Source organism: Pelagibacterium mangrovi, from assembly GCF_036662815.1.
Taxonomy (GTDB): Bacteria; Pseudomonadota; Alphaproteobacteria; order Rhizobiales; family Devosiaceae; genus Pelagibacterium; species Pelagibacterium mangrovi.
Map to the genome: position 1 here is coordinate 56,445 of NZ_JBAFXA010000004.1, position 55,980 is coordinate 112,424.

56 protein-coding genes and 1 riboswitch (2 of these 57 running past the window's edge) are annotated in these 55,980 nt (G+C 62.2%); of the genes, 21 read left to right on the top strand and 35 right to left on the bottom strand.

Annotation, left to right across the window (positions count from 1 at the left end):
- From V4T21_RS07870 to V4T21_RS07895, 6 genes are all read right to left on the bottom strand, one after another.
- Positions 1-46, bottom strand: partial view of a CaiB/BaiF CoA transferase family protein gene (locus V4T21_RS07870; protein WP_332715194.1) — the beginning only. It extends 1,148 nt beyond the left edge of the window; only the first 46 of its 1,194 coding nucleotides appear in the window; the start codon lies at positions 44-46; the stop codon falls past the left edge of the window.
- 5 nt (positions 47-51) lie between these two features.
- Positions 52-858: a citryl-CoA lyase gene (locus V4T21_RS07875; protein ID WP_332715197.1), complete on the bottom strand. Its 807-nt coding sequence runs from the start codon at positions 856-858 to the stop codon at positions 52-54.
- A gap of 126 nt (positions 859-984) precedes the next feature.
- Positions 985-1,263: a hypothetical protein gene (locus tag V4T21_RS07880; protein ID WP_332715199.1), complete on the bottom strand. Its 279-nt coding sequence runs from the start codon at positions 1,261-1,263 to the stop codon at positions 985-987.
- 203 nt (positions 1,264-1,466) lie between these two features.
- Complete coding sequence (locus V4T21_RS07885; protein ID WP_332715201.1) at positions 1,467-2,783, bottom strand: ABC transporter substrate-binding protein; 1,317 nt, start codon at positions 2,781-2,783, stop codon at positions 1,467-1,469.
- Between the two features lie 154 nt (positions 2,784-2,937).
- Complete coding sequence (locus V4T21_RS07890; protein WP_332715203.1) at positions 2,938-3,969, bottom strand: VOC family protein; 1,032 nt, start codon at positions 3,967-3,969, stop codon at positions 2,938-2,940.
- A gap of 56 nt (positions 3,970-4,025) precedes the next feature.
- Positions 4,026-4,700, bottom strand: a complete 675-nt coding sequence (locus V4T21_RS07895; protein ID WP_332715205.1) for an alpha/beta hydrolase — start codon at positions 4,698-4,700, stop codon at positions 4,026-4,028.
- 99 nt (positions 4,701-4,799) lie between these two features.
- On the opposite strand from V4T21_RS07895, the gene V4T21_RS07900 reads away from it, so the two are divergent.
- Positions 4,800-5,627: an IclR family transcriptional regulator gene (locus tag V4T21_RS07900; protein WP_332715207.1), complete on the top strand. Its 828-nt coding sequence runs from the start codon at positions 4,800-4,802 to the stop codon at positions 5,625-5,627.
- A gap of 235 nt (positions 5,628-5,862) precedes the next feature.
- The gene (gene wrbA, locus V4T21_RS07905) at positions 5,863-6,462 is read left to right on the top strand and encodes an NAD(P)H:quinone oxidoreductase (RefSeq protein ID WP_332715209.1); all 600 of its coding nucleotides are present in this window, start codon (positions 5,863-5,865) and stop codon (positions 6,460-6,462) included.
- A gap of 188 nt (positions 6,463-6,650) precedes the next feature.
- On the opposite strand, the gene V4T21_RS07910 is transcribed toward wrbA, so the two are convergent.
- Positions 6,651-6,944 (bottom strand): GIY-YIG nuclease family protein, encoded by a 294-nt coding sequence (locus tag V4T21_RS07910; protein ID WP_332715211.1) that lies wholly within the window; start codon positions 6,942-6,944, stop codon positions 6,651-6,653.
- Positions 6,945-7,286: 342 nt separating this feature from the next.
- On the opposite strand from V4T21_RS07910, the gene V4T21_RS07915 reads away from it, so the two are divergent.
- Complete coding sequence (locus V4T21_RS07915; protein WP_332715213.1) at positions 7,287-8,618, top strand: hypothetical protein; 1,332 nt, start codon at positions 7,287-7,289, stop codon at positions 8,616-8,618.
- Between the two features lie 79 nt (positions 8,619-8,697).
- Positions 8,698-9,582: a helix-turn-helix domain-containing protein gene (locus V4T21_RS07920; protein WP_332715215.1), complete on the top strand. Its 885-nt coding sequence runs from the start codon at positions 8,698-8,700 to the stop codon at positions 9,580-9,582.
- On the opposite strand, the gene V4T21_RS07925 is transcribed toward V4T21_RS07920, so the two are convergent.
- Complete coding sequence (locus tag V4T21_RS07925; protein WP_332715217.1) at positions 9,579-9,914, bottom strand: antibiotic biosynthesis monooxygenase family protein; 336 nt, start codon at positions 9,912-9,914, stop codon at positions 9,579-9,581. The two genes, V4T21_RS07920 and V4T21_RS07925, sit on opposite strands and share 4 nt — an antisense overlap.
- A gap of 166 nt (positions 9,915-10,080) precedes the next feature.
- On the opposite strand from V4T21_RS07925, the gene V4T21_RS07930 reads away from it, so the two are divergent.
- Positions 10,081-11,121: an alpha/beta fold hydrolase gene (locus tag V4T21_RS07930; protein ID WP_332715219.1), complete on the top strand. Its 1,041-nt coding sequence runs from the start codon at positions 10,081-10,083 to the stop codon at positions 11,119-11,121.
- Between the two features lie 44 nt (positions 11,122-11,165).
- On the opposite strand, the gene V4T21_RS07935 is transcribed toward V4T21_RS07930, so the two are convergent.
- A complete protein-coding gene (locus tag V4T21_RS07935; RefSeq protein ID WP_332715221.1) occupies positions 11,166-12,296 on the bottom strand; it encodes a DJ-1/PfpI family protein in 1,131 nt (376 codons plus the stop codon).
- An 88-nt stretch (positions 12,297-12,384) separates the two neighbouring features.
- On the opposite strand from V4T21_RS07935, the gene V4T21_RS07940 reads away from it, so the two are divergent.
- Complete coding sequence (locus V4T21_RS07940; protein WP_332715223.1) at positions 12,385-13,350, top strand: GlxA family transcriptional regulator; 966 nt, start codon at positions 12,385-12,387, stop codon at positions 13,348-13,350.
- 6 nt (positions 13,351-13,356) lie between these two features.
- On the opposite strand, the gene V4T21_RS07945 is transcribed toward V4T21_RS07940, so the two are convergent.
- The 3 genes from V4T21_RS07945 to V4T21_RS07955 all read right to left on the bottom strand — a co-directional run bounded on the left by V4T21_RS07945 (position 13,357) and on the right by V4T21_RS07955 (position 17,390).
- Positions 13,357-14,373 carry an FAD:protein FMN transferase gene (locus V4T21_RS07945; protein ID WP_332715225.1) on the bottom strand — a complete coding sequence of 339 codons (1,017 nt, stop codon included), beginning with the start codon at positions 14,371-14,373 and terminating at the stop codon, positions 13,357-13,359.
- Between the two features lie 10 nt (positions 14,374-14,383).
- Positions 14,384-16,540, bottom strand: coding sequence for a 4Fe-4S binding protein (locus V4T21_RS07950; RefSeq protein ID WP_332715227.1), 2,157 nt, complete (start codon positions 16,538-16,540; stop codon positions 14,384-14,386).
- A gap of 232 nt (positions 16,541-16,772) precedes the next feature.
- Positions 16,773-17,390, bottom strand: a complete 618-nt coding sequence (locus V4T21_RS07955) for a zinc metalloprotease (protein WP_332715229.1) — start codon at positions 17,388-17,390, stop codon at positions 16,773-16,775.
- Positions 17,391-17,707: 317 nt separating this feature from the next.
- Here V4T21_RS07955 and V4T21_RS07960 point away from each other — a divergent pair, with 317 nt between their 5' ends.
- Both V4T21_RS07960 and V4T21_RS07965 read left to right on the top strand, forming a co-directional pair.
- Positions 17,708-19,963 carry an outer membrane protein assembly factor BamB family protein gene (locus V4T21_RS07960; protein ID WP_332715231.1) on the top strand — a complete coding sequence of 752 codons (2,256 nt, stop codon included), beginning with the start codon at positions 17,708-17,710 and terminating at the stop codon, positions 19,961-19,963.
- Between the two features lie 111 nt (positions 19,964-20,074).
- Positions 20,075-20,947, top strand: a complete 873-nt coding sequence (locus tag V4T21_RS07965) for a transporter substrate-binding domain-containing protein (protein ID WP_332715233.1) — start codon at positions 20,075-20,077, stop codon at positions 20,945-20,947.
- Positions 20,948-20,950: 3 nt separating this feature from the next.
- Here the strand turns inward: V4T21_RS07965 and V4T21_RS07970 are convergent, their stop codons facing one another.
- The 3 genes from V4T21_RS07970 to V4T21_RS07980 all read right to left on the bottom strand — a co-directional run bounded on the left by V4T21_RS07970 (position 20,951) and on the right by V4T21_RS07980 (position 22,871).
- Positions 20,951-21,169, bottom strand: a complete 219-nt coding sequence (locus V4T21_RS07970; RefSeq protein WP_440589639.1) for a helix-turn-helix transcriptional regulator — start codon at positions 21,167-21,169, stop codon at positions 20,951-20,953.
- A gap of 3 nt (positions 21,170-21,172) precedes the next feature.
- The gene (locus V4T21_RS07975) at positions 21,173-21,616 is read right to left on the bottom strand and encodes a hypothetical protein (RefSeq protein WP_332715235.1); all 444 of its coding nucleotides are present in this window, start codon (positions 21,614-21,616) and stop codon (positions 21,173-21,175) included.
- 67 nt (positions 21,617-21,683) lie between these two features.
- Positions 21,684-22,871, bottom strand: a complete 1,188-nt coding sequence (locus V4T21_RS07980; RefSeq protein ID WP_332715237.1) for a TIGR03862 family flavoprotein — start codon at positions 22,869-22,871, stop codon at positions 21,684-21,686.
- 92 nt (positions 22,872-22,963) lie between these two features.
- Between V4T21_RS07980 and V4T21_RS07985 the strand changes: the two genes are divergently transcribed.
- Together V4T21_RS07985 and V4T21_RS07990 are read left to right on the top strand one after the other, a co-directional pair.
- Positions 22,964-24,217 (top strand): aminopeptidase, encoded by a 1,254-nt coding sequence (locus V4T21_RS07985; protein ID WP_332715239.1) that lies wholly within the window; start codon positions 22,964-22,966, stop codon positions 24,215-24,217.
- A gap of 211 nt (positions 24,218-24,428) precedes the next feature.
- Positions 24,429-25,007, top strand: a complete 579-nt coding sequence (locus tag V4T21_RS07990; RefSeq protein ID WP_332715241.1) for a Spy/CpxP family protein refolding chaperone — start codon at positions 24,429-24,431, stop codon at positions 25,005-25,007.
- Positions 25,008-25,047: 40 nt separating this feature from the next.
- On the opposite strand, the gene V4T21_RS07995 is transcribed toward V4T21_RS07990, so the two are convergent.
- A complete protein-coding gene (locus V4T21_RS07995) occupies positions 25,048-25,665 on the bottom strand; it encodes a YkoF family thiamine/hydroxymethylpyrimidine-binding protein (protein WP_332715243.1) in 618 nt (205 codons plus the stop codon).
- Positions 25,656-25,767, bottom strand: a riboswitch (TPP riboswitch). Its footprint overlaps the gene before it by 10 nt.
- 99 nt (positions 25,768-25,866) lie before the next feature.
- Here V4T21_RS07995 and V4T21_RS08000 point away from each other — a divergent pair.
- The 3 genes from V4T21_RS08000 to V4T21_RS08010 all read left to right on the top strand — a co-directional run bounded on the left by V4T21_RS08000 (position 25,867) and on the right by V4T21_RS08010 (position 28,661).
- Complete coding sequence (locus tag V4T21_RS08000) at positions 25,867-26,469, top strand: DUF1176 domain-containing protein (protein ID WP_332715245.1); 603 nt, start codon at positions 25,867-25,869, stop codon at positions 26,467-26,469.
- A gap of 11 nt (positions 26,470-26,480) precedes the next feature.
- Complete coding sequence (locus V4T21_RS08005) at positions 26,481-26,909, top strand: DUF1801 domain-containing protein (protein ID WP_332715247.1); 429 nt, start codon at positions 26,481-26,483, stop codon at positions 26,907-26,909.
- A 273-nt stretch (positions 26,910-27,182) separates the two neighbouring features.
- Positions 27,183-28,661, top strand: coding sequence for an AMP nucleosidase (locus V4T21_RS08010; RefSeq protein ID WP_332715249.1), 1,479 nt, complete (start codon positions 27,183-27,185; stop codon positions 28,659-28,661).
- A 115-nt stretch (positions 28,662-28,776) separates the two neighbouring features.
- Here the strand turns inward: V4T21_RS08010 and V4T21_RS08015 are convergent, their stop codons facing one another.
- The 3 genes from V4T21_RS08015 to aspS all read right to left on the bottom strand — a co-directional run bounded on the left by V4T21_RS08015 (position 28,777) and on the right by aspS (position 34,705).
- Positions 28,777-31,059, bottom strand: coding sequence for an NADP-dependent malic enzyme (locus tag V4T21_RS08015; protein ID WP_332715251.1), 2,283 nt, complete (start codon positions 31,057-31,059; stop codon positions 28,777-28,779).
- Positions 31,060-31,236: 177 nt separating this feature from the next.
- Positions 31,237-32,802, bottom strand: coding sequence for an EAL domain-containing protein (locus tag V4T21_RS08020; RefSeq protein ID WP_332715253.1), 1,566 nt, complete (start codon positions 32,800-32,802; stop codon positions 31,237-31,239).
- A 118-nt stretch (positions 32,803-32,920) separates the two neighbouring features.
- Complete coding sequence (aspS, locus tag V4T21_RS08025; RefSeq protein ID WP_332715255.1) at positions 32,921-34,705, bottom strand: aspartate--tRNA ligase; 1,785 nt, start codon at positions 34,703-34,705, stop codon at positions 32,921-32,923.
- Positions 34,706-34,922: 217 nt separating this feature from the next.
- Between aspS and rnd the strand changes: the two genes are divergently transcribed.
- On the top strand, positions 34,923-36,080 hold the full coding sequence (rnd, locus tag V4T21_RS08030; protein ID WP_332715257.1) for a ribonuclease D: 1,158 nt from the start codon (positions 34,923-34,925) through the stop codon (positions 36,078-36,080).
- Positions 36,081-36,099: 19 nt separating this feature from the next.
- On the opposite strand, the gene V4T21_RS08035 is transcribed toward rnd, so the two are convergent.
- The 4 genes from V4T21_RS08035 to V4T21_RS08050 are packed head-to-tail and all read right to left on the bottom strand — an operon-like array spanning position 36,100 to position 41,651.
- The gene (locus V4T21_RS08035; RefSeq protein WP_332715259.1) at positions 36,100-37,641 is read right to left on the bottom strand and encodes a Ppx/GppA family phosphatase; all 1,542 of its coding nucleotides are present in this window, start codon (positions 37,639-37,641) and stop codon (positions 36,100-36,102) included.
- Positions 37,638-39,818, bottom strand: coding sequence for an RNA degradosome polyphosphate kinase (locus V4T21_RS08040; protein WP_332715261.1), 2,181 nt, complete (start codon positions 39,816-39,818; stop codon positions 37,638-37,640). The genes V4T21_RS08035 and V4T21_RS08040 overlap by 4 nt, the downstream gene beginning before the upstream one ends.
- Before the next feature lie 34 nt (positions 39,819-39,852).
- Complete coding sequence (locus V4T21_RS08045; protein ID WP_332715263.1) at positions 39,853-40,530, bottom strand: P-loop NTPase family protein; 678 nt, start codon at positions 40,528-40,530, stop codon at positions 39,853-39,855.
- Positions 40,527-41,651, bottom strand: coding sequence for an AI-2E family transporter (locus V4T21_RS08050; RefSeq protein ID WP_332715265.1), 1,125 nt, complete (start codon positions 41,649-41,651; stop codon positions 40,527-40,529). The genes V4T21_RS08045 and V4T21_RS08050 overlap by 4 nt, the downstream gene beginning before the upstream one ends.
- 133 nt (positions 41,652-41,784) lie before the next feature.
- On the opposite strand from V4T21_RS08050, the gene purM reads away from it, so the two are divergent.
- The 3 genes from purM to V4T21_RS08065 all read left to right on the top strand — a co-directional run bounded on the left by purM (position 41,785) and on the right by V4T21_RS08065 (position 44,466).
- Positions 41,785-42,861, top strand: a complete 1,077-nt coding sequence (gene purM, locus V4T21_RS08055) for a phosphoribosylformylglycinamidine cyclo-ligase (protein ID WP_332715267.1) — start codon at positions 41,785-41,787, stop codon at positions 42,859-42,861.
- Entirely contained in the window at positions 42,858-43,451 is a 594-nt protein-coding gene (purN, locus tag V4T21_RS08060) for a phosphoribosylglycinamide formyltransferase (RefSeq protein ID WP_332715269.1), read from the top strand. Before purM ends, purN begins: the two co-directional genes overlap by 4 nt.
- Positions 43,452-43,566: 115 nt before the next feature.
- On the top strand, positions 43,567-44,466 hold the full coding sequence (locus V4T21_RS08065) for a DMT family transporter (protein ID WP_332715271.1): 900 nt from the start codon (positions 43,567-43,569) through the stop codon (positions 44,464-44,466).
- Here V4T21_RS08065 and V4T21_RS08070 read toward each other — a convergent pair whose 3' ends face one another.
- From V4T21_RS08070 to V4T21_RS08095, 6 genes are all read right to left on the bottom strand, one after another.
- Positions 44,467-44,667, bottom strand: a complete 201-nt coding sequence (locus V4T21_RS08070) for a hypothetical protein (RefSeq protein ID WP_332715273.1) — start codon at positions 44,665-44,667, stop codon at positions 44,467-44,469.
- A gap of 46 nt (positions 44,668-44,713) precedes the next feature.
- A complete protein-coding gene (locus V4T21_RS08075) occupies positions 44,714-45,106 on the bottom strand; it encodes a VOC family protein (RefSeq protein ID WP_332715275.1) in 393 nt (130 codons plus the stop codon).
- 52 nt (positions 45,107-45,158) lie between these two features.
- Complete coding sequence (locus V4T21_RS08080) at positions 45,159-45,674, bottom strand: YqhA family protein (protein WP_332715277.1); 516 nt, start codon at positions 45,672-45,674, stop codon at positions 45,159-45,161.
- Between the two features lie 4 nt (positions 45,675-45,678).
- The gene (gatB, locus tag V4T21_RS08085; RefSeq protein WP_332715279.1) at positions 45,679-47,163 is read right to left on the bottom strand and encodes an Asp-tRNA(Asn)/Glu-tRNA(Gln) amidotransferase subunit GatB; all 1,485 of its coding nucleotides are present in this window, start codon (positions 47,161-47,163) and stop codon (positions 45,679-45,681) included.
- A 152-nt stretch (positions 47,164-47,315) separates the two neighbouring features.
- Entirely contained in the window at positions 47,316-47,831 is a 516-nt protein-coding gene (locus V4T21_RS08090) for a GNAT family N-acetyltransferase (RefSeq protein ID WP_332715281.1), read from the bottom strand.
- A 10-nt stretch (positions 47,832-47,841) separates the two neighbouring features.
- Positions 47,842-48,156 (bottom strand): chorismate mutase, encoded by a 315-nt coding sequence (locus V4T21_RS08095; RefSeq protein WP_332715283.1) that lies wholly within the window; start codon positions 48,154-48,156, stop codon positions 47,842-47,844.
- 261 nt (positions 48,157-48,417) lie between these two features.
- Here V4T21_RS08095 and V4T21_RS08100 point away from each other — a divergent pair, with 261 nt between their 5' ends.
- Positions 48,418-48,675 (top strand): YjhX family toxin, encoded by a 258-nt coding sequence (locus V4T21_RS08100; protein ID WP_332715285.1) that lies wholly within the window; start codon positions 48,418-48,420, stop codon positions 48,673-48,675.
- Between the two features lie 678 nt (positions 48,676-49,353).
- Here the strand turns inward: V4T21_RS08100 and V4T21_RS08105 are convergent.
- The 6 genes from V4T21_RS08105 to V4T21_RS08130 all read right to left on the bottom strand — a co-directional run bounded on the left by V4T21_RS08105 (position 49,354) and on the right by V4T21_RS08130 (position 53,402).
- A complete protein-coding gene (locus V4T21_RS08105) occupies positions 49,354-49,668 on the bottom strand; it encodes a hypothetical protein (RefSeq protein WP_332715287.1) in 315 nt (104 codons plus the stop codon).
- 75 nt (positions 49,669-49,743) lie between these two features.
- Positions 49,744-50,514: a pentapeptide repeat-containing protein gene (locus V4T21_RS08110; RefSeq protein ID WP_332715289.1), complete on the bottom strand. Its 771-nt coding sequence runs from the start codon at positions 50,512-50,514 to the stop codon at positions 49,744-49,746.
- Positions 50,508-51,992 carry an Asp-tRNA(Asn)/Glu-tRNA(Gln) amidotransferase subunit GatA gene (gene gatA, locus V4T21_RS08115; RefSeq protein ID WP_332715291.1) on the bottom strand — a complete coding sequence of 495 codons (1,485 nt, stop codon included), beginning with the start codon at positions 51,990-51,992 and terminating at the stop codon, positions 50,508-50,510. The genes V4T21_RS08110 and gatA overlap by 7 nt, the downstream gene beginning before the upstream one ends.
- 24 nt (positions 51,993-52,016) lie before the next feature.
- Entirely contained in the window at positions 52,017-52,484 is a 468-nt protein-coding gene (locus V4T21_RS08120) for a GNAT family N-acetyltransferase (RefSeq protein ID WP_332715293.1), read from the bottom strand.
- Between the two features lie 3 nt (positions 52,485-52,487).
- Positions 52,488-52,775 carry an Asp-tRNA(Asn)/Glu-tRNA(Gln) amidotransferase subunit GatC gene (gene gatC, locus V4T21_RS08125; RefSeq protein ID WP_332715295.1) on the bottom strand — a complete coding sequence of 96 codons (288 nt, stop codon included), beginning with the start codon at positions 52,773-52,775 and terminating at the stop codon, positions 52,488-52,490.
- 90 nt (positions 52,776-52,865) lie between these two features.
- On the bottom strand, positions 52,866-53,402 hold the full coding sequence (locus tag V4T21_RS08130; protein WP_332715297.1) for a hypothetical protein: 537 nt from the start codon (positions 53,400-53,402) through the stop codon (positions 52,866-52,868).
- A 74-nt stretch (positions 53,403-53,476) separates the two neighbouring features.
- Here V4T21_RS08130 and ruvX point away from each other — a divergent pair, with 74 nt between their 5' ends.
- The 3 genes from ruvX to pyrC all read left to right on the top strand — a co-directional run.
- Positions 53,477-53,935 (top strand): Holliday junction resolvase RuvX, encoded by a 459-nt coding sequence (gene ruvX, locus V4T21_RS08135; protein WP_332715299.1) that lies wholly within the window; start codon positions 53,477-53,479, stop codon positions 53,933-53,935.
- Between the two features lie 78 nt (positions 53,936-54,013).
- Entirely contained in the window at positions 54,014-54,991 is a 978-nt protein-coding gene (locus V4T21_RS08140; protein WP_332715301.1) for an aspartate carbamoyltransferase catalytic subunit, read from the top strand.
- Positions 54,957-55,980 carry the 5' portion of a dihydroorotase gene (gene pyrC / locus V4T21_RS08145; RefSeq protein WP_332715303.1) on the top strand. Its footprint extends 302 nt past the window's final position, so only the first 1,024 of its 1,326 coding nucleotides appear in the window; its start codon is at positions 54,957-54,959; its stop codon lies off the right edge, out of view. The genes V4T21_RS08140 and pyrC overlap by 35 nt, the downstream gene beginning before the upstream one ends.

Genomic DNA, 55,980 nt, shown 5'->3' on the forward strand with positions numbered 1-55,980 from the left:
ACGTGCCCTGTTCGAGGACCTTGATGTTCTTGAGCGGCAGGTTCATGGTCCCTACTCCCCGCTCGTTTGCGACACGAAGCCCTCGGGCACCTCGCCGGAATAGGAAATGACCTCCGACCCCGCCTCCGTCAGCGCAAACCCGATGGGATTTTCGCGCTCTTCGAGAATATGGGCGATCAGGCTCGCCGTCCGCGCCAGGATCGGCACGCCCTTCATGCCCAAGAGCGGATAGCCTGCATCGAGCAACAGCGAGGGAATGGCCCCCGAAACGTTGAGCACCAGATTGCGGCCGGTGATCTCGGGGATCACCTCCTCGGCCAACAGCGCCGTTTCGAAATGCTTCCCGAAAACCCCCAATTCCCGCGCCACCTCGATCAGCCGCCCGGTCCTTGGGTCATGCGCCTTGTGGTAGGGATGGCCATAGCCGGGAATGGCCTTCTTCTCGCTGCGCAAATCGGAAACCACCTTGTGGATCGCGGCGCGCCGGTCCCCGCCCGCATCTATGCATTGTTGCAAGAACGCCCCCGCCGCTTCGGCCGCCCCCAAAATCACCGAGCCGCAGCCCAGAAGCCCCGCCGCCACGGCCCCTTGCACCGCTTCGGGCGCCGCCGCATAGGTCACGCGCGCCGCCTGCACCGAAGGCACCAGCCCATGTTCGGCAATCGCCACCAGCGCGGCATCGAGCGCCCGCGTCTGCGTCTCGGTGGGCATTTCGCCAGCCACCAGAAGCCAGGTGTGCTGGGTAAACGAGATCTTGCCGATCAAATCGAAGCACAAATCCCTGCCGCGAATGACGATCTGATCCGGCGTCGCGGTCGAAATGCTGGTTTGTCGTGTCGAGTTTGGGCCGATCTTCATACTGGACCTATTGCCTTCTGGGGTCTGGGAAAAATGGAGCGGGCATCGAGATCAGCGCGCCGAACCCCGGAAAGACAAAGCCCTTCCGTTCCGCCCCCGCTGCGCCCTCGCCCACACGCCGAATGCCTAAATAACGAAACGCTCCGCTATCACAGCAATTTGCCTCCATCCTCCATTTTTTCGTTTAGCGAAGTTTTTTTCGCATAACGCATTTTGTTGAGTCCGCCCCACGATGTCAAGGCGTGCGAAGTTGACTTTTTCAGCCCCTCGCGGCTTCCCCCGCTGCTGGATCCTCGGGTCGAGCCCGAGGATGACGAGGAGAGAAACCGGCCCACCCAAGCCTTCCACAACCACCGTCATCCCGGACTTGATCCGGGATCCAGTAACCGGCAGCGCCAATATCATCCTCAACGCTCCCCCAATCATTCCACCCCCTCATCCCCTCCCACCCTTCGTCATCCTCGGGCTTGACCCGAGGATCCACGCCCCAAACTCCGAGCCCGCCGAAAACACCCCCAAAAACAAAACCGCCGCCCCACACACCCCCCGGCACGGGAATGTATGAGACGGCGAACGAGAATGCCCGAGGGGGATCGGGCATTCACATATCAGGCGATGGCTTCCATCTCCCCAGCGACGGCGATTTCCGGCGCTGTCTGGTTGTCGACGATCACCAGATCATAGCCATCGTCGACCAAACGCCATTGCCCACCCACCAGCTTGGTGGTGGAAACGTTGGCGGTTGCAAAGCCCGGCACGTCCTCGCGGCCGAACGCCACCTGCCCCACGATGGTTTCGAGGTTGGTCGCGGCGATCGCGTCGGTATTGGCGTCGAGGTCCTTGGGATCGGCGCTGCGATTGAGAACGTCCAGAGCCACCTCGAACAGGGCATGGGTGAACCCGATCGGCTGGGTCCATTGCCGGCCCGTCTGCTCGGTAAAGGCCTGGGCCAGTTCCGCCGCGCTCATCCCGTTCATCGACGAGGAATAGGGATGGCTCGGCGACCACCACACTTCGGTCGAGAGGTTATGCCCCTGCTCGCCCAGCGTCTCGACTGCGGACGGGAACAGGATGCAGCGGCCCATGGTGCAGACCGGCGGGCGATAGCCCTGCTGCAAAGACTGGGTCCAGTAGGTGGTGAAATCGGGCGGGATCATCAGGCCGGTGACGATATCGCTGTCATTCTGCTGGAACAGCGAGATCTGCGCCGAGAAATCGTCCGAAAGGTTGGCGTAACGGCCCGGATCGGTAACGTTGTAGCCCAGATTGGCAAGGAATGGCGGGAAGCCCGTATTGGGATCGGAGAAGGCGTTGCCATCCGGATCGTTCGGCCACAGCCCGCCCACATTCTGGTTCAGCCCATCGAGCTGCGCCCACATATTGGTGTAGGTCGTGAACCAGTCCTGCGAGCCGGGGAAGAAATGGAAGGTATAAAAGAACCCTTCTGGGCTTGCGGGGTTGGCCTGCCGGCCCATGAACCACGCATCCCATGGCGCCATGGTCGAAATGCACGGCATCTGTTCGAGTTCGCAGACCGTGGAAACCGGATTGGTCGTATCGGGCGTCGAGGCGGTGAGCATCAGATCTACCCCTTCGGAGACGATCAGCTCCTGGGCGACTTCGCCGGCGCGGTTGGGGTTGGACTGGCTGTCGCGGACAACCACTTCCACATTATATGTCGTGCCCCCGATGGTGAGCCCGCCGGCCACCGCTTCCTGGAACATCGCGATCATCATCTGGTCGGCTTCGGCAAAGCCGGCCAGCCCGCCCGATTGCGGCGTCACATAACCGATGCGGATGGTGGGCGCCTGGGCGCGGATGGCGGGCGCAAAAAGACTGGTCGCGGCAATCGCGGTGCCGACCCCCGCCGCGCCTTTGAGAAACCGGCGGCGATTGATGCCGCGCGGCAAAATGAGCTTGGTCATGATTGTCTCCCTTTCACTCGCCCCCCAGGCGAGCCCTCCCTTTTCATACCTGCATTAAACCGTCGCGTTCCTGCACAATCCAAGCGGACCCGCGCCGGAATGTGTCCTCCGCTCATAAAGAAAGCCCCGCCACGCATGCGGCGGGGCGTCGTGCTTATCCGGCGATTTTTTCCTTGCCGCCCTTGGCCTTCTCACCGGCGGCAGCCGGCTCGGTCTTGAGCGTGCCGTCGGGGCGGCGCGGATTGGTGATCGGGGTGAGCTCCCGCTCCAGGCGCGCCCGCAGGGGTTCGACGCGCTTGGAAAGCGCCAGACGCTCGCCCAATTGACTGGCATCCTGATCCACCAGGAAACCCGGACCCGCGCTGCACAATTCGATAATCCCGCCCGGCGTCTGGGTGTAGCAGCTATCGAACACGTGGTGGTCATAGACCGGCGTCGTCGGGACAGGCCCGGAATGCGCATAGTCGCGCCAGCCGCTCAAATCCTCGTCGGCATCGAGCGCCAGATGGTGCCACAACCCCACGCCGATTTCCTGGAACGGCCCCTGCGGTGCGGGCGCCGTGTACCAGCGCGCGCTCTTGGTATCCCCCTGCAGCTCAAAGCGCTGCATCGCGTCGTTGCGCACAAACCCCATATGCTCGGCATAAGGCTGTAACTCGTCGAGGCTGGCATAGGAGCGAATGCCCTCGATCCCAGTAACCCGATACGCCTCGGGAATGTCCTGGGCCGGAAACGCCAGCGGCTTGTCCTTGGCATCGGTCGCCATCAACTCGACCGTATGCCCCTCGAAATCCTCGAACACCAGCCGGCGCGGCTGCGTCGGGTCGAGACGGATCAGTTCGGAATAGATTTGCTCGTTGGTCAGCCGGTCCATCCAATAGTCCAGCGCCTCATGGCTGCGCACGCGCAGGATGGCGGCGGCGTGATTGCCCTTACCCGGCGTCGCCTTGGGCGCGTCGTTGAATTCGAGGAAGGTGACCACGCTCCCCCGCGTGCCGTCCGAATCCGCGTAATAGGTGTGATAGCGGAACGTCGTCTCGAAATTGAGGGTCTTCTTGATGAAGCGCAGCCCCATGATGCGGCACCAGAAGTCCACATTGGCCTGCACATCGGCGGTAATGCCAGTGATGTGGTGATTGCCGTCCAGACCCTTGGCCGGCTTGTTGGTATTGGGACGCTGAGACACTTTAATCCTCCTTCTCTTGTCCTTGATGCTGCGCCGGCCAGCGGCCCGCGCAGGATTTATCCCCGGGCGGCAACCCCTTCCACGAGTTGGCCCAGAAGCTCCATCTCCCGATCCCGGACCACATGGTCCCCATCGGAAAATATGTGCAGTCGAACATCGGCCCCCGCCGCCTCAAGCAGCGCCCCGGTGGCTCTCAGATCGCCCACCGGCAGCCACGGATCGCCCTCGCCGCCCGAAAGCACGACCGGCAGCCCCCTCAGATCGACACCCGTCCCCCGGCGCGCGACATCCAGCGCGCTGCCGGTAAAAATCGCCACCGCTTCCGGCCGCCGCCTTCCGCCCAGCAGATATTCCGCCACCATGCATCCGCCCTGCGAAAACCCGGCGAGAACGACGTTCGAAATCCCATTCTCCGCCGCCCGCGCAAAAGCCGCATCGATCAGCTCCAGCCCCGCCTCCACGGCCCCAGCGTTCTCCGCATACGGCGCATCGTATCGCCCGCCATACCAGCTCCTGTCCGACGCATACGGCGCCACGATCCGCGTTACCCGCGAGATCGGCTGCGGCAGAAACCCAATTGCCAGCTCGTCGCTCTCCCGGTCCCGCCCATGCACGACGATCAGCACCCGGTCGCTCGCCGCCCACGCCGCGCCGTACTCGGCCAACCCATAGGCTGAAATCGCGCTCTCCCGCGCCGGAACATCCCCCCTTGCGGAGTTCGGCCTGTCCATCGATAGAATCCCTCCCGGTACCGCTTCGCTTTGGCTATTGATTTTTTCGCTTAGCGAAGCTATATCCGTACAGCGAATATTTTAGGGAAAGGGAGCACCATGTCAAGCGTTCTGGATGGCAAAGTCATCGACGAGAAGGAATTCAACTCGGCCATCGCCCGTGGCTTTGCCGTTCTGGAGTCGTTCGACAGCGAAAATGTCGAGATGACGCTATCGCAGGTCGCCGCCCGCACCGGCCTCTCTCCGGCCACCGCCCGCCGCTGCCTCTACACCCTCTCCATCCTGGGCTATGTGCGCCAGCACGGCCGCAAATTCACCCTCGGCGCGCGTGTTCTGACTCTGAGCTCGTCCTACATGCGCTCCAGCCAGATCGACGAATTCCTGCTCCCCGAACTGCGTCAGCTCGTCGAAATGTTCGGCGACGCGTCCTCGGTGGCGATTCTCGATGAAAACATGGTGCTCTATCTCGCCCACACCTCGCGCCAAAGCGCCGTCCGCCCCATCGCGGCGATCGGCGCGCGCTATCCCGCTCACGCCACATCGCTGGGCAAGGTGCTTCTGGCCTATGCCGATTCGACCACCCAGAACCGCTTCCTCGCCACCGCCCCCTTCAAACCGATGACCGACCGCACGGTCACCGACCAGACCGAAATGCTCCAGGTCCTCAAGGAAGCCAAGCGCCTGGGCTATGCCGTGGGCATCGACGAGCTCGATTACGGCATCGCCTCCCTCGCCGTCCCGGTATTCGACGGCGAAGGCCGCGCCGTTGCCGCCATCAACACCTCCGGCTACAGCGGCCGCCTCTCGGCCGAAGCCCTGATCGAGGAACGCCTGAGCCTCCTCCTGCAAGCCTCCCGCAACATCACCGCCAAGCTCTCCCAATACCCCGTCCTCGTCAAAACCGCCCTTACCCCGGCGGGCCGCTAGGCAAGATCATCCGCCCCGGAAAAACGGGACCAACCCCCAGCGCCACCCCATCCCCACCTGTCACCCCGGGCTCGTCCCGGGGCAAGGTATGCTCACCCTCCTCGCCCTTCCCCAAACGCCCGCCCCATCACCATCCTCCTCTCAGACCCTGCCTCCCCAAGAGACACTTGACATCCCACCCCCACTCATCAAATCTTCGCATAACGAATTATTTTTCGCCTAGCGGAGAAATTGCATGACAAAAATCCTGGTATTGTACTATTCCAGCTTCGGCCACATGGAAGCGATGGCTCAGGCCGCGGCCAATGGAGCCCGCGAAACCGGCGCCGAAATCACCATCAAGCGCGTCCCTGAACTGGTGCCCGAAGAAGTAGCCCGCAAGGCCTATTACAAGCTCGAACAGGACGCCCCCTTCGCCACCCCCGCCGAGCTGGCCGATTACGACGGCTTCATCTTCGGCATCTCGACCCGCTTCGGCATGATGGCGTCCCAGATGAAGAATTTCCTCGACCAGACCGGCCCGCTCTGGGCCCAGGGCGCGCTCGTCAACAAGGTCGCCACGGTCATGTCCTCCACCGCCGCGCAACATGGCGGACAGGAACAGGCGATCCTGAGCACCCAAGCCGCCTTGCAGCATCACGGCATCATCATCGTCCCGCTCGGATACGCCTATCAGGATCAGATGGGCGTCGACGTGGTCCGCGGCGGCTCGCCCTACGGCATGACCACCACCACCCTCTCGGATGGCTCGCGCTTGCCCAGCGCCCAGGAACTCGACGGCGCCACCTGGCAAGGCCGCCACCTCGCCGACATCGCCAAACGCCTCCACGGCTAGCGATCGACACCAGGCCAGACCTCCGACTCATCCTCGCCCCTTCGCCCCTTCGTCACCCTCGCGCCTTCGCCACTCCAACTCCCCTGCGTCACCCTCAATTCCTCCTCGTGCCCCACCCCCTCGTCACCCTCGGGCTTGACCCGAGGGTCCATTTCCCAGACCATCCACCACAGCTAGTTCGGCTTCCATCACCCTTGTGCCACGATCTCCCAAAGATCATCCCATTCCGGGTTCATCTCCTCGATCAGCGCGATCTTCCACGCCCGCACCCAGTGCTTCAAATTCTTCTCTCGCTGGATGGCCAGCGGCATCGTCGCGTGCACTTCGTAAAACACCAGCCGCTTCACCTTGTATTGCGTGGTGAATCCTCCGGTGATCTCCTCGCGATGCTGCCAAACCCGGCGCACGAGATCGTTCGTTACGCCTACGTAGAGCGTCCCGCGCGGTTTGCTCGCCAAAATATACACATAACCCCCAGCCATGTGCGGATGAGAGGTTCAATGGACCCTCGGGTCAAGCCCGAGGGTGACGAGGGGAAAGTTTCAGCTAAAGAGATATTCCCTCAGCCCCACCTTCACTCGCCCCACCCGTCCCACCCTTGTCCCTTCCTCCCCTTTCGTCACTTTTCATCACCCCCAACCCTTCCCCACCCCCCTCGTCACCCTCGGGCTCGACCCGAGGGTCCACGCAGCCCCGCCCATCCAACAGCCCACCTGTTCCCCACACCCCTCCCACCTTGACAACGCCCCACCTCTCCCTCAACAATATTCGCTGTACGGATATTTTTTCGTACAGCGAATATTTTGCTCTGGGAGGAGACGAATATGACTTTGAGATTGCCAGGACACCTGGCTTTCACGTCCTTGGCCGTCATCAGCCTTGCGCTGGTTCAGCCGGCCTTTGCACAGGACGAGCAGGAGAGCGTCGGCTTCGGGTGGCCGATGGCCGACCAGGAGGGCCATCAGGCCGTCGGCGCGGGAAGTGGCGGTGCTTTCGGAGGGGAAGCCATCGCCGCCCGAAATGGAGAGGTTCCCGAAGGGATCGAACCGCTCGAACGCGACATCTTCACATCCGACGATTTCTATCAGGACGCCGATCTGTGGTCCGACCAGCGCTATTTCCGCTGCAACAGCCCCATGGGGCTCGAAAGCCAATGGGGCGCCTATGGCAACGCCATCATCGGCGACAACCCGCCCGGTTCCGGCGCCTGGGGCTTTTGCGATGCGGACTATCCGCGCGAGGAGATCGTCAGCCCTTACCCATTCCCAACTGCTCAGGAGCATTACGAAGCGCTTCTGGCCGAAGCCGAAGAGGCTGGCGCCACGCTCAAGCGCCCCATGGACGATCTTCCCGCCTGGAACGGGGTCTATGACGATTCGAGCGAAAACTGGTTCTGGGGCCGCATCGTCCAGGCCGATACGATCATTTCACTTCTCACGCCCGAATATCAGCAGCGCTTCGTTCAGGAAGCCTATCACCACGCCAACACCAACGCCGCCATGTGGCCCAGCCAGTATTGCTGGCCCGAAGGCTTCCTGCGCCGCTGGCACGAGCATTCGGTACGCGACCATCAGGTGATCATGAACGAGGATATCGTCCAGATTCTCACCGGCGTAGCCGACAATTTCCTCACCCAGATCCGCATCGGCGACGAGTTCACCATCGAAGACGGCAGCGTGCCGCGTCTGGGCGAAGCCGTCCCGCGCTGGTACGGGGAAACCATCGGTTTCTGGAATGGCGATCACCTGATCACCTGGACCTCCAACATCCAGGGCTGGATGACCCATGGCGGGTTCGAACACTCCAACCAGATGCAGTCGATCGAAATCTATTCGCCCGAAACCGACGACGCCGGCAACATGATCGGCCTGCGCCACGAAGCGATCCTTTACGATCCCGAAGCGCTGGTCGAACCGATCCGCATGGTGCGCGTCCTTGAACGCCTCGGCGAATATCAGGACCGCGATCCCTACATCTTCGTTGAATGCAACCCGACCATCTATCCGGTCGAGGGTCGCGGCCAGCCCGTCTCTCCGGGTCAGGTCATCGATTATGTCGTCCCCGACTGGTTCGGCCGCCCGTGGGCGCAGATGTGGGAACGCTTCCATGAAGAGGGCATGGAACGGCCTGAAGCCGAAGCCCTGTTCGGCTTTTAATCCTTCGAAATGGCAGGCCCGGATGAACTCCGGGCCCGTCCGCAAGCCGGGGGCGTTCCGGACGCAACGGAGACGATTGATGCAGATGCATATGGCGCGGGCAGACCAGTCCCGCACATCGGTTACAGGTTTTCAGCCCATCACGAGCGGTCGTCGCGGCATGGCCGTGGAGATGCGCCGCGAAGGCCCGTTCTCGGCCTCGTTCGGCGCGGTGCCCGACCTTCTCATCATCCGCCACAGCGATGGCGAAATGGCCGCCGACGTCTATTATTCGAACCGGGTCTATACAAGCTCGTTGCCCGAGGGCGGCGTGTTGATCGTTCCGCCCAATTCGGCCTTCAGGTTGCGCTGCACCCAGCGCGGCACCAATCTCTACGCCGCGCTCGCTCTGCCCCAGGGCACCGCCGTGGCCCATTCGCGAGATCGCCGGCCAGATTTGAGCCGCCCCATGATGCTCGCGTCAGACGCGGTTTTGTCTGGACTGCTCGACATGGCCCATGACGTTCTCGACCTGCCCATGGGCGCCACCTCGGGCCTCTTGGACAGTCTCGCCGGCACCATCCTGTCCCATCTCTCCAGCGTTCACGCCGAACGCCCCGACGATCGGCAGCTCCCGCCCGCCAATCCCGACCAGACATCGAGCACCATGGTCACCCGCGCTGTCGAATACATGATCGGCAATCTGGATCGCTCGATCACCCTGCGCGACGTCGGCGGCCATGTGCGGTGCAGCGCCTCTCATCTGGGCCGCCTGTTCAAGACCCATCTTCGGGCTTCGCCCCACCGCTATCTCCTTGGCCTGCGCGTCGAGCGCGCGCAGCTTCTGCTCGCGGCGACCAGCCTGCCCATCGCCCATATCGCGCTCGAATGCGGCTTTGCCAGCCAGGAACACCTCACCCGCCACTTCCGCCGCCTCAGCGGCACCACGCCCGCCGTTTACCGGCGCGCGCAGGGCGAGGCTTAGTCCCCCGACGCATAGATGAAACGCGGCGGCGTGATCCGCGCATCCATGCTCTCGCATATGTCCTGAAGCTCGGCGATATGCCGCTCGCCCTCGGGGTGGTCGCGGAATGCGCAAAAGCTGTCCCGGTCGCGCCATTGGGAATAGTTGATCACCATCCCCCCATCCTCGGACGCATGAACGGCGCTGGAGACAAACCCCGGCTGATGACGCGTGAACGTCCCGATCATCATCTCGAGCCGTTCGAGAAAAGCATCCTGCCGCGCGGGATCGACCATCACGACCACGATGACGGTCAATAGCGATTGCTCGGTGTTGATGAACGTTTCTGCCATGCGTCTCCCTGCCTCTCCGTGAACGCCCCCGCCGCGATTTCGTTCGATGCACAATATGCGAGCGGCATTGTGCAGGAGGATGGGCGGATCGTGCAGGCAATAAATCCGCCGCTGCGATTGGATTTGCCCCGGCGACCTAGAGCGCCCATCCATGGAGGAGAATCATATGAACCGCAAATTCACGGCCGTCCTGGCCGGCGCCCTGATGGCGACGACCGCCGCTGGCGCTTTCGCTCAGGACACTGCCTCGACCGGTGGCGAAGCCGGACCTATCCATTTGCGCGACATGGGAAATTTCTATGTCGGCGCGGAATATTCCGAGCCTGATGCCGAAGGCAATGTGTTCGTCAAGAACCAGATGCACGTCGAATTCTACCTGCCCGAGGAACGCCAGCACGAGCTGCCGCTCATCCTCGTCCACGGCGGCGGCGGCCAGGCGTCCGACTGGTACTTCACCCCCGATGGCCGCGACGGCTGGCGCGATTATTTCCTCAACGCCGGCTTCGACCTCTACATCGTCGACCGCCCCGGCTACGGCCGCTCCCCGGCCTCTCCGGAATATGGCGAGGGCGAATTGACCGCCGTCCCGAGCGCTCTGATCGCCCGTCTCGCCGCCGCCAGCAACTGGCCGGAAGGCGAGGTTGGTCCGGAAAGTGAGAGCATTCTCAACTGGGTAGTCGCTTCCTCCACCACCCCCTATGCCGGCAATGAAGTGGCGGCCCAGAACATCGCCGAGCTGCTCGAACAGGTCGGCCCGTCCGTCCTGCTGCTCCACTCGGCTGGTGGCGTCAGCGGCTTTTGGGCCGCCGACATGCAGCCGGAAAACGTCGCCGGCATCATCGCGTTCGAAGCCAGCGGCTCGGATATGCTCTCCATTGCCGAGGGCCTGACCTTCGAACCCGCCCTGGCCGAAGGTTTCGAACCCGTCCAGAATGGCGATGGCTGCGACGTGCAGGCCGACGATGCCGTCAGCACCCTTCCCAATTTCGCTGACATCCCCGTGGTCCTGATCGGCGCTCCGGACAGCTTCCTCGCCGAACCCCTGCCCTGCCGCCTGGTCGCCATGCAGCAGGCCGGCATCGATGCCACGCTCGTCGATTTCGGCGAACTCGGCGCCCCGGGCACCGGCCACTTCGCGATGGCCGAAACCAACAACGCCGACTCGGCCCAGGTCATGATCGACCTCGCAGCCCAGTTCGCCAACTGATCCCAAGTCAGTGCGCCGGACCTCGTGTCCGGCGCATTTATCCATCAAGGCCCGCGCGGATATTCCAGTTGCATGGCAACCACATCCGCCGTCCGCGCCCCATACCGTTCTCCAATCTCACCCAGCGTAAAATCGAGCACATCTGCCGGCGACTGCTCGGGAAAACTCAGTATCTCGCTCGGCCGGACCGTCGAATCGGGCACGATCCGAACGCCATTGGCCGTCACCACCGCATCGGATGACGCAGCGAATGTGACCGCGCTCGACCGATAGGTCCGCGACCACGCATCGGCGACAAGCGCGAGCGACACCTCGTCGATTCCCCTCGTCAACGCGATGCCCCACCGGTCGCGGTTCCAGAACGCAAGCGTATTGGCCAGGATTTCCGTCGCGAACGGGCGCGTAAACCTGAACGCAGCGCTGTCATGCCGCCCATCCCAGGCCTCGATCCCCAAATCCCGCGCGACCTCCTCGGCCTTCGCGCGCCCGGCAATCGCCTCGATCAGCGTCAGCATCATCGGCATGGACGCCGAAATCCCGGTCGTGGTGACCACATCGCCGTCCGCAACCATCCGGCGATCGGCGACATAGTCGATAGCCGGGCTGCGCTCGAGCATTTCATTGAGGTAGTACCAATGCGTTGTCGCCCGCTTGCCATCGAGCAACCCCGCTGCAGCAACCACCTTCGCACCCGCGCATATGCCAAGGATCACCGCACCCTTTTCCGATTGGCTCATCAACCACGCGAGCACCACCGGATCGTCATCACGGCTCATCGCCGGCACGATGACGTAATCCGCACCGCCGGGATGCCGGGCATCGAACTCGGCTATCGTCGCATCGGGCTCCACCCTGAGCGCCGGATAAAGCTGCACCGCCCCCGGCTCCGTCGCCAGCATCACGACGTCCGCCACATCGGCGCGCCGCAGGATGCCGGTGGGCATCAGATAGTCGGTGGTTTCCGTGGCGTCGTTGAGCCCGATCACCGCAACCAGCGGCCGCTCGCCCGTTCCAGGGCTGAGCATATCAAGCATGGCGTCGGTTTCCTCCCGCGGCACCATCGGAACCTCAGCCGAGGCCGTTGCGGCAGGCAGGCTGAAGACCCATCCGGCAAACCCCACCAGGCACAGAACGAAGAGCGTTACACCGCTCCAGATAAAGACCGATCTCGACATGAGCGTTTCTCCAGCGGCTGGAAGGTCATCCACACCTTAGCCCCAGCGCCCTATGGCAGAAATGACAAAATTATGGTATTTCCTGCCAATGCATCACATCGTTTTCATCGTCTATCCGGGCTTCGAACTGCTCGACACCGCCGGCCCCGGCTCCGTGTTCAACGGCGCCAACCGCGCACTGGATCGGCAGGAACGCAATGCCTTCTATTCAATTGCGCTCGCCTCGGCTCAAGGCGGTTCGGTCGAAAGCAGCAGCGGCGTCGCCGTCGAAACCAGGCCGATTGCCGAGGCTGGCGATGCCCAGACCGTGCTGGTCGCCGGAGCGGAACAGGACCCGCTTCTCGACGCCCTGGCCGATCCCGCCCTTCGCGCCGCCCTGCCCCATCTCACCGCAACGGCCGACCGCTTCGGTTCGGTCTGCAGCGGCGGTTTTCTCCTCGCCGCGCTGGGGCTGCTCGAAGGGCACCGCGTCGCGACCCATTGGGATTCCTGCCAACCGCTCGCCGACGCCTTCCCGGCGATCTCGGTCGATCCCGATGCGCTCTACGTGACCGATGGCCGGCTGTGGACTTCCGCCGGCGTCACCACGGGCATCGATATGGCGCTGGCCATGGTCGCCGAAGACCTCGATGCGGGAATCGCGGGAGAAGTCGCCAAACGGCTGGTTCTTTATGCCCGACGCCCGGGCTACCAGTCCCAGTTCAGCCCGGTCCTGCAGGCGCAGGTCAAAGGCGCCGGCCTTTTCGCCGATCTCGTGGGTTGGATACAGGCCAATCTCGACACGCCCCTGGACGTCCCTTCGCTCGCCGAACGCGCCGGTCTCAGCGAACGCACGTTCCATCGCAAATTCGTGGCGGAAACGGGCATGACGCCGGCCCGTTTCGTCGAAACCGCCCGCCTCGACGCCGCGCGCATGCTGCTATCGCGCGGGCTGTCGCTCAAATCGGTCGCCGCGCGGGTCGGCCTGTTCCCCACCGCGCGACTTTCGGAAATCTTCGAGCGGCGGTTCGGCGTAACCCCACGCCTGTTCCGCGACATGCATGCGGGCCTCTAGCGAAAACTAGACCCTCACCACTCCGCCATCCGTCCGGGTCAACATGGCCCTCGCGCCCGGCGTCGTCGCGAGGATAGCCGCCGCGCGATCCTCGCCGGCCACGAACAATGCCGTCGCCAGCGCATCGGCGTCCATGGCGCGCGGCGCAGTCACCAAGGCCTCCGCCAGCCGGTTGGCGCTCAGCCCGGTGCCGGGATCGAAGATATGGTGATGCTTCCCCGTCGGGTCGAACACAGTGCCATAGCCGCCCGAAGTCGCCGAAGATTCATCGACGAGTTCGATGGTCCGCCCCGTCTCCCCGTCGGAATCCCTTAGCCCCACCCGCCAGGGCCGGCCGTCGGGATGGGTGCCGAGCACGCGGGTTTCCCCCAGTTCGACAACCACATGGTCGAAGCCCTCATTGCGCAGCAGGTCGGCAACCACATCGGTGATATAGCCCTGCGCGATCCCGTTGAGCGTCACCGCCATGCCGGGCGAGGCAAACCGCACGCCATTCCCGGTCAGATCGATGCGGCGATAGTCCACAAGCTCCCGCGCCGCGTCGACCACTCTCGGCGGCGGCCCGGCCGGATCGGCCACGGGACTTCCAAAGTGATCCTCGTAAAGCGTCCAGAACGGCTGCACCGTGGGATCGAACGCACCCCCGCTCGCATCCGCAATGGCGCGCGCCCTTTCCAGCACCGACAGCATGTCACGCGAAGCGCCGGCCAGAGCGCCATCGCGATTGAGGCGCGAAATCTCGCTGCCTGGCCGATAAAGGCTGAATACATTTTCGAGCCGGCTCACCTCGGAGGCCATGCGCGCCAGCGTGCGCTGCGCGTGCCCGGCATTGGCGTGCCAAAGGCGCATCGACGCCTCCGCCCCCAGCGCTTCGCCATGCCATTCGTGGAACGTTGGCTGTGGCCCGAACAGCCGAAAGCCGACGACCCCCACAGGCAGCGCGGCCGATGCCGCAAGAATCTTGAGCACCTGCCGCCTCGAAGGGCCGCGCCGGCCGGAAACCGAAGGATCGAGCGTCGTCATAACTGCTCCTCTACACGGTTGCCGGCGGCACTTTGCCGTTGAGCGTCATCACCAGAGGCCGACGCAGGCCGGGATTGGCGGCCCGTTCGCGCCGCTTCCTGTCTTGCGCCAGCGGCGGGCAGCGATGGTCGTCGTAATATTCGACCTGGCAATCGAGGCACTGGAAGCACTCGGCCATGACGATCTTGCCGCTCCGCTCGATTGCCTTGACCGGGCATGAGCGCTCACACAGATGGCAACCCCCGACGCCACACTCGGGCCGGCGCTTGAGGAAGGTGAACAGATGCAGCCGGTCGCCCAGCGCCAGAACGCCGCCCAGCGGGCACAGGAAACGGCAGAAGAAGCGCTCGGTGAACAACCCCATGACCAGCAGCACCAGCGCATAGGTCACATAGGGCCAGGGGCGGGTGAAGGCCGAGGTGATCGCCGTCTTGAACGGCTCGACTTCCTCGACGCTGGCCAGCGCCTCGGGCACCGCGAAGGCCGTGCCCACGATCAGCGCGGCCAGCCCGTATTTGGGCAACCACATCCAGCGCTGCATGTTTTGCGAGGGATTCCACACCGGCAACCGCAGCAGCCGCGCGATCCTCGATGTCAGCTCCTGCAAGGCCCCGAACGGACAAAGCCATCCGCAAAACACGCCGCGCCCGATCAAGAACAGTGAAAGCAGCACATAGATCGAAATCACCACGATCAACGGTTCGGCCAGATAGAAGCCGAGATCGGCCCCCTCGAAAGGAGCCCTTATATAGTTGACGATATGGACGATCGAAAGCTGCCCGCCGGCGATCCAGCCCAGCCACACCAGCGTAAAGACGAGGAACCCGGTGCGAACCCAGAGATGCAGCTTGCGGTTGCGCGAAAGCTGGTGCTGGAAAACGAAGATCAGCGTGAGAACGATCAGCGCAGCGGCCAGAATACCCAGTTCGAGCCCCGAATCGAGCCATGCCTCTGCCCAGGGCGGCAACGGCTCGACATAGGGCATCAGCACGGCTTCTTCCGGCACCTGATAGGTCACCGGAAATTCTACCGTATGCTCGACGCCCGCCGCATCGGTCGCGTGCACCATCAGAATCACGTCGAAGGGCGCGAAAGGATCGAACCCCGAGCTCAGCGGAATTGTAAAAAGCCCCGAATGGCGGACGATGGGGCCGCCCGAACGTTGGACGGTCGGGCCAACCCGCTGGAAATCGTCAGCGAAGAATTCGAGTTCCAGATCGCCCTGCTCCAGCCGGACCCGGTCGAACCTGTTTTCGAATTCAGCCGACTCATACTCGCTGCCCCGGAAGTCGTAATAGCCGCCCGACATGACGGCGAGCATCACCACATCGTCGGGTGCGGATTCGACCACATCCGAATAGGCGCTGGCCACGATGACGTTGCGCCCGATAACGGGCGGCGTCGCCAGCGCGACCACCAGCTCGGTGTAGCGGTCCTCCCCGCTTCCCCTGTCGAGAGGCACGTCCATTTCGACGGGGGTGACACCCTGTTCGGCAAAGGCGGCGCTCACGTCCCCGAACGATATAAGGCGATTGGAGACCGCCCCCATTTCCAGCAATTGATCCCAATCGAAAAAGCTGAATGTGATCCGGTCGAGCGTCGGTTCGGTGATCGGCGGGCGAGGATCGTTGGCCCGCAAGATGATGCGGCCCGCATCCATGATGCCCGCCCGCATGTTCCGCGCCGAAACGGTGGTTCCCTGCACGAAATCGGGTGTCAGCGGCGCCGTCGCGGTTCCATCGACGGGATAGCCCACATGGGCATCGAGGAATTCCCCCAGCCGCGCGACGCGCTGGGGAAATCCGGTAAGATACGGATCGTGCTGCCTGATAACCTTGGCGCCGGTCAGATTGCCGGCAAGGTCCATGCCCGCAATGGCGTCGAACGGTATCGGCGAATAGCTTCGCGCCCGGACGATATCGAGGGTGGAAAAGATGTAGCCGACCTGCTCGTCCCCCACATAGACGCGCAGATAGGGCGGCGCGCCGTCCGACAGCTCGAACCGGTCTGCGTCCGGAAACAGCGCCTCGCGAATTTGCGACGTGGCGCGCGCTTCGAGGGGTCGCGTGGCCTGCGCCCAGGCAGCATTGGCCGCCAACGCGAAAACCAGCGCCACCGCGAACATCTTCAAGACGCGTGAAAAAAGAAAATCGCTTCGTCCGGTCATGTTCGCCCTCGTAAGGCCAAACGCCGAACCTGCAAGTCGGTATCCGAACGAATCGCCCCGATGATTCCGAAGCGGTTGTCGGCCGGAAGCGCCATTCCCGCCGTATACAATTCCATATGTCCTACTCCCACCCGACCGCCTCCTCTTTGGTCCGTTCGGGTGTCATGAACACATGGCTAGCATGGTGTAGCCTGCGCCAGCAAGTGGACGCTTATCGGGTGGTACGAGCTACCTAGCCGTAAAAAGAGCGCGCGAGAGTCAACACGGTCGCGCCCAGTCCGCGGCTCAGACCCCATAAGATCAGCCCCGCCATCACCGCCCCGATGATCAACCGGAAGCGGTTCAGCAGTTCGGCCAGGCGCGGCGCGATACCGATCAGAAGGTGCCCTGCCGTCAGCGGCAGAATCGGGATGAGGTTGACGAGGACGAAAGCGAGCGACGATCTTGCCGTCGTCTCCAGCAGGCCGACCACGGTCACGCCGAACGTTCCCCCGGTTAAAACGGTGAACGCCAGCGGCCGCAATTGCCACAGCGCCCAGCCGAGCGCGAGCGACGCCGCAAGCGCGAAAACCGCCACCAGCAGCGGCCCGGCCATCCGTCCCGCCAACGCCTCGCGCTCGATCGTGACGGGTTTCACCCAGCCGAACTGCGTGAAGAAAAGCGCAAAGGCACCGATCGGTTCGAGATGTCTGAAGGGATTGAGGGTCAGCCGCCCGTCATATTCGGGCCCGCGATCGCCCAGCAACCGGGCCGCGAGCGCGAGAAACAGCCCGTGAGTGGCGATGATCACCACGGCGGCGCAAGCCTGGTACAACAGGCGCTGGAACGAGAAATCGACAAAAGGGTTCATCGCTGCCTCCGGTGCCGGCTTTGGCCACCACCTCCGGTTAGCGCCAAAAACCGTTGAGGGAAACCCTTTCCGGACCGATGTTGCCGTTCATATTTTTGTTTCCGGCTATGGAAAACGCGGGCAAGCGGTGCCAAACTCGCGCTGTCATGTTAGCGTGTTCCAGGAGGCTTACCCAGGGAGCCTCCGCTATTGCATGTCGGCCTTCGGCCTCGCGCGCGGCACGGTGGAACAAAGTGATCGCTGCACAAATGCCATCACCCCCAATCTGGATGGCATTTGCTTGGGAGACATAACCTTTTTACGAAGGAGAAAGAAAAGTGACTGGCGAACTCAACGCCTATAAAAACCGGGGAGGGATGTCTGGCCGCACGCGCCTGCTTCTATCCGGTACAGCCCTAACGCTCGCGTCCTTTATCGGTAGTGCGGCCCTGGCTCAGGAATACACCACCGAGGAACAGGTCGCACGCGGCGCGACGGCCTACGCCCAGCAGTGCTCGACCTGTCACGGCCAGGATATCGTCAGCTCGATCGCCGGCTATCCGGACGCTTCGCTGTTCTACAGCTTCGTCTCGTCCGCCATGCCGGCCAACGCTCCCGGCAGCCTGCCGGCGCAGCAATATGCCGATATCGTAGCCTATCTCCTCAACGAGAACGGCTTCCCCATCGGCACCGAAGAACTTCCGGCCGATCCGGAAATCCTCGCGCAGATCGATCCGCGCAACATCGAAGCCGCTCCGGCTGGCGATGATGCCGCTGCCGAAGAAGAGCCGGCTGACGACGCCGCTGCCGAAGAAGCACCTGCAGACGACGCAGCCGCTGAAGAAGCCCCTGCCGAGGAAGCTGCCGCACCGGCCGCTCCCGCCGCACAGTCCGTACCACCCTCCATCGTAAGCCAGGTTTCCGAGTGGGAAGGCGAGTATTCGACCGTCACCGACGAGATGCTTCTCGATCCCAACCCGGCCGATTGGCTGCAGTGGCGCCGCACGGTCAACAACTGGGGTCACAGCACGCTCGACCAGATCAACCGCGACACCGTCGCCGATCTGCAGCCGGTCTGGAGCTGGTCGCTCGGTGAAGCCGGCCAGCAGGAAGTCGTGCCGATCATCCATGACGGCATCATGTTCGTCGCCACCAACAACAACTACGTCGAAGCTCTCGACGCGGTGACCGGCGACCTCATCTGGTCCTACACCCACAGCCGCCCCGAATTCACCGGCGGTTATCACAACAACCAGGCCATGCGTCAGAAGAACTCGGTCGCCCTCTACGGCGACAACGTCATTCTGACCACCGTGGACGCCAAGCTCGTCGCGCTCGACGCCCTCACCGGCCAGGTCGACTGGGAAGTTCAGGTCAACGATTGGGAAAAGGGTTACAGCTTCACCGCCGGCCCGCTGATCGCCGATGGCAAGATCTTCACCGGCACCTCGGGCTGCTCCATCGTGGGCACGGCAGGCGCTTGCTACATCACCGCGCATGATGCGACCAACGGTGAAGAACTGTGGCGCTTCAACATCCTGGCCGATCCCAACAATCCGGACGTCGACGCCAGCTGGAACGGCGTCCCGCCCGAAAACCGCTGGGGCGGCTCCATCTGGGCCACCGGTTCGTACGATCCGGAACTCGACATGACCTATTTCGGCACCGCGATTCCGCTTCCCTACGCGGAAATCACTCGCGGCACCGGTGACGGCGACGTGCTCTACACCAACGCGACGCTGGCCATCCATGCCGATACCGGCGAGCTGGCCTGGTACTACCAGCACCTGCCGCGCGACAACTGGGATCTGGACTCCCCGTTCGAGCGTATGATCATCGAAGCTGAAGTCGGCGGCGAAAACCGCAAGATGGTCGTCAGCACACCGGGCAAGAACGGCATCACCTGGGGCCTGGACGCGGAAACGGGTGAATTCATCTGGGCCGAGGAAACCATCTACCAGAACGTGGTTTCCGACATCGACCCCGAAACCGGCGTGGTGAGCCTCAACGAGGAAACCATCCCGACCGAGTTCGGTGAGCCCTTCACCTTCTGCCCGGCCATCCCTGGCGGCCGTCTGTGGCAGGCTACGGCATACAGCCCCGATTCGGGCCTGTTCTACCTGCCGGCAGCCAACACCTGCCAGACCAGCGCTGCGCAGCAGTTCGCCGAGGCTGCCCCCGGCACCTCGATGGGTCTGTTCCAGTCCTTCGGTGAAAGCCTTGCTCCGGGTGCGGAAGGCGTTGGTGCGATCCACGCTCTCCACGCAGCCGACGGCTCGGATGGCTTCGAAGTGCAGCAGGGTCCGCGCTTCACCTCGTCGATCCTGGCCACCGGTGGCGGCCTGATCTTCGCCGGCGACGCCGATCGCTACATCAAGGCGATGAACGACGAGACCGGTGAAGTGCTCTGGCAGCAGCGTCTGGCCGCACCGATCGGTGGTTCGCCCGTGACCTATGAGGTCGACGGCGTCCAGTATCTGGTCGTTGCATCGGGTCAGTCCAACCAGACTCACGCGACCTTGACCCCCGGCCTGGCTTCGCCGCGCATGGGTGGCAACTCGATCCACGTGTATCGCCTGCCCGACCAGGAATAATTTCCAGGTCCCAAGTCAACGGCGCCCCGGGAAACTTCCCGGGGCGTTCTTTCTTCCCCGCCGGCTCGCCAAAGGCGATCGGCCAGTCACCAATAAGAGTGAGTTCGTCCCATGCCCTTGCCCCACGCCGCCTTCTTGTCACGCGCAGCGAAATCGGCCGCCGTCGTTCTCCTGGCCGCGTTTTCGGCTTCGGGCGCGTCCGCGCAGATCACCGACAGGGTCGATTCCTCCTTGCTCGAATCCTGGCGCCTGAGCACGGGCAACCTCATTCGCTTCTGCCAGTACGAAAGCTCCCCCACCTTCGAATTCGATCAGGCCGTCGGCCAGGCCATCGCCGACAGCCTTCTGGTCAGCGCCGAATTCACCCCCCTGGGCGACGCCTATGGCATCGGCGGCGAATACGCCATCGAGGACCTGTTCGTCTCGCTCACCAATGATTGCGACATCATGTTGGGCATGGGTCTGGCGGCTGGCCTCTATCCCGTCGAATTCACGACAACGCGCGCCTATGTCGGCCTGCCCTACGTCCTTGCCGTCGCCGACCCCGAATTCGAGGCCCTGACCGACATTCCCGGCGACCGGCGCATCGGCGCGCTCGTCGGCTCCTACGGATTTTCCGCCGTGATGCGCTACCGGGCCACCCTGCCCGAGAACCAACGCTGGCAGCCGCTCCCCTATGGCGATACCGATCTCATGATGACCCGCCTGTTCGACGAAACCATAGCCGGCATGGTGGTTTACGGCCCGAGCCTGGTCGAATACCTGAACGAAAACACCATCGAAGGCGAGATTTTCGTCCATCCTCTCGAAACGCAGATCGCCGCCAATGTGAACATCGGCGGCATCATGCTTGCCCGCAATTCCTACCTGCGCACCCTCGTCGACGAGGCGATCGGTTTCATGGCGGAAGATGGCACAATCGAAGCGTTGCTGGCCGAACATGGCTATGAAACGCTCGCGGCGGCGCCCGGCGGTTATCAGTAACCGCTAGCCCTCTTCCGCAAAGAAGAACACTTCATCAATCTGCTTCCCGAACGTTCTGGCGATGAGATAAGCCAGCTCCAGCGTCGGGGAATATTTGGCGTTCTCGATGGCGACGATCGTCTGCCGGGTCACCCCGACCTTCGCCGCCAAATCCTTTTGCGTCATCTCGTCGGCGTCGAACCGCAAACGCCGGATGGTGTTGGTGATCCTGATCTTGCTCACGCGCTAGCTCCGATACAGCGCCATGCGCGTGACGCTTCCGCCCAGATCGCCGAGCGCGAAGCCGGCGAGAATGACGTTGAGCCCGATGAGCGGCGACCAGCCGAGCGCGAGCAAGGCCAGCGCCCCGATGAACCCCGCCGAGGCGACGATCATCGTCACCCGCATCCCCTTGATGCTGATCGAGCGGTCCCGCTCGTCCACCGTCGTATCGGGGTCTTCATCCTGCGTCGCGATTGAAAACACGATGTTGAAGAGGATCGTCACGACGATCGATGCCACGACGCTCGCGGGGATGACCCACAACACCGTCCGGGCCCACACCGCCAGCCCCTCATTGCCGGCAAAGGCCCCATCGCCATACATCGACATGATGAGCCAGGCAAAAAACGCCACGACGCAAAGATTTACGACGATGGCCGCAACCGTATTCCGTTCTTCGTAAGACATTTTGAAAGCTCGAACCGTTTCGTTGATCCGAGCACATGGGTATGATTATTTTGACCACGAGTCAAATTTATTTTACACGACGCAAAAGCCCCTCGCCCGCCGCCCTGCCCGTCGCAAGGCATGCGGTGAGCAGATAGCCACCGGTCGGCGCTTCCCAATCGAGCATTTCCCCCGCCACGAAAATGCCCGGCAGCTTGGCGAGCATGAAATCCCGGTCGACCTCCCCCCACACCACCCCACCGGCCGAAGAAATCGCCTCCGCAATGGGGCGCGGTGCTTCGAGCGGTATCGCGAGCTGCTTGATCTTGCGCGCCAGCGCCTGCGTATCGCCGCGCTCGGTGTCCGTCGTCAATTCGCGCACCAGAGCCGCCTTCACCCCATCGAGCCCGGCCCCCTTACGCAAGCGATTTGAAAAGCTCGCCTTGGCCGGCTGGCGCCCCAGATCGCGCTCGAGCCGTTCGAGCGAGCGTCCGGGCGCCAGGTCGATCACGAATGCCGCCGACCCAACCTCCAGCCTGTCACGGAGCCCGGCGGAATGTGCATAAACGAGGCTGCCTTCGATGCCATGCCGCGAAATGACGAACTCGCCGGTTTGCTCCCCGGCCATCACCGCTTTGACGGGCTGTCCGGCAAAGCGTTCGATGAAATGGTCGCTCCAGTTGACCACAAACCCGCAATTGGCCGCCCGAAACCGTTCGACGGATATGCCCTTGGCCTCCAGCCACGGCACCCATGCAGCATCCGATCCCAACCGCGGCCAACTCGCCCCACCCAGCGCCAGAACCACGGCGTCGAAAGTTTCCCGCACCGGTCCCGTCGGCGTCTCGAAAACGAAGGCATCGCCATCGAAGCCCACCCATCTGTGGCGGGTCGAAATCCCGACGCCCTGCCCTTCGAGCCGCCGCAGCCAGCTCCTGAGCAAAGGAGAACCCTTCATCGATGTGGGAAACACCCGGCCCGAAGACCCCACGAACGTTTCAATGCCCAGGCCCGCCGCCCACGCCTGCACGGCCCGGTTGTCGAACCCCTCAAGCGCGGCGTCCAGCCGCTCCCTCGCCCTGCCGAAGCGCGGCAGAAAATCCGCCATCGGCTCTGCGTGGGTCAGGTTGAGCCCCGATTTCCCCGCCATGAGGAACTTGCGGGCCACCGTCGGCATGGCTTCATAAACGGTCACGCGATGACCCTGCGCCGAAATCGTCTCGGCGGCCATCAAGCCCGCGGGTCCGCCCCCAATGATCCCGATGTGTTTGTCCATGGCTGCCCAGAACACCCTTTCGCGCCCGCTGTCAAACCGATAGGCTTGCCCATCACCTTGAGTCATCTCTCAAAAACACAAAGAGACCCGTCATGTCCGACTCACGCTCCAACGCCCCCATCAACGAAGAAAAGCTCGACAAGCTCGCCCAGGTCGCCGTGCAGACCGGCCTGGGGCTCAAGGCGGGGCAAGACCTCCTCATCACGGCGCCGCTCTCCGCGCTTTCGCTGGTGCGCAAGATCACCGAGCACGCCTATAAGGCCGGTGCCGGCCTCGTCACCACGATTTATTCCGACGAGGAAACCACCCTCGCCCGCTACAAATACGGCAATGACGACGCTTTCGACCATGCCGCCGATTGGCTCTACGAAGGCATGGCCAAGGCGTTCGGGTCCAACACCGCCCGTCTGGCCATCGCCGGTGACAACCCCATGATGCTGTCCGAGCAGGACCCTGAAAAAGTCTCGCGCGCCCAGCGCGCCAATTCCCGGGCCTATAAGCCCGCCATCAAGAAAATCACCGGCTTCGAGACCAATTGGAACATCGTCGCTTTCCCCGGCTCCAAATGGGCCCAACTGGTCTTCCCCGATCTGGGCGAGGATGAAGCCGTCTCCAAACTTGCCGACGCGATCTTTGCCGCTTCGCGCGTCGATCAGGCCGATCCGGTCGAAGCCTGGCGGGCTCACAACGCCAATATCCATGCACGCCGCGACTGGCTGAACGAGATGAAGTTCAAGGATCTTCATTTCACGGCGCCCGGCACCGATCTCGTCGTCGGCCTTGCCGACGATCACGAATGGGCCGGCGGCGCGTCGCTCGCCAAGAACGGCATCACCTGCAACCCCAACATCCCCACCGAGGAGGTGTTCACGACACCCCATGCCCGCCGCGTCAACGGCCATGTGCGGTCCACCAAGCCCCTTTCGCACAACGGCACGGTCATCGAAAACATCGAAATGGTTTTCAAGGATGGCGTCGCCGTCGAAGTGCGCGCGTCCAAGGGCGAAGAGGTCTGGAACAAGGTGCTCGATACCGACGAAGGCGGCCGGCGCTTGGGCGAAGTGGCGCTCGTTCCCCACTCCTCGCCCATCTCGCAATCGGGCATCCTGTTCTACAACACGCTGTTCGACGAAAACGCCGCCTGCCACATCGCCATGGGCCAGTGCTACACCGAATGTTTCGTGGATGGCGACAAGCTCAGCGAAGATGAAGTCGCCGAAAAGGGCGGAAATTCCAGCCTCATCCACATCGACTGGATGATCGGGTCCGGCGACATGGACATCGACGGCATCACCCACGACGGCAAACGCGTCCCCGTCTTCCGCAAAGGCGAATGGGCCAATTGACACTCTTGGACCACTCCCCTGTCACCCCGGGATTTATTCCCGGGGTGACAGCAGCAGCCTATCCACAGCCAGCCAGGCGATTGGCATCCCAGTCCCCTACCTTACCATCCTGTCCAACATTTCATCGGCGGGACAGCATGAGGTGAGGTGAGCATCCCTAGTCTCCAATGCGTCGGCGCCCCTCGCGCCTTTCAGCAAAGGAGACAGACACATGAAAATCATCACCAAAACCGCCCTTGTGGCTTTGGCCGCCGCCTCGATCGGCGCAACGAGTTTCGCTCCGGCATTCGCGCAGCCGTTCGGCGGCGGTCACCATGCAATCCAGCGCGTTCCCGGCGGCGAGGCCAGGAGCTTCCGTCCCGGCCCCGATGCCTTCGGAGGGTTCGGCATGGGAGGCGGCCTGATCGGCATGTTCCTTATGGGCAACGCCGAAGTGGTCGATATCGCGGCCGTCCGGCTCACGCATCGGCTCGACCTCAGCGACGAGCAGCAGGAGCTTCTCGAAAACCTCCGCCTCGCCGCCCTCGATGCCCAAGGCCAAATCGCCGAAATTCGCGAGGAATTCTCGTCCTCGGACGAAGATGCGGCCACCGCATCGGATATCACCGCCCGCTACGCCGCGATGGTCGCCATGACCACAGCCCGCGCGGAAGCATTGGAAGCCATCCAGCCCAGCTTTGAGGCCTTCGTGGAAAGCCTCGACGACACCCAGCTCGAAACCCTGACACCCCAGCACCCCGGGCGCCCGCACGAGGGTGGTCCGCGCACCATGCCTGAAGCCGAGGGCTAAGCAGCACCCTGCCCGGCACGCCACGCCGGCGTGCCGGCAATCAGGCAGCGGCGTCCTTGGAGGGGCTGTTGGCCGACGCCGTAAGATCGATCGCCACATGGGCATTGGGGTCCCCAAAGCTCAGCCACGCCTGCGACAACGCCTCGAAGACCGGCCCAGCATCGCCGGCCAGCCGCGTGCAATAGTTCTTGGCGCGGTCGAAGACCGGAGACGCCTTGAGAAAATCGATGCAGCCGTAAATCTCGCCCATGTAGTCGGCCGGCCCCAGCGGATAGAGCGAGAACTGCACGGCAATTTTCCGTCCGGTCTGTTGGGCGTCCGCCACCGCTTGCGCCGCTCTTTGCTTGCGCTCCTCCAGCGCCAGATCGAAGGCGGAAGGCTCGGCGGGCTCGCAGATATCCATGTCCGGCTCGCCGGGGCAACCGCGCGAAATGGTGGCATGAAGCGCTACATGATGCCCGCTCGCCGCCGCCGCGACGAACATCTCGCGCATGGTCGGGAAAATCAGCTCGGGCGGCCCGACGACCAGCGTCGAAATATCGTCGGTCTCGATCCGCAGCCGGTCCCGGAACGGCTCGATCGCATCGATGGAAGAAAGGATGACGGGGACGAAATCGTCCGCCATGACGTAAAGGGAGATCTGTGCACCGCACTTCATTTTCGCCTCGCTCCGCTGGCATTATCCAGATCAGCTAAAGGGTTGGATGCTTGGGTTTCATCCTCTCAGCCCCGGCCATACGGGGCACCCCTGTCGATACTCACGACCTACCACGGGGCCCGCTCCCGAAACAATCGCCAATTTCCCTCTTTGACCCCGCGCCCGTTTGCCTGCACTCTTGGCGAACGGTTCTGGAGATTGATGATGCGAACTCTGGCTTGTCTGATCGTAGCGCTCGGCATCGTTCCCGGCGTCGCCCTGGCCCAGGGCGAAGACGCCGCCGAAAGCGAAGCCTATGAACTTTTCACCGCTGCCTTTACCGAATTCTGCGAGCTCGACAGCGGATCGGCCGCAGCCGACTACTATCCGCCCGAAAGCTGGGAGCTGAGCTGGGAAACGGATTATTCCGACGAGCCGGAAACCGCGACGCTCTATCGGTTCTTCTGCGGCGCCGGCGCCTATAACGTCAATCAGATGTACTACATCGAAACCGACTACGGCGGCCCGCAGCCTGTCTCCTTCGCCTCTCCCCATTTCGAAGTGGTCTATGAGAATGACGACTTCGAAGGCGCCGTGGTGGACATTCCGATCACCGGCTACGACAGCCAGTTGATCCTCACCAACTCCGAATTCGATCTCGACACCGGCACCATCACCAGCCACGGCCTCTGGCGCGGCATCGGCGATGCGTTTTCAGGCGGAACATGGCAATTGTCCGAAGGCCAATTCATCCTCAAGCGCTTCGAGGTCGACGCGCAGTACGACGGAGAAATCCGTCCCAAGACTCTGGTCCGCTTCGACTGAGGAGCCGGCCCATGTCCACCCCCAAGACCCGACCCAGCGAAAACAGCGTCGCCGAATTCATCGACGCCGTCGAGCCGGAACAGAAACGGAAAGATTGCTGGACGCTGGTCGAAATGATGCGCGAAATTACCGGTGCGGAGCCGGTGATGTGGGGCTCATCGATCGTGGGTTTCGACACCTACGTCAACACCCCGTTCAACACCACCAACCCACCGGCTAACTGGCCCATCACGGGTTTCTCGCCCCGCAAGGCCAATCTGACCCTCTACATAACGCCCGGCTTTTCCCGATATGGCGAGTTGATGGACAAGCTCGGCAAGCACACGACGGGAAAATCCTGCCTGTATATCAAGAAATTAGCGGATGTGGATCAAGTTGTTCTCAAGGAGCTTGTCTCCCAGTCGGTGGCCTATATGCGCGCCACCTACCCCGCGAAATGAAGAGACCGCAGCGCCGGGCGGACGGCTGCGGTCTCCCTATATGCCTCCGCCGCGCTGTTGAGGGCTTGGGGGACTACAGCGGAAGCTTTGTCCGCTAGTGCATGGGCTCGTTTGCCAGTCCAGCAGACACATTCAATATCGTGCGCCAATGCGGCGACAAAAGGCCCAATCACCGAACTGTGATATTTCCCAGGCTTAATCGCCGCCCATTGCACGCGCCGCCCGAAACTGGCATGCCTTGCGGTTAAACAAAAACAAGAACAGGACGCACCGATGAAACTGGTAACCCCGCCGCCCCTGCCGCTCAAATCCTTCTCGGACCCGCTCCGGGCCTGGGAATATGTCTGCGAAATCTACGATCGCAACACCAGCTTCATCCGCGATCACCTGCTCAACCTCACCAAGGGCAAAGTCCCGCCGGGCAAGGTGCGCGCGCACTATCCCAAGGTGCAGGTCCTCTCCACCAGCTTCCAGCAACAGGCCAGCTCCCGCCTCGCCTATGGCTTCCTGCATAGCCCCGGTCTCTATCAAACCACGATTACCCAGCCGACCCTGTTCCACAAATATCTGATCGAGAACTTCTCGCTGATCCTCAAGAACCACGGCGGAGAAATCGAGATCGGCGAGTCCGAAACCCCGATCCCGCTCCATTTCGCCGTCGATCCGAAAGAGCGCGTGGAAGGCGACGTGCTGCTCGATATCGGCGTGCCGCTTCGCGATATCTTCGATGTGCCCGACCTCGCTCATATGGACGACGAGATCGCCAATGGCACGTTCATCCCCCCGGCAGGCGGCCCCTATCCGCTGGCGGCCTTCACCGGCCCGCGCGTCGACTATTCGCTTCATCGCCTCAACCACTACATGGCGACGACGCCCGAGCACTTCCAGAACTTCGTGATCTTCACTAACTACCAGTTCTATATCGAGGAATTCACGCGCCTCGCCCACCAATGGATGAGCGAAGGCCACGAGTTTTACGAAAGCTTCGTGGAGCCCGGCAACGTCGTCACCATGAATTCGCGGCTGGGCGGAGGCACCACCGGCGTCGCGCCGGCGCGCCAATCACAGATGCCGGCCTACCACCTCAAGGCGTCCAATGGCCGTGGGATCACCATGATCAATATCGGCGTCGGCCCCTCCAACGCAAAGACAGCGACCGACCACGTCGCCGTCCTGCGCCCCCACGCGTGGCTGATGCTCGGCCACTGCGCCGGCCTGCGCAACTCGCAATCGCTGGGAGATTACGTGCTGGCCCACGGCTATGTGCGGGAAGACCACGTGCTCGACGACGACCTACCGGTGACGGTTCCCGTTCCCGCCCTTGCGGAAATCCAGGTCGCCCTGCAGGAAGCTGTCGAAGAGATCACCCATCTCGAAGGCCTCGAGGCCAAGGCGATCATGCGAACCGGCACCGTGTTCACCATCGACAACCGCAATTGGGAATTGCGCGACCAGAGCGAAATCACCAGACGCCTGTCCCAATCACGTGCCATCGCGCTGGATATGGAAAGCGCCACCATCGCCGCAAACGGCTTCCGCTTCCGCGTGCCCTACGGCACGCTGCTCTGCGTGTCGGACAAGCCGCTGCATGGCGAACTCAAGCTTCCGGGCATGGCGTCCGACTTCTACCGCACCCAGGTCAACCGCCATCTGCTGATCGGCCTCAAGGCCATGGAAATCCTGCGAAACCAGCCGGTCGAACGCCTGCATTCACGCAAGCTGCGATCCTTCGCCGAAACGGCCTTCCAATAAGAAAAGGGCGCCTCAGGAAGGTTTTCAGCAAAAGTGGATACCACTTTTGCGGTTCGAAAACCGACCAACGGACATCCGGACCGTTTCTCTGAACGGTCCGGCGTCCTTTTCATTTTCAGCCTTTGAGAGCGAGGCTTTCGTTCGCCGTAATTGCCGTCATGTTGACGATGCCCCGGCTGGTAACCGACGGCGCAAGGATATGCGCCGGGCTTTTCGTGCCCATCAGGATAGGCCCAACCGGAAGTGCGTTATTCATTTCCTTGAGTAAGGTCATGGAAAGGTTTGCACTTTCAAGATTGGGAAACACCAGAAGATTGGCTTCACCCTTGAGCGCGGTATCGGGGATATAACGCTCGCGCAGAGACTGGTTGAGCGCCAGATCGCCCTGCATTTCGCCTTCCACGATCAGGTCCGGCGCGACATCCTTGAGCTTGCGATAGGCCTCCTGCATCTTGTCGGAGGTCTCCCCTTCGCGCGAACCGAAATTCGAATAGCTCAAGAGCGCCGCCCGCGCCTCGATATTGAAGCGCCGCAGATGGTCGCGCGCCTGCAGCGTGATCGAGACGATCTCGTCGGCGGTCGGGTCGATGTTCACATAGGTGTCGGCCAGGAAGAACACGCCGCGCGGCATGATCAGCATCGAAAGGGCCGAGACGTCCGAAACGCCGTCGGAAGTCCCGATCACCGACTTGATGTCGCGAACATGCTTGATATAGCGCCCCTGCAGGCCGCAGATCAGCCCATCGGCTTCCCCGCGCTTGACCGCCAGCGCGCCGATCACCGTGGTGTTGGTGCGCACGATGGTCCGCGCCGTATCGGGGGTTACTCCGCTCCGCCCCACCAGCGAATGGAACAGAGAGACGTAGTCCTTGTAGCGCGGATCGTCTTCGGGGTTGATGATCTCGAAATCCTTGCCGGGCTCGAGCTGCAGCCCGAACCGTTCGATGCGCTGCTCGATGACGAACGGACGCCCGATCAGGATCGGCTGCGCAATCCCTTCTTCGAGAACCACCTGTGTCGCGCGCAAAACCCGCTCGTCCTCGCCATCGGCAAAGGCGATGCGCTGCCCCGCCCCCTTGGCTCGCTCGATCATGGGCTTCATCACCATGCCCGACCGGAAGACGAACCTGTTGAGGCTATCCTTGTAGGTTGCGAAATCGGTGATCGGCCGACGCGCCACACCGCTGTCCATGGCGGCCTTGGCGACGGCAGGCGCAATGCGCAAGATCAGCCGCTGGTCGAAGGGGTTGGGAATGAGGTAGTCCCGCCCGAAGGTCGAAGGCGCACCGGGCACGGCCTCAAGAACCGGCTCATGGGCCAGCTTGGCGATAGCGTGCGCCGCAGCCGCCTTCATTTCCTCGTTGATCGTGGTGGCCCCCACGTCGAGCGCGCCCCGGAAGATGAAGGGGAAGCACAGAACGTTGTTGACCTGGTTGGCGTAGTCCGACCGGCCCGTGCAGATCATCGCATCGGGACGCTCTTCCCGCGCGATTTCGGGCATGATTTCAGGCACGGGATTGGACAGTGCCAGGATCAGCGGGTCGGGTGCCATATCCTTGAGCATTTCACGCTTGAGCGCGCCTGCCGCCGAAAGACCCAGGAAGATATCCGCACCTTCCATCACTTCGGCCAGCGAAGTCTTGTCGCTGTCCTGCGCAAAGGCACCGCGCCAGCGATCGACCGAATTGTCGCGGCGCGTCGTCACCAGCCCTTCGCGATCTGCCACCCAGATGTTCTCACGCTTGGCACCGACCGCGATCAGCATGTTGAGGCAGGCGATCGCCGCAGCGCCGGCGCCCGAGGTGCAGATCTTGACCTTGGAAATGTCCTTGCCGGCGATCTGCAGGCCATTGAGCACCGCTGCGGCAACGATGATCGCGGTGCCGTGCTGGTCGTCGTGAAATACGGGAATCGGCATGCGCTCGCGCAGCGCTTCCTCGATTTCGAAGCAGTCGGGCGCCTTGATGTCTTCGAGATTGATCCCCCCGAAGCTGGGCCACATCGGCGCGACGGTCTCGATGAATTTCTTGGGGTCCTGCTCGTCGATTTCGATATCGATGGAGTCGATACCGGCGAATTTCTTGAACAGAACCGCCTTGCCTTCCATCACCGGCTTGGAGGCCAGCGCGCCGATATTGCCAAGCCCGAGAACGGCCGTGCCGTTTGAAATCACAGCGACCAGATTGGCCCTGGAGGTATAAATCGCTGCGGTCTCAGGGTCCTCGACGATTTCCTCGCACGGCGCCGCAACCCCCGGAGAATATGCCAGGGCCAGGTCGCGCTGATTGGCGAGCGGCTTGGTCGCCGTGATCTCGATTTTGCCGGGCTTGGGATGCTGGTGGAAATGCAGGGCGGCTTCCTTGAGCGCCTTCTGCGGATCGCGCGGTTCGTCGGTCATGCCGTCTCCTCGGACTTGGGCGTTTCCAGCAAAAGTGGGTCACTTTTGCGGTTCGGAAGCGCGACCAAAAAATGACTGGAGAATCTTGGCGTTTCCTCGAAATACCAAGATTCTCGGCGGCAGATACCTGCCATCAATCGGCGGAAAAGGAAAGGCATGGCGGCCCATTTCTTGGGTCTAGGCAGCCTTCAAGCCAGGAGCGAGGTTGCTTTGGTGCCCACCGGGCCGGAGTGCGTTGGCGAGAACCAGGAATGCGGAGAGCTTCATGGGCGGCGCGAACAGATATCCTTGCGCGTAAATGACGTTCTTGGCGCGCAGATAGAGGGCCTGTTCCTGCGTCTCTACGCCCTCGGCAACCACGTCGATATCGAGTTCCCGCGCCATAGCGATCAACCCATCAATCACCGGCACCGGCGTATCGACGTCCTTGATCATCTCAACGAAAATCTTGTCGATTTTGATGATATCGATGCCCAGGGTTTCGAGATACGCGAGATTGGAGTGCCCCGTGCCCGCGTCGTCCATCGCGATCCGCACGCCCAGCTTGTGCATTGCCGACATCACGCGATTGGCGGCGCTCCTGTCGTCGAGCGGACGGCGTTCGGTAATCTCGAAGACGAGCTGCCGATACGATATCCCGCTGCCTTCGAAGATCGATTGAATGTCGTCGACGATCGACCCGTCGCGGAAATGACCCACGAACAGATTGATGGAAATCTTGAAATCCGGAACGCTGCGGCAGATGTCCTCGAGGTCGTAGCGGACCTGTTCCATCAAGCTCAGCGTCATGGGGATGGCAAGTCCCGACATTTCCGCATAGTCGATAAACGCACCTGGCGGAATGACTTCCCCGTTTTTCTTTATCCAGCGGATCAGGACTTCGCACCCTGTCAGCTTGCCTGTCTTGAGGTTGATGACGGGCTGGTAATAGGGCTTCATGTCGCCGGCGACGATCGCCCGTTCGAGATCAAAAGCGACGATATCGGCCTTGCGCGCGTACTGGATGGCGAGCACCAGAATAAGCACGCCCAGAAAACAGGCGGCGATCGTAAAGCCTATGTCGAGTTGGGAATAATCGGAGCGGACCTGGGAAAATTGCACCGCAGCCTCAGCCTTGAGCGGAATTTCTCCAGCAAACGATCGGGCGAAGAGATAATCGCTCCCCTCGGTTTCCCGGTCCACGGTCTGGTCGCCACGCAGCAATATCGAGGTGCCGCTCGTCAGCGCCACCCGAAGGTAGCTGATGTCGGCAATCAGGCGCACCGCATCACGCAGCAACATCGGCGATGCGATGACAAGAACGGAAACAGCGCGCTCGCGCCCGAACCCCTGCGTGATCTTGAGAAGCGGCGTATCGCTGCCTTCGATCGTCACGACGCTAAGCGTCTCGGTAAAACCGGGAATCGCGAGATTCTCCGAAAGCACGCGATATTGCACCGTGTGATCGAACCCCGAGCAATATTGAACGCCGTCATTGTTTTCGACGATCACCTGACGCAAAAACGGATTGGCGCCCAGTTCCCTGTCGACATTGCCAAGAAAGGTCGCGGCACACAACGAAGGGCTGTTCGCCAGAATGCGCCGCAGGGCCTGCACGCCCTCGTGCACCGTCACCTGCGCGTCATGCGTGATCGCATCGACGACCGACTGTAGCTCGCGCGTCTCGCGCGCCTTGACGTATCCATCGAGCACATGATCGACCGCCACCACTGGCAGGAATGCCAGCAGCGCGACGATAAGCAACACTATCTGCGAAAAACGCGACCGCAACGATCTGCCCGCTCGTACCGAACCCCAAGGACCGACACTAGCGGGCAGGTTTTAACCGCGCATTAAGCCAACGACGTCCGGCAGGACGCGATCAGTTGGCTTTTTTCTCGGCCGGCAGGTTGAGCCGCAGATGCAATTCGCGCAATTGCCGTGCCGAAGCCTCGCTCGGCGCCCCCATCAGCAGGTCTTCCGCCTGCTGGTTCATCGGGAACAGCGTGATCTCGCGCAGGTTTTGCACCCCACACAGCAGCATCACGATCCGGTCGACGCCAGCAGCCATGCCACCGTGTGGCGGCGCGCCATACTGGAACGCCCGATAGAGGCCGCCGAAGCGATCTTCCACATCCTGACGCGACAGCCCGACCTTTTCGAACGCCGCAATCATGGTTTCGGGCTCCTGGTTACGGATCGAGCCCGAAGCGATCTCATATCCGTTGCAGACCGCGTCGTACTGATAGGCCTTGATGGTCAACGGATCTTCGCCATCCAGCGCTTCGCGCCCGCCCTGCGGCATGGAGAACGGGTTGTGGGCGAAATCGAGCTTCTTTTCGTCCTCGTTCCACTCGTAGAATGGGAAATCGACGATCCAGCACAAAGCGAAGCTGTCGAGATCGATCAGTTCGAGATCGGTGCCGACCTTGGTGCGCGCCGCTCCGGCGAATGCATGGAACTTGGCGGGCACGCCGCAGACGAAGAAAACCGCATCGCCGTCATTGAGCCCGAGCTGGCTCCGGATCGCGTCCGTGCGCTCTTCGCCGATATTCTTGGCGATCGGCCCCGATCCCGCGCCATCCTTGAAGAAGATATAGCCCAGGCCCGGCTGGCCTTCGCCCTGCGCCCAGGCGTTCATGCGGTCGCAGAACGCCCGGCTGCCACCGGTCGGCGCCGGAATGGCCCAGACTTCGACCTTGGGATCGCCAGCAATCTGGTTGGCGAACACCTTGAACCCGGAATCGCGGAAATGCTCGGTGACGTTTTCCATCTCGATAGGATTGCGCAGGTCGGGCTTGTCCGAACCATATTTGCGGATCGCCACGTCATAGGGAATGCGCGGGAATTCCTGCGTAACGGCCTTGCCGTCGGCAAACTCCTCGAACACGCCGCGGATCACCGGTTCCATAGTCTCCCAGACCTCTTCCTGGGTGACGAAGCTCATTTCCACGTCGAGCTGGTAGAATTCGCCCGGCAGGCGATCGGCGCGGGGATCTTCGTCGCGGAAGCACGGCGCGATCTGGAAATAACGGTCGAACCCGGCCACCATCAAAAGCTGCTTATACTGCTGGGGCGCCTGCGGCAGCGCGAAGAACTTGCCCGGATGGATGCGACTGGGCACCAGGAAGTCGCGCGCGCCTTCGGGCGAGGATGCAGTAAGGATCGGCGTCGAATATTCCCCGAACCCGATCTCGCCCATGCGGCGGCGCATCGAGGAGATAATCTGAGTCCGCTTGACGATGTTGGCGTGCAGCGTTTCGCGCCGCAGATCGAGGAAGCGATAGCGCAGCCGCGTATCCTCGGGATAATCGGGCTCCCCGAACACCGGCAGCGGCAGCTCGGCGGACTTGCCGAGCACTTCGATCTCGCGGATGAACACTTCGACTTCGCCGGTCGGCAGCGTCTTGTTGGTCGTTTCGGGCGTACGGGCCTTGACCTCGCCATCGATGCGAACGACCCATTCGGCGCGCACCGCCTCCGCGTCCTTGAACGCCGGGGAATCCGGATCGATCACGCACTGGGTCAGGCCGTAGTGGTCACGCAGGTCGATGAACAACAGCCCACCATGATCGCGGATACGATGCACCCATCCCGACAGGCGTGCGGTCGAGCCGACATCTGCCTTCGTGAGCTGGGCGCAGGTATGCGAACGATAGCGATGCATCACAAAAATCTTTCCGAAACGGAGTGGGAATTTGTGCCGGAAAAGCGCATGCGGGGGCTCGATTGTCAAGCGCGATGAGGCATGGAGGGTTTCCAGCAAAACTCAAATCGACTTTTGCGGTCACAAAACACGACAACAAATAAACGCAGCGCCTTTGCGGCTGACAACCATAGCTGATAGGGAAACAATCGACTGTTCTGAACTGGATACCGACTCAATGCAGGTCATCACATCGACGCGGGCGCTCGAAGCGTTCTGCAAGGACGCCGCGACCTATGATTTCGTAACCGTCGATACCGAATTCTTGCGCGAAACCACCTATTGGCCGAAACTCTGCCTGATCCAGGCCGCCACGCCCGATCGTGCCGTGATCATCGATCCACTGGCGGACGATATCGATCTCTCCTCTTTCGCCGCCCTCCTTGCCGACGAGCATGTCACCAAGGTCTTCCATGCGGCGCGGCAGGATATCGAGATTTTCGTCAAGCTGTTCGGCACCGTGCCCCATCCGCTGTTCGACACCCAGGTCGCGGCCAGCGTTTGCGGGCATGGCGATTCGGTCTCCTACGACAATCTGGTGCGGGCGGTCGTTGGCGAACAGATCGACAAGAGTTCGCGTTTCACCGATTGGTCTCACCGGCCGCTGAGCGAAAAGCAGCTCGACTACGCGCTGGCCGACGTCACCCACCTGCGCAATATCTACACCCAATTGCGCACCGAGATCGAAAAGGCCCGTCGCGGTGCCTGGGTGGCCGACGAGATGGCCGTGCTCGAAAGCGTGGACACCTATGTCGTTCAGCCCCAGGACGCCTGGAAGCGCGTCAAGGCGCGCGTCAACAAGCCCCGCGACCTAGCGGCCCTCCAGGCCATAGCTGCCTGGCGGGAAAAGCGCGCGCAGGAAAACGACCAGCCGCGCGGCCGCATCCTCAAGGATGACGCAGTGGCCGAACTGGCCGTGCAGCGCCCCACGACCCCCGAGGCCTTCGAAAAGCTTCGCGTCGTGCCGCGCGGATATGGCCGGTCGTCCGCTGCCGCCGAACTCATTGCGGTGATCAAATCGGTAGAAGCGGCTGACAAGGCCAGCCTTCCCAAAATTGCCGAACGCCCGCGCGGGCCGTCACCCAAGGGTGCTGTGGGCGACCTGCTGCGCGTCTGGCTCAAGGCTGTTGCCGACACCAATGGCGTCGCAACCCGCATTATCGCCAGCTCCGATGACATCGACGCCATTGTCCTCGACGACGACGCCGACGTGCCCGCGCTCAAAGGCTGGCGCCGCAAGCTGTTCGGTGAGAAAGCGCTGGCCATAAAGCACGGCCGCATGGCGCTGGCAGCCACCCGCAAAGGTGTCGTGGAAGTCCCGATCGAGCCGGTCTAGAACGAACGTTCAGGGCAAATCAATCGACCCGGATCGTCCCCTCCTTAAGCCCTGCTTCCAGCGCAAGCTGGCGCTGGCGGCCGCGCATCCTGTCGCCGTCGAGAAACGCCAGGTCGGCAGGCAGGTGCAACACCAGCGTCTTGCTGTCCACCGAAAAGCGGGTGCGTGGTAGAATACCCGGCATGGCGGCGGTCAGCGGATAAGCGACGCGGAAATAGGCCGCGATCAGCCGTGCCCGCTGGCCCAGTTCCGACCCGGCCAGTTCGAGCAGCTTGGCGCTGGAACTCTTTTGCTTGAACCCCATGTAACGGAAGGCCAGCGTTTGAGCCAGAAATGCGCGGCCCCCGTGGTCGATGCCGACGATATCGGAAAAGGCAACCATCTGGATGCTCTGTTCGCCGCGATAGTCCGGATGCGCGCGCCAGCCGATATCCGACATATAGCAGGCGGCCTTTCGCAACCGCTCCTGATCGGGGCTCTCGGCCACGTCCAGCAGTTCGAACAGCGCCGTGCTGCCTCCGATCAGATCGCCGGCAAATTCCGGTGCGCGCGACCGTAGCGTCGAGATTTCCTCGGCCGCCTGCAACAAAGGATCAATCGCCTTTTCCTCGTCGCTCAGCCGCTCGTAAAGATATCCCTCGCGCACACCCAGCGCGGAAAAGACAACCTCCTCGAACTTGCCGGCACGCAGCACTTCGGCAAGCACGGCGGCGCCGTAAGGAAGCAGATCTCGGCGCGAGCCCGACACGGTTTCGATGCCCTTGATCAGCTTCTTGTCGCCATTGCTCTCCATCAGCGCGTCGCAGAGCGGCAGAATGTCTTCGGTGCGAACCGTATAATCCTGCACCATATGCAGCGGATAATTGCACCGGACCTGATGGAGCTTGGCCAGCGCGCGCCACGTCCCCCCGATCGCGGCAAAAGATTTATGCTTGCCCGGCGACAGAAGGCTGGACTCCTTGAGCCTGTCCCGCGCGATGCTTGCAGCCTTGCCCGGCGTCATCTGGCTGTCATCCTGAAGCCGGATGACGCCCAGCTCATAGGTCTCGCCACCAGTGTCATGGCCGTCCTCGACCATGGTCAACTCAAGGCTTCCGCCCCCGAGGTCACCCACGATTCCTTTGAAATGAGGCATCCCCGACAACAGGCCGTGAGCCGAGAAATGCGCTTCTTCCGCTCCGCTCAAAACGCGCACGGGCACGCCGATGATATCTTCGACTGCCCGCGCGAATTCGGGCCCGTTTTCGGCCTCCCGCGTAGCCGAAGTCGCGATGGGATAAATCTCGCCCACTTCGGTCAGCCGGCAGACCATAGCGAAACGCCTGATGGCCTTGAGAGCGCTGGCCATCGACGTGTCGGCCAGCCTCCCCGTTGCGGCAACGCCCCGCCCCAGCGTGCTCGCCGATTTCTCGTTGTAGAGCACCGTCAGGGCGCGGGCGAGCCGCTCATAGACGACGAGACGTACCGAGTTCGAACCGATATCGAGCACCGCTACAGGTTTTGCGCCCGCAATGCGCCCCTGCCCGGCTGGATCGGATTCGAGGCTCCAGAATCGTATCAAAGGTCGTTGTCCTCGTCCTCGCCGTCCCCATGCAGGGCGCTGCCGCGACCCGAAAGGGACGGATTGGTCATGAAGTAATCATGAGCGTTGAAGGGTTCCTCCCCTTCGGCCGCCACAATCCGCTGAGCGGTCCCGTCGGGCAGCACCTCCCAGCTCTGCTGATTGTCGCGCAGGTTCGCTACCATGATTCTCTCGAGAATCTGCCTGTGCACCGTGCGGTTTTTGATCGGCACCAGCGTTTCGACGCGCCAGTCCAGATTGCGCGGCATAAGATCGGCCGAAGAGATATAAACCGCAGCATCGCGCGAGGGCATCTCGCGGCCATTGCCGAAGCAATAGATGCGCGAATGTTCGAGAAAACGCCCCACGATCGATTTGACGCGAATATTGTCCGAAAAGCCCGGAATTCCCGGCCGCAGGCAGCAAATGCCGCGAACGACGAGTTCGACCTTCACGCCCGCCTGGCTCGCCGTATAGAGCGCATCGATAAGTTCGGGGTCGACAAGCGCATTGCATTTGAACCAGATGGCCGCCGGCTCTCCCCGACGCGCCATTTCGGTTTCCGCGGCTATATGCTCCATCAGCTTGGCACGCAGCGAGAAGGGCGAAATCGAAATCGCTTCGAGTTCACTTGGCCGTGCGTAGCCCGTGATGAAGTTGAAAACGCGCGCAACGTCCCGCGTAATCACCGGATCGGCGGTGAAATACGAAAGATCGGTATAAATCTTGGCGGTGACAGGGTGATAGTTGCCGGTGCCGACGTGGCAATAGGAAACCAGCTTGCCCTTCTCGCGCCGCACCACCTGGCTGAGCTTGGCGTGCGTCTTGAGTTCGATAAAGCCGAAGACGACCTGCACGCCCGCCCGCTCAAGATCGCGCGCCCAGCGAATATTGGCCTCTTCGTCGAACCGTGCCTTGAGCTCGACCAGCGCCGTCACCGATTTGCCCATCTCAGCCGCGGCGATCAGCGCCTTGACGATGGGAGAATCCTTGGAGGTGCGGTAAAGCGTCTGCTTGATCGCCACCACGTCCGGATCGCGCGCCGCCTGGGCAACGAACTGCGCCACCACGTCGAAGCTTTCGTAGGGGTGATGGACGACGATATCCTTTTCTCGGATCGCCGCGAAACAATCGCCGTGGTGATCGCGGATACGTTCGGGGAAGCGGGCGTGATAGCGCGGGAACTTCAGTTCCGGCCGATCGAGATCGTAGATCTTGCCGGCATCGGCCAGCCCGAGGAACCCATCGACCTCGAAGGTATCTTCCTGGGAAATTCCCAGCTCTTCGGCAATCAAGCGCTTGAGCGAGCGCGGCATGGACCGCTCGATCTCCAGGCGGATCACCTGCCCGCGCCGGCGCTGCCGCAGTGCGGACTCGAATTCGACCACCAGATCGGCAGCCTCGTCGTCGATTTCGATTTCGCTGTCGCGCACGATCCGGAAAGCGCCGAAACCGACCACGTTGTAGCCGGGAAAGATCTTGTGGAAGAACAGTTTGACCATGGTTTCGATGGTCACCATCTCCACTTGCCGATCCGAGATCGCCTTGGTCGGCAGCTTGATGAATCGGTCGAGATTGGAGGGTATGCGCACCAGCGCCGTCAGCCGCGAATTGTCGGTCGCACGGTCGAGCTGGAAGGCGAGCGTAAAACCAAGGTTGGGAATAAACGGGAATGGATGTGCGGGATCGACGGCGATCGGCGTCAGAACCGGGAAGATTTCCTCCCTGAAGATATTTTGCAGGAATTCCACCTGCTCGGGCACCAGATCGTCGGCTTCGTGAATGACGATATTTTGCTCTTGCAGCTCGTCGCGGATCGACTGCCACTGGTCCTGCTGTTCGAGATGCAGGTGCTGGGCGAGCGTGGTGATCTCCTCGATCTGTTCGGACGGGGTCATGCCATCGGCACTCACGCGCGGCAGGCCGGCGCGCAATTGCCCCTTCAGCCCAGCGACGCGCACCATGAAGAACTCGTCGAGATTGTTGGCCGAAATCGACACGAAGCGCAGGCGTTCGAGCAGCGGGTGATTGGGATTTGCCGCCTCTTCGAGCACGCGCATGTTGAACTGCAGCCAGCTCACCTCGCGATTGACGAACCGTGCCGGGCTCGTCCGCAGCGCCTCGATATCGGGCGTCACGTCCTCGCTCGTGTGCTGCTCATATGCCATATCGTCCATAATCTGAGCCCTTCCGGTCGCCGTGCGACTTAATCTAGCGTTTGGAGCGGATGCTGAGCGCTTCGGCGGCAATGGTGCGCGTGATCGCCCGCCCCCGCGACAGCGAAAGCCTGTCGAGCAATTCCACCAGCGCAACCACCTCTTCCGACGAGCGTTCCATGCGCCCGATCAGATAGGAGATCACTTTCGGATCGACCGACAATTGCCTATCGGCGAACAACTTCACGAACATCTGCGACAACAAGATGTCATCGGGCGCGGTCAATGAAAAGTGCGCCGCCAGCCGGGCTCGCGATTTGACGTCATTGGTCCGGTAGGGCCATTCCGCAACGGCAGTACGCGCCGTCAAGAGAACCGGACGGTCGTCGCGCATGGATTGGTTCAGCAGGTGAAACAACCCCACCTCGTCATAACCGCCCCGATCGGCATCTTCGATCAGGATCGGTTGCCGCCCGCCGGACGCGGCCAATGCCTCCACGGCCGCCGGCTTGGCGACGGCCGCCCGTGCCCGAGCCACCCAAATGCGCGCAAGATGGGACTTGCCCGATTTCGGCGCCCCGACCAGAAGCGTGAGCGGCGCCGACCAATCGGGAAAAGCCATGATGTGCTCGAAGGCAAGCGCATTGCCCTCGCACACCATGAAATCGTCCTCACTCTGGGCTTCCACATGCCCGAGTTCGAGGACGAGCTGTTCCTTGGCAGCCATCGTCACGGCTTGATATCCGTCCTTGTTTGTGGGTGCGACGTAACCTCGTTCGCTGTCAGCACCAGCTTGCTGTGAGGGTCATAGAGGGGACTGCTCTTGTACTTGGTGACCGCCCAGCGCACCAGCACCCCGCTGATTGCCGCCAGCGGCACGGCGATGATCACGCCGACGGCGCCGAACAATACCGCAAAGGCGAACAGCGAGAACATCAGCCACACCGGATGGACACCGATGCTCGAACCGACCAGCTTGGGATAGAGAATGTTGCCCTCCAGGAACTGCCCGAAGAGATAGATACCGAGAATCAGCGCGATCATGATCCAGTCGGGCCAGAACTGAACGAGCGCCACGCCTATCGAAAGCATGAACCCGACCAGCGCCCCAACATAGGGAATGAAGCTGAACAGCCCCGCGATCAGCCCGATGGCCAACCCAAAGCTGAGCCCCGCAAGCGACAGCGTAGCGGCATAATAGATTGCCAGAATGCCCACGACCGCACCCTGCCCGCGCACGAAACCGGCCAGCGCGCGATCCATATCCTTGAACACGCCGCGCATCTCGGCTCGGTGAAGCGGCGGGAACAGATTATCCACGCTTTCCACCATCCGGTCCCAATCGAGCAGCAGGTAGAACGCGACCACCGGCGTCACGATCAGAACGCCGATCGTGTTGATGATGCTCATCGATTGCTGCATGACCGTGCCGGTGATGCTGGTCAGCATGCCGATGCTGTCGGCAAACATCTGCTCGAGCCCACGCTCGAGTTCCTGCAGACGCTCGGCCCCCAGCCACTGTTCGAGCCGCGGAATCATCGTCTCGATGAACCCCTGCAACTGCTCGACATAGCCGGGAATATTCCGCGCCAGCCCGAAGCCTTGCTGGATCAGAAGCGGGACGATGAGAAGGAAAGCCGTGATCAATAGCAACACGGCGATCAACATTACGATCAATGCCGCAAACCCGCGGTGTACTTTGTGCTCTTCGAGCCAATCCACGAACGGATTGAGGAGATAGGCGAGCGTGATCCCGAGGACGAACGGCAGCAGGATGCCGCGGAACATCCACAACAGGAGCCCGAAGATCACGAGAAGGACGATCCAGGCCGTAATCTGGTTCTTAAGTGACATGGCGGTCCTTGCACGAAACGTTACGAGCCGGTATCAGCCTTTCGACATACAGACCCCGAACGGGCCGATCAACGTCAAACTGGTGCTTTGGCAGGTAACGCCGGCACTTCACCAAGGATAGCGTTCCAAGCTCATGTCCGACGACACCAGCCTGCCACCAAACGGCCTCTCGTACAAGCAGGCCGGCGTTGACATCGATGCCGGCAACGCACTGGTCGAGGCAATCAAGCCCGCCGTCAAATCGACGCGACGTCCGGGTGCCGATGGCGAAATCGGCGGGTTCGGCGGACTGTTCGATCTCAAGGCCGCCGGCTTTACCGATCCGGTCCTCGTGGCCGCCAATGACGGCGTGGGCACCAAGCTCCGTATCGCCATTGACGCCGGGCTTCACCACACCGTCGGCATTGATCTTGTCGCCATGTGCGTCAACGACATCGTCGTGCAGGGCGCCGAGCCGCTGTTCTTCCTCGACTATTTCGCGATCGGCGCGCTCGACGTCGAACAGGGCACCGCCATCGTCAACGGCATCGCCGAAGGCTGCCGTCAGGCCGGCTGTGCGCTGATCGGCGGTGAAACGGCCGAAATGCCGGGCATGTATCATGGCGGCGACTACGATCTCGCGGGCTTTGCCGTGGGCGCCGCCGAGCGTGGAACCCTGCTGCCGCGCGCCGATATCGCGGTCGGAGACAAGCTGGTGGCGATTGCGTCGTCGGGCGTTCATTCCAACGGCTATTCGCTCGTGCGCAAGATCGTTTCGATGTCCGGCCTCGCCTGGTCGGACGACGCCCCCTTTGCGCCTGGCACCAGCCTGGGCGAGGCGCTGCTGACGCCGACGAAGATTTACGTCAAACCGATCCTGGATGCGCTGAAATCCGGCATCGGCATCAAGGCCCTCGCTCACATTACCGGCGGCGGCTTTCAAGAGAACATTCCACGCGTATTGCCGGCAACGCTGGCTGCCCGCGTGGACCTCAACGCCGTTTCCACGCCGAAGGTTTTCGGCTGGCTGGCCAAGCAGGGCGGCATCGAAGAACGCGAGATGCTGCGCACATTCAACTGTGGCGTCGGCATGCTGGTCGCGGTGAGCGCGACTGACGCCGACAAACTTGTCGCCCATCTCGCAGGCCAGGGCGAAACCGCTGCCATCGTCGGAGACCTCGTCGAGAGAACCGGCGACGCCGTCGAATTTACCGGCACCCTGTCTCTATGAGCGAAAAGAAGCGCGTCGCGATCCTGATTTCGGGCCGAGGCTCGAACATGACGGCGTTGATGCAGGCTGCAAGGTCTGCCGACTATCCGGCCAAGATCGTTGGCGTTTTCTCCAATCACGCTGCCGCGCCCGGCCTTGACGTCGCGCGGGGCGAAGGCATCCCGACCGCAAGCCTCGCCCAGAGCAGGTTCGACAGCCGTCTTGCCTTCGACAATGCCCTCACGGAAATTCTTGAGGGTTGGAACGTCGATATCGTCTGCATGGCGGGCTTCATGCGCATCCTCTCGCCCGAGTTCACCAATCACTGGCTGGGCAGGGCGATCAACATCCACCCTTCCCTCCTGCCCGCCTATAAGGGCCTCGACACCCACGCACGAGCCATTGCCGATGGCGTCGTGGAAGCCGGATGTACGGTGCATTTCGTGACACCCGGCCTCGATGAAGGGCCGGCGCTTCTCCAGGCGCGCGTTCCGGTTCGTCCCGGCGATACCGCCGAAGCGCTGGCTGCGCGTGTTCTGGTCGAAGAACACAAGCTCTATCCGCAGGCTTTGCGATTGCTGGCCAGCGGCGCGGTTGCATATCCCGGCTGACGTCAAATTCGGGTCGCAACCATCACGCGATTTGATACCCCTCATCGCCACAAGTGCTTCGACAAGCGCCGCGTGAAGGCGTAACCTTCGCGTCCAACCACATGGCTGATCTGAAATGGCAAATCGGGACTGGTTCTGGATCGTCTTTCTCGGCGCGATCTGGGGATTCTCATTTATTTTCAACGCGATCCTGATTCGCGAACTCGGCCCGATGTGGGTTTCCGGTCTCCGCGTGGCGATCGGCGCACTGGGGTGCTGGGTGGCCGTCCTTGCGTTGCGGAAGTCCGTGCCGCGCGATCCCGTCCTATGGATCAAGCTCGGACTGCTCGGCGTCCTTGCATATGCGATCCCCTTTGCTCTCTTTCCGCTCGCCCAGGCGAATCTGGCCAGCGGTGTCGCCGCCATCATCAACGCGCTGACCCCGATCATGACCGTGATCGTCTCGCATTTCTGGCATGACGGCGAGAGAGCGACACGGCACAAATCCATCGGCGTGCTCGCCGGCTTTACCGGCGCGGTGATCCTGGCCACCCCCGCTCTCGCAAATGGCGGAAATTCCCAGCTCTGGGCGATTGGGGCCTGTCTTCTGGCGACGATCTGCTACGCGCTTTCGCTCAACATCACCCGCAGCTTCAAATCGGTCGAACCCACCGTCTTCGCCGCCATCGCCCTTACCGGAGCGGCGGTCGTCGCGGCCCCGATTGCATTCATGAGCGAAGGCGCCCTCGTCATCACGCGCGCCGAAACCTGGGGCGCGGCACTGGCGATCGGGCTAATTGCGACAACGTTTACGTTCCAGGTCATGTACCGCATCCTCCCGCGCGTAGGTGCCACCAACTTCTCGGCAACGACCTTCATCGCCCCGGTTTCGGCCATTGTATTCGGCTTTCTCCTGCTCGGGGAAATCATTCAGCCGACGCATCTTCTGGGCATGATCGCCATCTTCATCGGCCTGCTGATGATCGATGGCCGCCTGCCCCGCTGGTTGGGTATGCGGCGGCGCACAGCGAACTGATCAGGGACGCGTCGGCTGGATCGGATCGCCGGGATGAGGCGGGATTTCCGGTTCCGGCGGATGCGGGATCGGGTCCGACGGATCGGGAATGGGACTGTCGGGCTGGGGCGGAACCGGGTCGGTGTCCGGATTGGGGATCGGCGGCAGCGGATCGGGATTGGGCACGTCGGGTCCGGGCTGGTGGGGCGGCGGATTGGTCATGGCGAAACTCCTTTCACCATCAACGGCTCCGTGCTCGCGGCGTTCCTCATGCCGAAATCGGCGTTGAAATATCGACCACCACCCCATTGGGATCTCTGACCACCATCTGGGTCTGCCCGTATTCCATCGGCGTAGGCAATTGGACGATATCGACGCCCATGGCCTCTGCCCGCTCATGGGCCGCGTAAACATCGTCGACCACGAAGGTGAGATAGCCTCCCGAGAAAGGCCCTCGCGCCGCTCGCGGCACGGATTGGTGGACTTGATCTATGATGCCCAGCTCATAGCTCATCGCGTCCAGCTCGCCCGTCGGCGTCAGCGTCAGATACCAATCGCTGGTATAGATGCGCTTGAGGCCGCAGAGTTCCTCGTAGAACCGCGCTGTCTCCTCGATATCGCGCGCCAGAATATTGAAGATGATCCGGTTTGTGGTCGGCATTGCGAACTCTCCTCGTCGAGTTCGGGCAACGCCGCGCCAAAGGCCGGGTTCCTCAATGGCTGTCTATCTTGCTCAGGAAATAGGTCAGAGCCACGATCACCGCCGCGACGGCCACGCCCAGATAGGCGATGTCCGTGCCCTCGGTCCAGGTCAGGGCGCGGCCGAGGAAATAGACCGACATCACGGTGATCACAACGCCGACCAGTTTGGACTTGAGATCGTCCAGCGTGCTGATCTTGAGCCAGGGCGGCAATTTCAGATCCTGATGGAAATAGAGCTGATAGAGCCCCAGCGAAACGACCTGCACCACCGTCGCCAGAAGGAACAGGTCAACGATCTCGATGGAGAGCAACAGGATGCCGTCGTGGCCGGGCGCGTGATCGGTATTGAAAAACAGCGCGTCGACAAAGTGCCAGGTCTCGATCCCGCCGTAAACGATGAGCGCGATCGCCGCGATCTGGATCGCGACGACAGGAACCAGCATCACAAGCCGCACCCCAGCGCCCAACGCCGTGGAAAACGGCTCGTCGGTTCCTGCAGGTCGGCCTTCGGTTTCCGCTTCGGCCATCGTATTACTCCAACCCGAGCTTGGCCTTGAGGATGTCATTGACGGCCTGCGGATTGGCCTTACCGCCTGTCTGCTTCATGACCTGGCCGACGAACCAACCCAAAAGGCCGGGCTTGGATTTGACCGCCTCGACCTGCCCCGGGTTGCCGGCAATGATCTCATCGACGATCTTTTCGATAGCGCCGGTGTCGGACACCTGCTTCATGCCGCGCGATTCAACGATCTCGGCGGGCTCGCCACCTTCGGACCATACGATCTCGAAAAGATCCTTGGCGATCTTGCCGGAAATCTCGCCCTTGGAGATCAGATCAACAATCCCCCCAAGCTGATCGGCGCTGACCGGGCTGTCGGAAACCGCGACGCCTTCCTTGTTGAGCCGCCCGAACAATTCGTTGATGACCCAGTTGGCGGCCAGCTTGCCGTCGCGACCCTTGGCCACGTTCTCGAAGAAATCGGCCGAGTCTCGGTCCGATACGAGGACCGACGCGTCGTAATGGGAAATTCCGAAGCTCTCGATGAAGCGGTGGCTCTTTTCGTCGGGAAGCTCCGGCAAATCCTTGGCCAGCATCGCGATGAAGGCATCGTCGAATTCGAGCGGCAGAAGATCGGGGTCGGGAAAATAGCGATAATCGTGCGCTTCTTCCTTGGACCGCATGGAACGGGTCTGGCCGGTCTTGGGATCGTAAAGCCGCGTTTCCTGATCGATCGACCCACCATCTTCGAGGATATCGATCTGGCGCCGCGCTTCATATTCAATGGCCTGCCCGGCGAAACGAACCGAGTTGACGTTCTTGATCTCGCAGCGCGTACCGAATTCGCCGCCCGGACGGCGAACCGAAACGTTGATATCGGCGCGCATGGAGCCCTGCTCCATGTTGCCGTCGCAGGTGCCGAGGTAGCGCAGGATGGTGCGCAACTTGGAGAGATAGGCCTTGGCTTCGTCCGAGGACCGCAAATCGGGCTTGGACACGATTTCCATGAGCGCGACGCCGGAGCGGTTGAGGTCCACAAAGCTCATATTGGGATGCTGGTCGTGGATCGACTTGCCGGCGTCCTGCTCGAGATGCAGCCGCTCGATGCCGATCTCGACTTCCCCTTCCTCGCCCATGTCGAGCAGCACCTGGCCCTCGCCTACGATGGGGTCCTTGAACTGGGAAATCTGATAGCCCTGCGGCAGATCGGGGTAGAAATAATTCTTCCTGTCGAAGACCGACCGCTTGTTGATCTGTGCCTTGAGCCCCAGCCCGGTGCGAACGGCCTGACGCACGCATTCCTCGTTGATGACCGGCAGCATGCCCGGCATGCCCGCATCGACGAACGAGACGTTGGCATTGGGCGGATTGCCGAACTCGGTGGACGATCCGGAAAACAGCTTGGATTCCGAGGTCACCTGAGCATGCACCTCCATCCCGATCACCAGTTCCCAGTCACCAGTGGCGCCGGAAATGAAATATTTGGGGTTGGGCGTACGTGTGTCGACGATGCTCATGCGATACCGAATCCTGTGGCGGACAAGCGTAAGTCAGCAATGACTTATCTGAAATGTTAAGGGTGGGGATAAAACAAACGCGGGAGCGAAGCTAGAGCGTTTCCAGCAAAAGTGGAATCCACTTTTGCGGTTCGGAAACGCGATGAACGCCACTAATGGGCGGTGACCACCAGTTGCTTTTCCATGCGCACTTTTTCAACCCGTTGGCCGAGCATGCGGGAAAATTTGACGCCACGCCAGACGATGCCATAGCCCTCGCGGGCGTAAAAGCGGATCGCTCCGCCATTTTCGGCATGGGTTTCGAGCACGCTCACGTCATGACCGGCCCGGAAGATGTCCTGCTCGACTGCGTGGAGCAGCGTACGCCCTACGCCCTGTCGCTGATACCCCGGCGCAACCCAGAGGTCCGAGATGTAGTCGCTCATCGGCTCGCGGGCGCCCCAGCCCATGATCGTCCCGTCCTTTTCGGCGACGGTGATCGCGGGGCTGGCGTTGATGCAGAAGAGCTGGAACGTCAATTCGAGCGCGGCCCGCTCGGCATCAAGCTCATCGTCGCTGTCGGAATCGATGATATGGCGCATGCTCGAATCCCACGACGCGAAAGCCAGCCGGCCGAGCTTGTCGGCTTCGGCGATGGAGGCACGGCGGAGCGTAAGATCGTCGAGCATTTGGGGCGCTCTAGTTTTTCCGGTTCCGGGCAATGATGATGCCCTTTTCGTAGTTAATGTTCCAGTCAATTAATGTGCGCCAGAGCAATTCGGCCTGGTCCTCATCGAGATCGTGAGCCAGCGCCCGCTCCCGCACCTTGCCGATCACGCCTTCGATTCGGCTCGGATCATTGGCTTCATGCGGATCGGTCTTGATCTCTGCCATCCGCGTCACATAGGCATGCCGCTCGGCGAAAAGTTCGATCAATGCCCGGTCGATCCTGTCGATTTCGGCCCGAACATCCTCTTTGGTCTCACATTCGGCTGGCAGTTTTGTGGCGGTCATGGCGAAAGTCCCGTTCAATCAAGTGATGCAGGTGTGCATCGCCAGCCCGCGATTTTCAACCACCCCTTTTGGTAGGGCTTGCGCCGGCCCTGCCCTCCGCCTAGCATCGCGGGCATGTTTAATCTGTCTGAGCTCTGCTGAGGCCCGGTCGAAACCAGACCGGGCTGACTATCGAACCCACCGGCCTCCCGGCGCATGCAGGGCGGATCGGTTTCGATCGGCTGGCGGCTTGTCCGCCATTCAGTAGACAGACAATTTTCAATGGACATCTCCCGACAGGAACAGCGCGTGCTGCACGCACTGGCTCAGGGTGGCTATATCCACCCCATCAAGGACACGCGCGGCAAGATTGCCGACATCGAATGCTACACCCGCGACGGCTGGCTTTTGACTCAGTGCGACATGGCGCTGTTCAAAAAGCTACGCCGCCGCAAAACCATAGTCTCGCGAAATGGCGGCGCCTATCGCATCACCCGCCGCGGCATCGAACTGGTGCGCAGTCAGGTGGATAACCGCTGAGGCTTCCGGACGGGCATGGGGGAATGCCCGTCCGCCATGGGGCGACGGTTTCGCGATATTTATAGACGGCATGGGGCGATGAACGCCTCGTGCTTTGGTAGTTAGTATGAAGCGGTCATCGCCCCATGCATTCGGGATTTTGGGCCTGGTCGTCCTCTCATGCTGGGGCCAATCCCCGCTGGCTTTCGCCAGTACACCCTCGACCGTGCCGTGGGTCGGCGCTGGGAACGTTTCTGCCTCCGCTGACGCGACCGCCAACGGACCCGAACCGATCCCGCCCAAACGTTCGTTGCGCTTGCGTCCATGAGTGCGGGGTCGTGGGCACACTATGGCGTGAGTTTGAGCGGCGGGGATAAGTTTTTGGCGAGGGTGTTTGGCGCAGGCTCAGCGCACCCCTCATCCGCCCCTTCGGGGCACCTTCTCCCTCAAGGGGAGAAGGGGAACTGGGGCCGGTGCTGCGGGGTGGATGGTCTTGACGGTGAAGCGAGTGGCGGGGCTGAAGCTGGATTCCGGGAATGAATCCCGGAATGACAGGCTGGAGAGGGGGCAGCGCGCTGCCTCAAACACCCAGCGTTGCCTCAAACACCCACTTTTTACCCCGGGATTAACCCGGGGTGACAGCGGTAGGGGTGAAGAAGACCCGGGGTATGCTTCTGGCGGTTGCCCACCCCAACTCAGCTAATGCCTTGGGGCGTCCGAGAGCATCATTGCCATGTGTTCCCATTCCTGGGAAACCGAGGGGGCGCTGCGGCGTTTGCCGGCGCGGCGGTACCAGTAATCGGCGTTGCCCATATCCGCCTCGATCCAGTGAAGCAGGGCGTGGACCCAGTCGAAGGCCTGGACGCCTTCCATTTGCTGGACGATGCGATGGGCTTCCTCCCATTCGGGGCCCATGCGGAATTCGCCCTTGCGGACCCACCAGAGAGCCTGCAGCGGCAGGCTGAGGTCCTTGGGCGGGGCCGACCAGTCCTGGGTGGTGAAGATATCGGACATGACGTTCTGCAATTACCGGATGATAGAATGAAAAGTTGAGTTAGCGGCTTAGCACGAGGAGTGCAACATGGTGGCTCAGCGGGCGCGAGGGAAGACCCGGATGCCCAAAGGCCGCACGATGTCGCTCAATTGCTCGGCCGACACCTTGATGCCTTCGAAACTGGCAAGCCCGGTGATGTCGATCCCCATGAGCGTGGCTCCGCGCAGATCGGCATTGTCGAGGATGGCGCCGTTGAGATTGGCCTCGCTGAGGTCCGAGTCACGAAAATCGGCGCTCGAGGCCGATATCTGCCGCAAATCGGCCTGCCGCAGGCTGCATTCGGAAAACAGGCAATCGTCCAGCGCGGCCTGCCGGAAGCTGGCCATATCGAGCATGGTTCCGATGAACCGTACGCGCGAAACGGCGACGCGCCCGCCGGCGGTCTTGGCGAAGCGCGCATCCTCGAAATCGGCCCCGGCGGCCTTGCACTGCTTGAAGGTGGCGTCGAACAGGCTCGCGAGACCGAATTTGGCCATGGCAAGATTGCAGTTCTCGAACGTCGCGCCTTCGAGATCGGCCCGGGAGAAATCGCAGCCCTCGCGGGCTTCGGAATCGAAGAATGAGCAACTCGAAAAGATGGCATCGGTGAGATTGGCGCCCGCGAGGCGAACCCGCTCGAAGGTGCAGGACTCGAACCGCGCCCTGGCCAGATCCGCATCGGCAAGACTGACCCCGCTCAAACGGCAATGGCGCGCATGGAGCACGCCATCGGCCAGATCGGTCCAGTCAATGGCCGAAAGATCGGCGTCTTCGACCGGCTTGCCGGCAAGGATCAGCTCCTCGAGCTGGCCTTGCGAGATCACCACCACTTCGCCGGCGCCAGATCCAGCGCCGCGCTTTTTTCGATGACGCGGCCGGCCGCGAAAAGGGTCTCCTCGTCGAAGGGCTTGCCGATGAGCTGCAGGCCCAGGGGAAGCCCCTGCCCGTCCTTGCCGGCCGGCACCGCGAGGCCCGGCAGGCCGGCCATGTTGACGGTGACGGTAAAGACGTCGTTGAGGTACATCTTGACCGGATCGGAATGCAGCTCCTGATCGGCGATGCCGAACGCCGAGGACGGCGTTGCCGGGGTGAGGATCGCATCGACGCCGGCGTTGAACGCATCCTCGAAATCGCGCTTGATGAGCGTGCGGACTTTCTGGGCGCGGACGTAATAGGCGTCGTAATAGCCGGCGGAAAGCACGTAGGTGCCGATCATCACGCGCCGCTTGACCTCGCGCCCGAACCCTTCGGCGCGGGTCAGCTCGTAAAGGTCGGTAATGTCCTTGCCGGTGACGCGCAGCCCGTATTTGACGCCGTCATAGCGGGCGAGATTGGACGAAGCCTCGGCCGGGGCCACGATGTAATAGGCCGGCAGCGCGTATTTGGTGTGCGGAAGCGAGATGTCCTTGACCGTCGCGCCTTCGGCCTTGAGCCATTCCAGGCCCTGCTGCCAGAGTTTTTCGATTTCCTCGGGCATACCGTCCATGTGGTATTCGCGCGGGACGCCGATGGTGAGGCCCTTGACGCCCCGCTCCACGGCGGCGGCGAAATCGGGGACGGCCATGTCCACGGACGTCGAATCCTTGGGGTCAAAGCCCGACATGGACTGGAGCATCAACGCGGCATCCTCGACTGTGCGGGCGATCGGCCCGGCCTGATCGAGCGAGGAGGCGAACGCTACGGTGCCCCAGCGCGAGCAACGGCCATAAGTGGGCTTGATGCCGACGGTGCCGGTAAAGGCCGCCGGCTGGCGGATCGAGCCGCCGGTGTCGGTTGCCGTCGCGCCGGCGCACATCCATGCGGCCACCGCCGCCGCCGAGCCGCCGGAGGAACCGCCGGGCACGAGGTCCTTGTTGCCATTCTCGCCGCGCCAGGGATTGACGACGGGACCGTAATAGGAGGTCTCGTTGGACGAACCCATGGCGAACTCGTCCATGTTGAGCTTGCCCAGCATCACGGCACCATCGCGCCAGAGATTGGCCGTGACCGTCGATTCATATTCGGGCTTGAAGCCATCCAGGATGTGGCTGGCGGCCTGGGTATGGACGCCCTTTGTCGCGAACAAATCCTTGATGCCCAGCGGCACGCCCTCCAGCGAACCAGCTTCACCCTTGGCGATCCGGTCGTCGGAGGCCCTGGCCATCTCGCGCGCCTGATCGGCGGTCACAGCCACATAGGCGTTGAGCTTATCATTGCCCGCTTCGATGGCCGAGACATAGGCATCGGTGGCTTCGAGCGCGGTGAACTCCTTGCCGGCGATGCCATCGCGCAGGGCCTTGAGGCTCAAACGGGTAAGATCGGTCACTTGAGAAATCCTTTCGGACGGCGCTTACGCGAGCGCCTTTTCGTAGAATGCTGAATATTGACTGTCGGGATAGTCGAGAAATGCACCGCAGCGGGTAAAGCCGTTTCGCTCGTAGAGACGCCACGCGGGCTCGAACCCGGCCACATTGCCGGTTTCGAGCTTGAGCGTTTTGATGCCCTTTTCCCGCGCCAGCGCCTCGATGGCTTGCAGCAGGGCAACTCCAACGCGTTGTCCGCGCACCTCGGGAAGCGTGTACATGCGCTTCACTTCGGCCAGATCGGCATCGAACACCTTGAGCGCGCCGATGCCCACCGGCCTGCCCTCTCCGTCGCGAGCGATGAAGACCGTCGTATCCTCATCGGCCATCTGCTCGACGGTCATCTGGAACTGGAATTGGGGCGGAGACAGCGGGTTGAGATAGGCGTTGAGCGCCTTGACCAGCACTCGCACCTCGTCCTGCAACGGGGACTCGATGGCGATGGTTGCGGCCACGGCCTACTCCACGACCTTGGGAACCATGAAGAAATTGTCTTCAGAGATCGGGGCGTTGGCGACGATCTTTTCGGCATAGCCGCCATCGGTGACCTTGTCCTCGCGGCGGCGGAGCTGCATGGGGGTGACCGAAGTCATGGGCTCGACACCCTCGACATCGACTTCATCGAGCTGTTCGACAAAGCCGAGAATGGCGTTCAGCTCACCTTCGTAAGCCGCGACATCGTCTTCGGTAATCCGGATGCGGGCGAGACGACCAATGCGCCGTACGGTATCGGCATCGACCGACATATGCGTCTCCTGGGATTGGAGTGGAATTTCAACTTAAGGTTGAATGGGCTTTTAGCAATGGCGCTTGGACGATGGCAATCGCCAAATCCACTACACCTCCACCGCCAATCCCGGCTCGAGTACGAGAAGGCTGGTGCCGCCCAGAAGCGGAGCCAGGGCGTCGAAGGCGATATCGACCTCGCCATCGGTGACGGCCAGGGCGATGAGACGCGGGCGGGCGATATCGAGAAGCGCGGTGCCATGGGCGGCGCATTGGGCGCCAGAACCGCTCAGAACCACCACTGCCTCATCGACCCAACGGTTCCATTGCGCGGCGGCATCGGCATCCTCGACGACCAGAAGCCCCTCGTCCGCCGAATCGGCGACGAGGCCGCGTATGCCGAGCCGGTAGAGATCGAGCGCTTCGTCCCCGGGTTCCCGGTCGATCAGCCTCGCCCGCCGGCGCGGACGCCAGGTTTCCGGATCGAAACCGGCAAGGTCGGGGCTTTCGGTCGACACGAGGGTTTGTGCGCCGCCGATCAGCTCGGTGGCATCGACCCCATCGGGAGCGTCGTCGGCGTGAATGACCACTATCCGGCCGGCGATCTGGATGCGCAGGGTCATCGCCGCGAACCATGTGATCTTCATCTGCGCTTCCCCTTGCCAGAACTTGCACGAATGCGAGATAAGCCAGCAACCGCCCGCCGGCAAGGACGTCCAAGATGAGCGATGAAACCAACCCTCTCGCCGGCCTCGCCGAAAAAGGCAAGCTGATGGGGCTCGATCTGGGCACCAAAACCATCGGGGTGGCTATTTCGGACTCGCTGCGGATGGCAGCCTCGCCGATCGAAACAATCAGGCGAGCCAAGTTCACCGCCGACGCAGAACGGCTTATGGCGCTGATCGCCCAGCACGACGTGACGGGCATTATCGTCGGCCTGCCGCTCAACATGGATGGCAGCGAGGGGCCGCGCGCCCAATCGGCCCGCGCTTTCGTGCGCAACCTCAAACAAAAGACCGACCTGCCCATCGCCTTCTGGGACGAGCGGATGTCGACCATGGCGGTGACACGGACGATGATCGAGGCCGACCTGTCCCGTGCGCGGCAGGCCGAAGTGGTCGATAAGCTCGCGGCGAGCTATATCCTGCAGGGGGCGCTGGATCGGCTGCGGCGGGGATAAGCGGTTGATAGTCGCCACGGAGACTTGCCGCCCCATGCCTCATGGGGTACGCACCGCTAGTCGCGAGTGGAAGAGACAATGGCACGACGACAGCCGCAAAACCTCGATAGCCCCAACGGGCCCTTCCTCCCCTTCCGTCATCGGCACCTTCTCGGAATCGCCCAGCTCAATCCGGTCGAGATCATCGATCTGCTGGATCGCGCCGAGGCGATGATCCCGATATCGCGGCAGCGCAAGACGCTGCCGACGCTGGCCGGCAAGACGCAGATCAATCTGTTCTTCGAAAATTCCACCCGCACGCAGGCGAGCTTCGAGATCGCCGGCAAGCGGCTCGGCGCGACCGTCATGAACATGGCGGTCAGGACCTCGTCGGTGGCCAAGGGCGAGACGCTGGTCGATACCGCCGCGACGCTGAACGCCATGCAGCCCGACGCCATCGTGGTGCGGCACGGCTCGTCTGGGGCCGTCGAGCTGTTGAGCCAGAAGGTGGAATGCGCCGTGCTCAACGCCGGCGATGGCGCCCATGAGCACCCGACCCAGGCGCTGCTCGACGCGCTGACCATTCGGCGCCACAAGGGCCGCCTCAACGGGCTGACGGTGGCGATCTGCGGCGATATCGCCAATTCGCGCGTGGCCCGGTCCAATCTGATTCTTCTAGGCGCCATGCAGGCGCGGACGCGGGTGATCGCACCCCGCTCGCTGCTGCCGCGCGGCGTCGAACAGATGGCCTCCGAGGTGTTCACCGATATGAATGAGGGGCTGGAGGGCGTCGACGTCGTGATGATGCTGCGGCTCCAGAACGAGCGAGCCTCGGGCAAGCTCATTCCGTCGGTGCGCGAATATTACCGCTTTTACGGGCTGGATGCCGACAAGCTTGGCCGCGCCAATTCCGACGCGCTGGTCATGCATCCCGGTCCCATGAACCGCGGCGTCGAGATCGATCCGGCCATCGCCGACGGGCCGCAATCGGTGATTACCGAGCAGGTCGAGATGGGCGTGGCCGTGCGCATGGCCGTTCTCGATGCGCTGCTCAACAAGGAGACGGCCGGTGAATAAGCCGATCCTTATTGAAAACGCGCGCATCGTCGATCCGGCGACCAATACAGATTTCAAGGGCGCGCTTTTGATCGAGGGGGGTCGGATTGCGGACATGGCCGAGGGCGAAGCGCCCGGCGCTCCGGAAAAATCCCAGCGGATCGACGCGAAGGGAATGGTCCTTGCACCCGGCCTCATCGACATGCGCGTCTTTACCGGCGAACCCGGACACGAACACCGCGAGACGCTGAAGAGCGCCGGACGGGCAGCGGCGGCGGGCGGGGTCACTTCGATCGTCGTGATGCCCGACACCCAGCCGGTGATCGACGACGGCGCGCTGGTCGAATTCATCGCGCGCCATGCGCAAGCGGTCAGCGGCGTCAACGTCCTGCCCTCGGCGGCCATCACCAAGGGGATTGAGGGCAAGGATCTGACCGAGTTCGGCCTGCTCAAGGAAGCTGGCGCGGTATGCTTCACCGAGGGCCGCAAATCGCTGCAAAGCGCCGCCGTCATGCGCTCGGCGATGGTCTATGCCACCAATTTCGACATGCCGATCGTCCATTTGCCGGCTGAGGCGAACCTGGTTTCGGACGGCGTGATGAACGCCGGGCCGCTGGCGACCTTCCGGGGACTCAAGGGCATTTCGGCGGAAGCCGAGACCATTCCGCTCGACCGCGACCTGCAATTGGCGCTGGCGACCGGCGCCCGTTATCACGCGGCGGCGATTTCGACGGCGCGCGCCGCCGAGCTCGGGGCTTTCTACAAGCAACGCAGCAAGGCGATCTCCGTGGGCGTTTCGATCAACAATCTCTGTCTCAACGAGAACGACATCGGTTCCTACCGGACCTTTTTCAAGCTCAACCCACCGCTGCGCACGGAAGACGATCGAATGGCGTTGGTCGAAGCGTTGAAGGCCGGGGTTATCGACGTGATCGTCTCCGATCACGATCCGCAGGATTCCGAAGGCAAGCGGCAGCCCTTTGCCGACGCGGCGACCGGGGCCATCGGGC

What these genes read in the sequence shown, in the direction of transcription:
- V4T21_RS07900 (WP_332715207.1), top strand. Translation starts at nt 4,800, where the DNA reads ATGTCAAGCGTTCTGGATGGCAAAGTCATCGACGAGAAGGAATTCAAC.
- V4T21_RS08005 (WP_332715247.1), top strand. Translation starts at nt 26,481, where the DNA reads ATGTCCACCCCCAAGACCCGACCCAGCGAAAACAGCGTCGCCGAATTC.
- gatC (WP_332715295.1), bottom strand. Translation starts at nt 52,775, where the DNA reads ATGTCGGTCGATGCCGATACCGTACGGCGCATTGGTCGTCTCGCCCGC.
- V4T21_RS07915 (WP_332715213.1), top strand. Translation starts at nt 7,287, where the DNA reads ATGACTTTGAGATTGCCAGGACACCTGGCTTTCACGTCCTTGGCCGTC.
- V4T21_RS07965 (WP_332715233.1), top strand. Translation starts at nt 20,075, where the DNA reads ATGCCCTTGCCCCACGCCGCCTTCTTGTCACGCGCAGCGAAATCGGCC.
- V4T21_RS08015 (WP_332715251.1), bottom strand. Translation starts at nt 31,059, where the DNA reads ATGACCGACGAACCGCGCGATCCGCAGAAGGCGCTCAAGGAAGCCGCC.
- V4T21_RS07950 (WP_332715227.1), bottom strand. Translation starts at nt 16,540, where the DNA reads ATGACCGGACGAAGCGATTTTCTTTTTTCACGCGTCTTGAAGATGTTC.
- rnd (WP_332715257.1), top strand. Translation starts at nt 34,923, where the DNA reads ATGCAGGTCATCACATCGACGCGGGCGCTCGAAGCGTTCTGCAAGGAC.
- V4T21_RS07925 (WP_332715217.1), bottom strand. Translation starts at nt 9,914, where the DNA reads ATGGCAGAAACGTTCATCAACACCGAGCAATCGCTATTGACCGTCATC.
- V4T21_RS07885 (WP_332715201.1), bottom strand. Translation starts at nt 2,783, where the DNA reads ATGACCAAGCTCATTTTGCCGCGCGGCATCAATCGCCGCCGGTTTCTC.
- V4T21_RS08130 (WP_332715297.1), bottom strand. Translation starts at nt 53,402, where the DNA reads ATGAAGATCACATGGTTCGCGGCGATGACCCTGCGCATCCAGATCGCC.
- V4T21_RS07955 (WP_332715229.1), bottom strand. Translation starts at nt 17,390, where the DNA reads ATGAACCCTTTTGTCGATTTCTCGTTCCAGCGCCTGTTGTACCAGGCT.
- V4T21_RS08050 (WP_332715265.1), bottom strand. Translation starts at nt 41,651, where the DNA reads ATGTCACTTAAGAACCAGATTACGGCCTGGATCGTCCTTCTCGTGATC.
- V4T21_RS08100 (WP_332715285.1), top strand. Translation starts at nt 48,418, where the DNA reads ATGGACATCTCCCGACAGGAACAGCGCGTGCTGCACGCACTGGCTCAG.
- V4T21_RS08065 (WP_332715271.1), top strand. Translation starts at nt 43,567, where the DNA reads ATGGCAAATCGGGACTGGTTCTGGATCGTCTTTCTCGGCGCGATCTGG.
- V4T21_RS08040 (WP_332715261.1), bottom strand. Translation starts at nt 39,818, where the DNA reads ATGGACGATATGGCATATGAGCAGCACACGAGCGAGGACGTGACGCCC.
- V4T21_RS07940 (WP_332715223.1), top strand. Translation starts at nt 12,385, where the DNA reads ATGCATCACATCGTTTTCATCGTCTATCCGGGCTTCGAACTGCTCGAC.
- V4T21_RS08080 (WP_332715277.1), bottom strand. Translation starts at nt 45,674, where the DNA reads ATGGCCGAAGCGGAAACCGAAGGCCGACCTGCAGGAACCGACGAGCCG.
- V4T21_RS07895 (WP_332715205.1), bottom strand. Translation starts at nt 4,700, where the DNA reads ATGGACAGGCCGAACTCCGCAAGGGGGGATGTTCCGGCGCGGGAGAGC.
- purN (WP_332715269.1), top strand. Translation starts at nt 42,858, where the DNA reads ATGAGCGAAAAGAAGCGCGTCGCGATCCTGATTTCGGGCCGAGGCTCG.
- V4T21_RS08075 (WP_332715275.1), bottom strand. Translation starts at nt 45,106, where the DNA reads ATGCCGACCACAAACCGGATCATCTTCAATATTCTGGCGCGCGATATC.
- V4T21_RS07995 (WP_332715243.1), bottom strand. Translation starts at nt 25,665, where the DNA reads ATGAAGTGCGGTGCACAGATCTCCCTTTACGTCATGGCGGACGATTTC.
- V4T21_RS07910 (WP_332715211.1), bottom strand. Translation starts at nt 6,944, where the DNA reads ATGGCTGGGGGTTATGTGTATATTTTGGCGAGCAAACCGCGCGGGACG.
- V4T21_RS07985 (WP_332715239.1), top strand. Translation starts at nt 22,964, where the DNA reads ATGTCCGACTCACGCTCCAACGCCCCCATCAACGAAGAAAAGCTCGAC.
- V4T21_RS07980 (WP_332715237.1), bottom strand. Translation starts at nt 22,871, where the DNA reads ATGGACAAACACATCGGGATCATTGGGGGCGGACCCGCGGGCTTGATG.
- ruvX (WP_332715299.1), top strand. Translation starts at nt 53,477, where the DNA reads ATGAGCGATGAAACCAACCCTCTCGCCGGCCTCGCCGAAAAAGGCAAG.
- V4T21_RS08000 (WP_332715245.1), top strand. Translation starts at nt 25,867, where the DNA reads ATGATGCGAACTCTGGCTTGTCTGATCGTAGCGCTCGGCATCGTTCCC.
- wrbA (WP_332715209.1), top strand. Translation starts at nt 5,863, where the DNA reads ATGACAAAAATCCTGGTATTGTACTATTCCAGCTTCGGCCACATGGAA.
- V4T21_RS08070 (WP_332715273.1), bottom strand. Translation starts at nt 44,667, where the DNA reads ATGACCAATCCGCCGCCCCACCAGCCCGGACCCGACGTGCCCAATCCC.
- V4T21_RS07875 (WP_332715197.1), bottom strand. Translation starts at nt 858, where the DNA reads ATGAAGATCGGCCCAAACTCGACACGACAAACCAGCATTTCGACCGCG.
- V4T21_RS07920 (WP_332715215.1), top strand. Translation starts at nt 8,698, where the DNA reads ATGCAGATGCATATGGCGCGGGCAGACCAGTCCCGCACATCGGTTACA.
- V4T21_RS08095 (WP_332715283.1), bottom strand. Translation starts at nt 48,156, where the DNA reads ATGACCGCCACAAAACTGCCAGCCGAATGTGAGACCAAAGAGGATGTT.
- gatB (WP_332715279.1), bottom strand. Translation starts at nt 47,163, where the DNA reads ATGAGCATCGTCGACACACGTACGCCCAACCCCAAATATTTCATTTCC.
- V4T21_RS08105 (WP_332715287.1), bottom strand. Translation starts at nt 49,668, where the DNA reads ATGTCCGATATCTTCACCACCCAGGACTGGTCGGCCCCGCCCAAGGAC.
- V4T21_RS07975 (WP_332715235.1), bottom strand. Translation starts at nt 21,616, where the DNA reads ATGTCTTACGAAGAACGGAATACGGTTGCGGCCATCGTCGTAAATCTT.
- V4T21_RS08010 (WP_332715249.1), top strand. Translation starts at nt 27,183, where the DNA reads ATGAAACTGGTAACCCCGCCGCCCCTGCCGCTCAAATCCTTCTCGGAC.
- aspS (WP_332715255.1), bottom strand. Translation starts at nt 34,705, where the DNA reads ATGCATCGCTATCGTTCGCATACCTGCGCCCAGCTCACGAAGGCAGAT.
- V4T21_RS08090 (WP_332715281.1), bottom strand. Translation starts at nt 47,831, where the DNA reads ATGCTCGACGATCTTACGCTCCGCCGTGCCTCCATCGCCGAAGCCGAC.
- V4T21_RS07945 (WP_332715225.1), bottom strand. Translation starts at nt 14,373, where the DNA reads ATGACGACGCTCGATCCTTCGGTTTCCGGCCGGCGCGGCCCTTCGAGG.
- purM (WP_332715267.1), top strand. Translation starts at nt 41,785, where the DNA reads ATGTCCGACGACACCAGCCTGCCACCAAACGGCCTCTCGTACAAGCAG.
- V4T21_RS07935 (WP_332715221.1), bottom strand. Translation starts at nt 12,296, where the DNA reads ATGTCGAGATCGGTCTTTATCTGGAGCGGTGTAACGCTCTTCGTTCTG.
- V4T21_RS07880 (WP_332715199.1), bottom strand. Translation starts at nt 1,263, where the DNA reads ATGATATTGGCGCTGCCGGTTACTGGATCCCGGATCAAGTCCGGGATG.
- V4T21_RS08140 (WP_332715301.1), top strand. Translation starts at nt 54,014, where the DNA reads ATGGCACGACGACAGCCGCAAAACCTCGATAGCCCCAACGGGCCCTTC.
- V4T21_RS07990 (WP_332715241.1), top strand. Translation starts at nt 24,429, where the DNA reads ATGAAAATCATCACCAAAACCGCCCTTGTGGCTTTGGCCGCCGCCTCG.
- V4T21_RS07930 (WP_332715219.1), top strand. Translation starts at nt 10,081, where the DNA reads ATGAACCGCAAATTCACGGCCGTCCTGGCCGGCGCCCTGATGGCGACG.